Consider the following 54,993-nt stretch of genomic DNA (forward strand, 5'->3'; position numbering starts at 1 on the left):
TGGGCTTTTTCGACGATCTGCCAGGGGAGTTCTTCTTTCTGGTCGTACTCACTGGCGATGGGGATGATCTCGTTGCGGGTGAAGTCACGCGCGAGCTGCTGGAGTTGCTTCTGTTCGTCGGTGAGGGAAAAGTCGATCATGGTTCTCCTGTGGGCGCGTGGATGAACGCCCGTTGAGTTGGACTTGGTTCAAAAATACCACGTGCGTGGACTCCCCCACTCTAACCAAACGAGCGTTAGCCTGCTGAGGTCGCCGCCACCCCGTACGCTGTGCGCATGACGGCCCACGACCCCCTACTCCTACACGAAGGCGACCGCCTCGCCCGCCACCTCGCCCAGATCCTCCACGCGGGCGCGGACGAGCAGGCCCGCGTGGACCTCATCGGCCGCAGCCTCACCGTCAACCTCGTCGCCGCCCTGCTGCCCACTATCGAACAGATCAGCCGCCACGCCGGCCAGCCCCTCCACGCGCAGGTTATCCCGGACGAACGCGACCGCGCCCTCGTCCAGGTCATCAACGCCCACGGCGAGGAACACGCCCGCCTGCCCGTGGACGACGTCCTGCGCGACGCCCTCACCACCGCCGGGCACCTCCACCCCACCATCCGCGCGCACCTCGAAGACGCCCTGCGCGGCAGCGAACACCACCTGGAACGCGCGCTCGTCGCGGCGCTGCGCAGCGCGCCCGTCATGAACGCCCTGCGGCAGCAGTTGACGGCGCTGCTCCGCCAACGGCGCTAACGCCGAGCAGGGGCCCGCGCGTCGCGGGCCCCTGCTCCGGTGACCTTACTGCAGTTTGGTGATGCGGTTCTGGACCTGACCGCTCAGGTTCACCGCGTTCGCCTTGACGTACGCCGCGAACGCGTCCACGTCCACGTCGCCGCCCAGGCGGTTGGTGCCGCCCTTGAGCGCGGTGAAGTTGTCGCCGCCGTCCGCAAGGAAGTTGTTGACCGTCACGCGGTAGCTGGCGCTCAGGTCGAGCGGCGCGCCGTTCAGCGTGATGTTGCTGACGCGGCTGCCTTTCTCCTTGGTGGTGTCGTAGCTGTACGCGAAGCCCTTGCTGACCTGCAGCATGCGCGTCTGCCCGGCAGCAGGGTTGTCGAACTGCTGCTCCAGCGTGTCCTTGATCTGCTGGCCAGTCAGCGTGATGACCGTCAGGATGTTGCCGAACGGTTGCACGGTGAACGCGTCACCGAACGTGACGTTCTTGCTGGGGTTGGGGACGTTCACGGGGAAGTCCGCGCGGATGCCGCCGGGGTTCATGAACGCGATGACGGCGCCGCCCTTGGCGGGGTCCTGCGTGGCGGCCAGCTGGCTGTCCGCGATCACGTCGCCGAGCGCGCTCTCGCCCGCGGCGTTCGCGGCGCGGGTGATCTGCTCCACCCCGAGCGTCGCGATGGGCGTGTTCGCGATGGGGTCGGTGACGCTCTTCGCCTTCGTCAGGATGGCGGTCATGGCCGGGTCCTTGGCGGTCTTGGCGGCGTCCACGACAACGTTCGACGCCTTGATGTCCAAGACGGTGTTGCTGCGCGGGTCGACGCGCAGGTCGAGGCGCTGCAGCAGGTGACCGTAGCTGTCACCCTGGATGACCACGCGGTCCTTGCCGTTCGGGTCGGGCAGCACGCAGTTGTAGCCCTTGTGGGTGTGGCCGGTCATGATGGCCGCCACCGACGGGTCGATGCGCTTGGCGACGTCCACGATGTCGCCGCTGAGGGTCTTGCAGCTCACGACGTCGAACGCGTCCGTGCTGGCGCCGCCCTGGTGCACGAGCGCGATGATGGCGTCCGCGCCCATGTTTTTCACGATGGGGACGTACTTGTTGATGGCCTGCGCTTCGTCCGTGAATTTCAGGCCGGCCACGCCGCTGGGCGTCACGACGGTGGGGGTGTCCTTGAGAACGGCGCCGATGAACGCGATCTTCACGCCGCCGACGTTGAGGATCTTGTACGCGGGCAGGACGGCCTGGCCGGTCTTCTCGTCGACGACGTTCGCGGCGAGGTACTGGAATTTCGCGCCGCTGTACGTGTTGTTGTATTTGCACGCGCGGGTCACGTCGTTGCTGTTGCAGCCGCCCTTCTGGATGCGCAGCAGTTCCTGGACGCCGTTGTCGAACTCGTGGTTGCCGACGACGCTGAGCTGCATGCCGAGCTGATTCATGGCGTCGATGGTGGGCTCGTCGCGCAGGAGGTTGCTGGCGAGGGGGCTGGCGCCGATGACGTCACCCAGGCCGATGAACACGGTGTTGGGGTTCTGGGCGCGCGCGTTCTTGAGGATGGTGCCGATGCTTTCGATGCCGCCGGCCTGGACCGTCTGGGTCTTGGTGCGGTCGGCCGGGTCGGGCACGCGGAAGCTGGTGGGCGCGAGGTTGCCGTGGAAATCGTTGACGCCGATGATGGTCACATCGACGGGCTGCGAGGGGGTCATGGTGCAGGCGCTCAGCGCGAGGGCCGCGCCGATCAGAGTGAGTTTCTTCATTGCGTGCTCATTGTAAACAGAGTTCTGTCAGGTCGTCATGAATGCAGCAGCGGCAGGCGCGCTCACTGCCCGAACTCGTTGAACACCGAGCGGGAGATGACGAGGCGCTGAATTTCGCTGGTCCCTTCGTAGATCTCGGTGACTTTCGCGTCGCGGTAGAGGCGTTCCACGGGGTACTCGCGGCTGTAGCCGTTCCCGCCGAACACCTGGATGGCGTCGCGGGTGACGTTCACGGCGGCGTCGGAGGCGAGCAGCTTGGCGATGCTGGCTTCACGGCCGTACGGGCGGCCGGCGTCCTTGAGCCACGCGGCTTTCAGGGCGACGAGGCGCGCCGCTTCGATGTGCGCGGCCATGTCGGCGATTTTGAAGGAGACACCTTCGAATTCGCGGAGTTTGCGGCCGAACTGCTCGCGTTCCAGGGCGTAGCGGGCGGCGTGCTCGAAGGCGGCGCGGGCGATGCCGAGGGCCTGCATGGCGATGCCGATGCGGCCCGCGTCGAGGCTGGACAGCGCGATGATCAGCCCTTCGCCTTCGGCGCCGACGAGGTTCTCGGCGGGCACGCGGACGTCCTCGAACTGGACGGTGGTGGTGTGCGCGGCGTGCAGGCCCATTTTTTCCTCGGGGCGGCCGAAGCTGAGGCCGGGTGTGCCGTTCTCGACGATGAAGCAGCTGACGCCGCGTGCGCCCGCGCCGCCCGTGCGGGCCATGACGAGGTACGTGTCGGCCTGGCTGCCGCTGGTGATCCAGGCTTTGCTGCCGTTGAGGACGTAGTGGTCGCCGTCGCGTTCGGCGCGGAGCTGGAGGCTGGCGGCGTCGGACCCGGCGGTGCTTTCGGTGAGGCAGAACGCGCCGATGTGGCGTCCTTCGGCGAGGGGGCGCAGGTAGCGTTCGCGTTGGGCGTCGGTGCCGTAGCGGAGGATCATCTGCTCGGGGAGGCCGTTCTGGACGCTGACGATCACGGCGACCGAGGCGTCGGCGGCAGCGATTTCCTCGAGGCACAGGGCGTAGGTGACGCTGTCGAGGCCGGCACCGCCCCAGCGTTCGGGGACGGTGGCGCCGAGCAGGCCGAGTTGCGCGAGGCCGCGGAGCTGCTCGCGCGGGTACGCACCGCTGCGGTCGTGTTCGGCAGCTTTGGGGGCAATTTCGGCCTGGGCGAATTCGCGGACGTGCTGCAGGATGAGGCGTTGGTCGTCGCTGAGCGCGAAGCTCATGCCGAGGTCGGTGTCGAGGGTGGGGGTGCTCATGCTCTCAGTCTAGCGAACGCTTGTTAGGCGCGGATCGGGACGGGCGCCCCCGTACACCGCGCAGGGGCGCACTACACTGAGGGCATGATCGAGAAGGTGTACCTCGCCAAGCCGCGCGGCTTCTGCGCGGGCGTCGTCATGGCGATCCAGGCGGTCGAGAAGGCCGCGGCGCGCGAGGCGAACCCCGTGACGGTGTACCACAGCATCGTCCACAACCACACCGTCGTCGAGCGCCTGCAGGGCGAACACCACGTACACTTCGTCGAGGACCTCGACACCCTGGAGACGCTCCCTGACGGCGGCGACACGGTCGTATTCAGCGCGCACGGCGTCTCCCCCGTCGTCCGCGCCCGCGCCCGCGCGATGGGCCTAGGCGTCATCGACGCGACCTGCCCGCTCGTCACGAAGGTGCACACCGAAGCCAAGAAGTACGCGCGCGAGGGCTACACCATCCTGCTGATCGGCGACAGCGCCACGCATCAGGAAGTCATCGGCACGCGCGGCGAGGCGCCGGACCACACCATCCTGGTGGGCGTGCTCGGCAAGACCGGCGCGGGCCTGAACGACCCGCACACCGTGCAGGTCCCGAACCCCGACAAGCTCGTGGTGCTCACGCAGACGACGCTGAGCGTCGACGACACGCGCCGCACCGTGGACATCCTGCGTGCCCGCTTCCCGAACCTGCACGTGCCGCCCAGCGAGGACCTGTGCTACGCCACCAAGAACCGCCAGGACGCCGTGAAGAACATCGCGCCGAACGTGGACGCGTTCCTGGTGCTGACGAGCACGCACTCCAGCAACGGCATGCGCCTGCTGGAACTCGCGCGGGACCTGTGCGGCCGCGCCGAGCGCCTCGAAACCGACGCGGACGTGAAACGCCTCGACCTCACGGGCGTGCGCGCGGTGGGCATCACGTCGGCGGCGAGCACGCCAGATGACCTCGTGCAGGGCCTCGTGGCGCGCCTGCGCGCCCGCAACCCGAACCTCGCGGTGATCGAGGAGGGCGAGTGGGAGAACATCGAATTCCGCGAGCCGAAAAAGCAGTTGCCGAGCGACCCGCTGCTCCGCACGCAGCAGTAACGGCCGGGCGGGGGCACATGCCCCCGCCGGCGTTTCCGGTTCAGCGGGTCCGGCGTCCGACGACGCGTCCCACCGGGGCTTTACGCTTCGCGGACGTAGCCCCCCTTGGTGAGCGCCTGCACCTGTTCCTCCAGGTCGTGCAGGGTGGCGTCCGCGCGCACGGCGTACTCGGCGGGCGTGAGGTGCTCGCCGAGGGCGCGCAGCAGGGTAAGGCCGGGCGCGCCGTACTGCGCGCGGAACGCCTGGTTCACGGTGGTGATGGGGTTCAGGGCGTCGCGGCCGCGCAGCGTGAGGGCGTAGTGGTGGTGCGCCCACCCGGCGAGGCTGCGCGGGAGGATCAGCGTGATGGGCCGCTGCGGCGCGGGGAAGGCGCCCTCGTACTGCAGCGTGGTGGGCATGCTGGCGATGGCGAGGCCACCGGCGTAGAAGGTGGCGCCGTTCGGTCCGGCGTGCAGGCCGGTGAAGTCCGGGGTGAGCTTGAACTTGCCGGGTCGGCTGCCGACGCCGCTCAGGATGCGCGCGAAGGGTTCGCTGAGGGCGTAGGCGTTGAGGGTGGCGCCCTGCTCGTAGAAACTCAGGAGTTCCCCGAGGGCCGCCTCGCCGCTGCTGGTCTGCGTGGCGGCCGTGACGGTGCGGCCCTCGTACACGAGGACGAACGCGTCGGTGCCGTCCTGCGTGGCGTGCAGGTAGCCGTGCCAGCCGCGGTCATGAAGGTGGTGCAGGAAGGCGTGCAGGTCCGCGAAGGTGCCGTGCAGGCCGGCGTACGCGGTGGTGCCGCGCGGCAGGAACCGGGCGAGGATCGGTTCGGCGTTCGGGAACATGGGCTGGAGGCTGGGTGGGGCGTCGGTCATGCGTGCGGCTCGCCTTCGGTGGGCTGGTCGTGGAGGCCCTGCGCGCGGTAGTGCGCGCCGTTGCGGACGTAACGCTCGGCGTTGTCCGGGGTGGGGACGGGGCGGACGAGGCGGGCGGGCACGCCGACGGCGAGCATGCCGTCCGGGACGTGCTGCCCTTCCCGGAGGAGCGCGCCGGCGGCGAGGACGGCGCCGCGCCCGAGGCGGCTGCCGCTGAGCATGATGGCGCCCATGCCGACCAGGCTGTCCGCTTCGCAGGTGGCGCCGTGCACGACGGCGCGGTGGCCGACGGTGACGCGCTCGTGCAGGGTGCAGGGGTGGCCGGCGTCGGTGTGGAGGACCGCGCCGTCCTGCACGTTGCTGTCCTCGCCGACAGTGATGGGTTCAATGTCGCCGCGCAGGATCGCGCCGAACCAGACGCTGGCGCGGGCGTGCACGGTGACGCGGCCGATCAGGTCGGCGCTGGGGGCGATAAAGGCGGTGTCACTCACGGTGGGGTGGGTTCCCTCCAGCGCGTACCTGGGCATTCGTCCTCCTCGCGTGGACGCTCAGGCGTTCCGCGCGCGTTGCAGCAAGGCTCGGTCTTCACCGTAGCTTAACAGGCGCTCAGCGTCGTCCGGCGCGTGAAAGCCGCCACCCTGAAAGATGCCTTCGAGGGTGGTCGTTTCGGCGTCGGTGGTCATGCGGTACCACGTGATCTCGCGCGGGACGCCTTTGTTGTTGGTATAGCGCGTGAGGCCGAGGCGGGCGGTGATGGTGGCCCGCACGCCGGTTTCCTCCTCGACCTCGCGGACGGCGGCCTGTTCGGGCGTCTCGCCGCGTTCCAGGTGCCCTTTGGGGAAGGTCCAGCCGCCGTTGGCGTACTGGACGAGGAGGACGTCGCCGTGGGCGTTGAAGACGACGCCGCCCGCGCCGGGGTCGGGGGTGGGGTGGGCCTGGGTCATGGCGTGAGTGTAGCCGCTGCGGGTGGGCGGCGCATGCCCGGGCGGTTACGCGAGGGCGTTCTCGAGGTCGCCGAGCAGGTCGCCGATGTCCTCAATGCCGACCGAGAGGCGCAGCAGGTCCGGGGTGATGCCGAGGCGGCGTTTGTCGTCGTCGCCGAGCGCGCGGTGGCTGGTGCTCCACGGGTGGCTGAGGGTGCTGCACACGTCCGCGAGACTGGGCGCGAGCGGCACCCTGCCGTTCAGGGCGCGCACGAACGCGGGGGCGTCCTCGACATCGAGGGCGACCATGCCGGTGAACCCGTCCGGGTACAGGTCGTGCGCGCGTTTGAACTGCGGGTGGCTGGTCAGGCCGGGGAAGTGCACGCGGCGCACGCGCGGGTGGTTCTCCAGGACGTCCGCGACCGCCTGCGCGTTCTGCGCGTGGGCGCGCATGCGCAGCCCCAGCGTCTTGAGGCCCTGCAGGGTCATCCAGGCGTCGAAGGCGCTCATGGTGCCGCCGAGACGTTGCAGGCGCGTGCGGGCGAGCGCGATGAGGTCCGCGCGGCCCGCGACGCCGCCGCCGAACGCGTTGCTGTGCCCGCTGAGGTACTTGCTGACGGAGTGCGTCACGAGGTCCGCGCCGTGCTCGGCCGGGCGGAACAGGGCGGGGCTGCTGAAGGTGCTGTCGACGCTCAGCAGCCCGCCGCGGGCATGCGCGAGTTCCGCGAGGGCGGGCACGTCGGGCGCCGTGAGGGTGGGGTTGGTGAGGTTCTCGATGTGCAGGACGCGGGTGTTCTCCTGCCAGGCGGCCTCGACCTGCGCCGGGTCGGTGGCGTCCACGAACGTCACGAGGATGCCGAGGCGCGGCAGTTCGTCGCGCAGCAGGGCGACGGTCACGCCGTACACGCGCTCGTCGGCGATGAGGTGGTCACCGGTTTTCAGGACGCCGAGCAGCGCGGCGCTGATGGCGGCCATGCCGCTGCCCGCCACGAGGGCCGCTTCGGTGCGTTCCAGGGTGGCGAGGGCGCGCTCCAGGGTGGCGCCGTTGGGCGTGCCGTTGCGGTAGTAGAAGGCGCTGCCGTCGCCGGCCATGCTCGCTTCGAGCGTGTCGAGGTCCGGGAAGGCGTACACGGTCGACTGGTAGATGGGTTCCACGAGGGGGCGGCTGGGGTTGGTCGGCGCTTCTTCTCCGGCGCGGGCGGCGAGGGTGGTGGGCGTGTACGCGGCGTCACTCATGGGGAGAGCATACGCGCGGGCGGGTACGATGCAGGCATGACGAGCAGGCGAGTGGTGGTGCTGACGGGCGCGTCCAGCGGGATCGGGCGCGCGGCGGCGGAGGCGCTGGCGGCGCGCGGGGACGCGCTGGTGCTGGCGGCACGCCGCGAGGACGAGCTGCGCGTGCTCGCGCGGACGCTGGACGCGAGCGGATCGCGGGTCGTGGCGGGGCGTGCGGACGTGGCCGTGCAGGCGGACCGTGAGGCGCTTATCGAGGCGGCGCGCGCGCAGTTCGGGCGGGTGGACGCGCTCGTGAACAACGCGGGCATCAGCATCGCGCGTGGGATGTGGTGGGACGATCCGGACCCGTTGCGGGTGCTGGAGGTGAACCTGACCGCGCCGATCGAGCTGACGCGGCTGGTGCTGCCGGAAATGCGCGCGCGCGGCCGCGGGCACATCGTGAACGTCGGGTCGGTGGCGGGGCGCGCGGCGACGCACGGGATGTACAGCGCGAGCAAGTTCGGGTTGCGCGGGTTCTCGCTGGCACTGCGGCGGGAGCTGCTGGGCAGCGGCGTGCACGTGTCGCTGATCGCGCCGGGGTTCGTGCGCACGGAGCTGACGGCCGCCGCGAAGCTGCCGATGCCCGGGCCGGACGTCGTGGCGCGCGCCATCGCGGACGTGCTGGACCGGCCGCGCCGCGAGGTGATCGTGCCGCGCTTCTATGGGCCGCTCGCGGCGCTGGAGGCGGCCCTGCCGGGCCTGGGCGACGCGATCGTGGAGCGCATCCGGGCGCGGCGGTACGGCGCTTGAGTGTCCTGCGCCGCCTGGGCGCGCGCGTTCCGGTGATGGCGGCGCCCATGGCGGGCGGGCCGAGTACGCCGGCGCTGGTCGCGGCGGTGGGCGAGGCGGGCGGCGTGGGGGCGCTGGGCGGCGCGTACCTGACGCCCGCGGCGCTGGAGGCGGCGTGCGCGGACGTGCGGGCGCGGACGTCCGCGCCGTTCGCGGTGAACCTGTTCGTGCCGACGCCCACGCCGGAGGTGACGCCCGCGGCGCTGGCGCTCGCCACGGCGGAACTCGGGCCGTTCCACACGCGCCTGGGGCTGGCGGCGCCGGCACTGCCCGTGCGGTTCGAGGAGGAGTTCGGCGCGCAGTTCGAGGTGGTGCTGCGCGTGCGGCCGGCGCTGTTCACGTTCACGTTCGGGCGGCTGGAGGAACGGCGGGTGCGGGCGTTGCAGGCTGCGGGCGTACTGGTGGCGGGCACGGCCACGAACGCCGACGAGGCGCGGCAGCTGGCGGAGGACGGCGTGGACGCGATCGTCGCGCAGGGCGCGGAGGCGGGCGGGCACCGGGGCGGCTGGACGCACGGCGGCGAGGGCGCACTGGAGCGCACGCTGCAGCTGGTGCGGGCCATCAGCGCGGTGACGCGCGTGCCAGTGATCGCGTCGGGCGGCCTGATGAGCGCCGACGACGTGCGGGCCGCGCTCGCGGCGGGCGCGCTTGACGTGGCGTGCGGCACGGCGTTCCTGCTGGCGCGCGAGGCGGGTACGTCCGCGCCGTACCGCGCGGCGCTGCGCGCGGCGGCGCGCGCCGGTCACGCGCAGACGGCCCTCACGCGGGCGTTCAGTGGCCGGGCGGCGCGTGGGTTGCGCAACGCCTTCATGGACGCCGTGCGCTCGCCCCTGCCGTACCCAGCGCAGAACGCCCTGACGCGGCCTCTGCGCACGGCGGGCGCGCAGGCGGGCGACGCGGGCGTGCTGAGCCTGTGGGCGGGCGAGGGTGCCGCGCGCGTCCTGGAGGCGAGCGCGGCCGAGATTCTGGCCGCGCTCACGCCCGCTGAACGGCCGGGTTAGCGGTTGACGCTGCTCATGTCCGGGTAGCGTTCGCCGCTGGCCGCGCCGCGCGGGAACGCGGCGTCGATGCGCGCGAGGTCGTCGGCGCTGAGGTGCACGTCGAGCGCGCCGAGGTTCTCCTCGAGGTACTTCACGCGGCGCGTGCCGGGAATGGGCACGAGGTCCTGGCCCTGCGCGAGCACCCAGGCGAGCGCGAGCTGTGAGGCGCTGCAGCCCTTCTCGTGGGCGATGTCCTGCACCTCGCGGACGAGGTCGAGGTTCTTCTGGAAGTTCTCGCCCTGGAAGCGGGGGTTCATGCGGCGGAAATCATCGGGCGCGAAGTCGTCGGGGCTGTTGATCTGCCCGGTCAGGAAGCCGCGCCCGAGCGGGCTGTACGGCACGAAGCCCACGCCGAGGTCACGGCAGGTCTGCAGGATGCCGTCTTCCGGGTCGCGCGTCCACAAGCTGTATTCGGTCTGCAGGGCGGTGATGGGGTGCACGGCGTTCGCGCGGCGCAGCGTTTCGGCGGACGCCTCGGACAGGCCGAGGTACCGCACCTTGCCCTGCTGCACGAGTTCGCTCATGGCGCCGACGGTGTCCTCGATGGGGGTGTTCGGGTCGACGCGGTGCTGGTAGTACAGGTCGATGTGGTCCACGCCGAGGCGGCGGAGGCTGGCGTCGCACGCCTGGTGGACGTATTCGGGGCGGCCGCTGATGCCGAGGCGTTCGCCGTTCTGGCCGCGCACGTTCCCGAATTTGGTGGCGAGCACGACGTCGTCGCGGCGGCCACTTTCGCGGAAGAAGCGGCCGAGGAGTTCCTCGTTGCGGCCCACGCCGTACATGTCGGCGGTGTCGAGGAAGGTGACGCCGAGGTCGAGGGCGCGCGTGAGGGTGGCGAGGTTCTCGGTGTCGTCGGACTGACCATAGAACTCGCTCATGCCCATGCAGCCGAGGCCGAGGGCGGATACGGTGAGGTCGCGGAGTTGGCGGTGTTGCATGACGTTCATCCTTTCTGCGCGGCGAGGTCCGGGGCCGCGAGCGTGGCGTAGACGTTGAGTTTCTGGCGGACGGCCTGCAGGTCACCCTGGAGTTGCGCGATGCGTTCGACCACGGCGCGTTCGTGCGCGGCGAGCAGCGCCTGGCGTTCGGCGAGGGTGTGCTCACCGGCGCGCACGAGGTCCACGTAGGTGGACATCTGCCGGATGGGCATGCCGGTGGCGCGCAGGCGCAGCAGGAAGCGCAGCATCTCCAGTTCGCGGGGCGTGTACTGACGGTGGGTGCTGGCGTCGCGGGGGACGCCGGTGAGCAGCCCGACGCGTTCGTAGTAACGGAGGGTGTGGGCGGTGACGCCGAGGGTTTCGGCGGCCTCGCGGATGCTGAGGGTGGCGGGCGCGTGGGGCGCGGTGGCCTGCATGCGCCTACCGTAGATCTTCGAGTGCGCTCGAAGTCAAGAGGGAAAACCAGTCAAGAGGGAAAAACCAGTGCGGGCGACCTCAGTCGCCCGCACTGTTCTGCCAGGATTTTACTTGAGCAGTGTTTCGCTGAGCAGGTAGACGTTCAGGCCGATTATGAGGGCCGCGATGCCCCAGCCGATGACGGTGATGGGGCGGCTGTTCACGAGGACGCCCATGATGTCGCGGCGGGCGGTGAACAGCAGGAGCGGCACGAGCGCGAACGGAATCCCGAACGACAGGACCACCTGCGACAGCACGAGCGTGGCGGTCGGGTCGAGACCGGCGATGATGACTGCGAAGGCGGGCAGCATGGTGAGGATGCGGCGCAGCACGAGCGGAATGCGGAAGCCCACGAAGCCCTGCATGACGACCTGACCGGCCATGGTGCCGACGGCGCTGCTGGACAGGCCCGAGGCGAGCAGCGCGAGTGCGAAGGCGATGGCGGCGCCGCCGCCCAGTAGGGGCGTGAGCGTCTGGTAGGCGACACTGAGGTCCGCGACGTCGCCCTTGCCGCTGGTGTGGAACGCGGCGGCGGCGGACGCGAGCATGGCCATGTTCACGAGGCCGGCGATGCTCATGGCGATGATGACGTCCATGCGGTTGAAGCGCGCGAGGCGCACCTTCTCGGCGTCGCTGGGGGCCTGCACGCGGCCCTGCGTGAGGGCGCTGTGCAGGTAGATGACGTGCGGCATGACGGTCGCGCCGATGATGCCGACGGCGAGGTACAGGCTCTCGGTGCCCTGGAATTTCGGGATGAATCCGCCGAGGGCGTCCATGCCGGGGCGGCTGAGGATGATCTGCACGAGGTACGCGAGGACGATCACGCCGAGGAAGGCGCTGATGGCAATCTCGATGGGTCGGAAGCCGCGCCGTTGCAGGGCGAGCACACCGAAGGTCACGATGGCGGTGAGGACGGCGCCCCACAGCAGTGGGATGTTGAACAGCAGGTGGAACGCGAGGGCCGCGCCGAGGAATTCGGCGAGGTCGGTGGCCATGGCGACCAGTTCGGCCTGCACCCAGTAGAGCCACACGACGGGTTTGGGCCAGCGGTCGCGGATGGTTTCGGGGAGGTTCCGGCCGGTGGCGATGCCGAGTTTGGAGCTGAGGTTCTGGACGACCATCGCCATGAGGTTGGCGGCGAGGATCACCCAGAGCAGCAGGTACCCGAATTTCGCGCCGCCCTGGATATTCGTGGCGAAGTTGCCGGGGTCGAGGTACGCGACGGACGCGACGAAGGCGGGACCGAGGAACGGGAGGATGCGTGCGAAACCGCGGCGGGAGCTGTGGCCCTGCAGGACGGCGGACGCCTGGGTGTTCATGCGTTCGTCGAGGGTGGGCGGGGTGGAGGGGGTGGCCTGGACGCGGCTCATGCGCGGCTCCGGGGGGGGCGCGGGGGGTGCAGGCGGGTCAGGATCATGTCCATAAGTTTAGGGCATCCTAAACTTAAAATATAGATGCCTTAAGACATGCTAAGGGCGGGGTCCGCGTCCCATGAGCGCCGCAACAGATCCAGCTTCACGCTGTCGTACCGCCGCCCCTGCCACCACCGCGCCTCCCGCACCCGCCCACACTCCCGGAACCCCACTCGCTCTGCCGCGCGCACCATGCGCTCATTCCCACTCCACGTGCTGAGCGTCAGCACGTGCGCGTGCGTCTCCTGAAACGTCAGCGCCGTCCACGCCCGCAACGCCCGCGTGCCCAGCCCACCCCCCCAGCACACCGGGTCGTACAGGACAATGCCCAACTCCCACCACCCGCCACTCGCCGGCGGCTCGCTCCAGCGTGTTACCTGCCCGGCGCACACGCCGTCCACCGCAATGATGCGCGCATGCGGCGACGGCGCCCGCGTACGCAGCTGCTCCACGAACGTGCTCAGATCAAGCGGAGGCCGGGCGTCCTCCACGTGGAAGTACGGGCCGTCCCACGCCCGCCAGGCGGCGTTCCGCTCGGCATGCAGCCAGCGGTGCAAGATGGGCAGATCAGCAGCTTCACGTTCACGCAGGATCACTTGAGGCATCTACACCAGCATGCCGCGCACCACCTCGGCACGCACGCGCACCCGCCCATGAATCAGGCGGGCGGCCAGGTGGCCGCCCGCCTCCTCGCTGGCCGCTCAGTCGACCGGACGCGGCTCGCCCGCACGGGGCGTCTTGCGGCGAACCCGGAACGTGAACTCCCCGGCGTCGTTCACGTCGGCCACCACGCTCCCGCCCTGCTGCAGGCGGCCGAACAGCAGCTCGTCCGCCAACGGACGCGCCAGACGCGTCTCGATGACGCGCGCGAGCGGCCGCGCACCCAGAGCCGGGTCGAAGCCCAGCGTCGCGAGACGCTCGCGCGCAGTTGGCGTGACCGAGAGGCGCACGTCCCGCTCCGCAAGCTGCCCGGCGAGCTGCGCAACGAATTTGTCCACCACACGCGTCATCACGTCACGCGGGAGCGCGCGGAAGTGAATGACCGCGTCGAGACGATTGCGGAACTCCGGCGTGAACGTGCGGTTCACGGCCTCGCTCTCCTCACCCGCGCGGTCCGCGCGCCCGAACCCCAGCGCGGGGCGGGCCGCGTCGGCAGCACCCGCGTTGGTGGTGAAGATGAACACGGCGCCGCGCGCGTCCGCGACCTTCCCGGTGTGATCCGTGAGGGTGCCGTGGTCCAGGAGCTGCAGGAACACGTTGTAAATGTCCGGGTGGGCCTTCTCGATCTCGTCCAGCAGCACCACCGCGTGCGGCGTCCTGGCGAGCCCGTCCGTGAGCAGGCCGCCCTGGTCGAAGCCGACGTAGCCGGGAGGCGCGCCGATCAGGCGCGAGACGGTATGCGCCTCGCCGTACTCGCTCATGTCGAAGCGGATCAGGTTCACGCCGAGCACGTCCGCGAGGGCCCGCGCGAGTTCGGTCTTGCCCACCCCGGTCGGCCCGGCGAACAGGAACGCCCCCTGCGGCCTGCGCGGGTCGCGCAGGCCCGCGCGGGCGAGCTTCACGGCGCCCGCCACCTGCCGCACAGCCTCGTCCTGCCCGAACACCCGCGCCTGCAGGTCCGTTTCGAGGGTGGCGAGCGTGCGGGTCTGTTCGGCACTCACGCGCCCCACCGGGACGCGCGCCATGCGCGCGACCGTCGCTTCCACGTCCGGCACGTCAATGGTGCCGCCCGCGCCGCGGGCGCTGCGCGCCGCGCCCGCCTCGTCGATCACGTCAATGGCCTTGTCCGGCAGGTGCCGGTCGCGGAGGTGCCGCGCGCTGAGCTGCACGCTGACGTCCAGGGCGGCGTCCGTGTACGTGACGCCGTGGTGCGCTGCGTAGCGGGGCGCGAGGCCGCGCAGGATGCGCACGGCGGTTTCTTCGTCCGGCTCGGGCACGTCGATGGGCTGGAAGCGGCGCCACAGCGCTTTGTCCTGCTGCAGGTGCCGCAGTTCGGCGTTGGTGGTGGCCCCCATGATGCGCAGCTCCCCGCGTGCCAGCATCGGCTTCAGGAGGTTCGCGGCGTCCAGGCTGCCGCCCTGCACGGCGCCCGCCCCGACAATGGTGTGCAGCTCGTCGATGAACAGCACCGCCTGCTCGCCCTTCAGGGCGTCCAGTACGGCTTTCAGGCGCTCCTCGAAATCACCGCGGTAGCGGGTGCCGGCGAGCAGGGCGCCCATGTCCAGCGCCAGGACCCGCGCGCCCTGCAGGAACGCGGGCGCGTCCGGCTCGGTCAGGCGCGCCGCGAGGCCCTCCGCGATGGCGGTCTTGCCGACGCCTGGCTCCCCCACCAGCACGGGGTTGTTCTTCGTGCGGCGCGCGAGGACGTGCAGGGCCCGTTCGATCTCGGCGTCGCGGCCGATGACCGGGTCGAGCTGTCCCGCGCGGGCGCGCGCCGTGAAGTCCTCGGTGTACGCCTCCAGCGGCTCGGATGCCGCCCCGCCCTCCTCGGCAGGGTCATTCACGCCGGTGACGCTGCGCTTCTCGTTCGCGCCGGGCATGCGGGCACGGCCGTGGCTGATCCACGCGAGGACGTCCACGCGCGTCACGCCACGCGATTCGAGGGCGTACCGGGCGGGGCTGTCCTCCTCGTCGAGGAGTTCCGCGAGGACGCGCACGCCGTCCGCGGGGGTGTCCTCGCGGCCGGCCGCGCGGAGCTGCAGGACCGCGCGGTGCAGGACGCGCTGCACCGCGAGCGTCAGCTCGGGCGGCTCGCCGTTGCCTTCGAGCTGCTCGAATTCCGCTTCGAGGTCCGCGCGCACCTCCACCGGGTCCGCGCCGAGCGCGGCAAGGGCGCCGCGCACCGTGAGCTCCTCGGTGAGGGCGTGCAGGAGGTGCTCGAGCGTCACGAGGTCATGCCCGAAACTGTCGGCGAGGTGCAGGGCGCGCGTTAGGGCCGCCTGAAGGTCCGGGGTGAACATCATGCGTCTTCCCCGTTCCCGGCGCTCTCGGGCTCCGCGAGGAGTTCGAGCGGGTAGCCCTGTGCGCGTGCGAGGCGCGTGACCTGCGCGACTTTCGTTTCCGCGACTTCGCGGGTGTAGACGCCGGCGACGCCGCGGCCCTGGTGGTGCACGGCGAGCATGATGCGGGTGGCGTCGGGCTCGTCGCGGCCGAAATGGTGTTCGAGGACGTACACCACGAAGTCCATGGGGGTGTAATCGTCGTTGAGGAGCAGCACGGTGTAGCGCCGGGGCCGCGCGAGGCGCGGGCGCTGCGCGAGTTGCGTGCCGGCGCCGCTGTCGGGCGCCTGATCGCGGCGTGTCATGCGCGGAGTGTAGCGCGCGCCTCCGCCGGAAACCGGGCGAACTTTACAAGGGACGCCCGGCGCACCCTTGAAAACGGAGTCCCGTCACAGTAGGGTAGTGAGTTGCGTGTAGAATGTGATGTCGGTCCTGAGCTCAGGCCGGCGCACCCTCCGGGTGCACTGAGGGAGGCGTCCACCTCGCTGTAAAAGACGGACGCGCGAGCAGGGAAACCTGACCCCACGGGAAGCCACCACGGCTTCCCTTCTTTTCTTGATTGAGCCTGCAGGGGGCCTTGAGCGGCGGTTCATCCTGTGTGAGCGCGTGCGGTTCCGTCCTCGCGCGGCGCGGCACCCTGAGGGCATGCTCGCCTTTCACCCGCACCTGTTCGTCCGCGTGGAGCAACTCGACGGGCCCCGTGCGCCCGTCCCGAAACCGCTCGACAGCGGCTTCAGCACCGACCGCCTGTACCGCGTCGTGGCGGTCTACAACCCCAGCGAAACCAGCGACGCGTACTTCGTGCTCGCCAACGACCGCGACGAGCTGTGGTTCATCTGCCAGCGGCACCTGCGTTTCGGCGCGCTCGTGGACACCACCGCCCACCACCTCCCGTACGTCGACGCGCAGGCCGCGGACTGACCAGCCGAGGCCCGTCTGCGCTCTGGGTCTCGGCTGGTTCAGCTGTCATATTCGGTGCTCGCCGCCGCGCCTCATGCTCGGGCGGGTCAGGCGAGACTGCCGGCGCTGATGTGCGTCGGCGTCAGGAACACCTGACCCGGACCATGCAGCGTGTACACCAGCCCCTCGCCACTGCGGGCGGCGTTGCGCAGGCCCCGCACGAGCGGCCCGAGTTGCGGGTCCATGGTGCCGCTGTACATCAGCATCATGTCGCCGTCGACGGTGACGGTCTCACCGGCCCGCACGTCAAGGACTTCCACTTCGTGCACACTCACCGGACTTTCGATGACGAAGAGGCCTGCGCCGTCCAGGCGGGGTTGCATCAGGCCGTTGCCGCTGAGTGCCCCCTGGACCTTCTTGTGCGTGTGCGTGCTGAGCCGCAGGCTGCCCTGCGCCGCGTAGTACGCGCGGTCATCGATGAGCATGCTGTCCTGCCCTTCCATGACCGCGAAAATGAAGTGCTTGCGGGTTGGTTCCGTCCAGAGGACGCCGGTGCCGCTCACGAGCGTCCCGAACGCCGACTCGCCGCTGCCGGCGCTGCGGACGGCGCGGCTCAGGAAGTTCCCAGCTTGCTGCTGCACCACCTGGAAGTTCAGGCGGCCCTGCGCGTACGACAGAATGCCGGGTTCGAGCATGACGCTGTCGTTGTCGAGCGTGAATTTGATTTGCCGCTGTCCGGTGTCGGCGTAGACCTCGCGGAAGTGCGTTTCCGGCTGCTGCACGAGCTGGCTGGTGACTTTGCAGATCGCGTACAGTTCTGCTGTCAGGCCGCCGGCGCGCTCCTCGGACATCTTGATGCGGTAGCTCATGCGTTTAGCATAAGAGGCGCGTCCACGAGCGGGCGATGGGTGTGACGCCGGGAACGGCGTTCGTGTGGCGAGGGGCGGTCGCGCAGGTTATTCGTCGCAGCCGAGCGCGCGGAGCAGGTCGAGCGCGTCGATGGGGCGGGATGGCGGACGGACCGGGCGGACATGACGGGGGGAGCGAAACAGAGCGAGCCAGCCAGCGAGCATGCGGGCCATGGGGGGACCTCCTGATTGAAGTACTTCACTTTACCTTAAGGCTTCCTGAAAGACAAAAGGTGCATTTCTGTTATTCCTCAGAAGCTCAGGCTTGGTCCTCTATGTTGTGGCGCACGACGCAGGCTGACTCAGGCAGAGGCGAGCAACGCAGGGCCAGCCGCGCTGATGAGCGCGCGGTACTGAGCCTCGGTGATGCGCAGGGGCGGCTCGACTTCGTAAAAGCCATACGTGCCGTCCCAGTGGCTGGGGATCGGCCACTGAACGCTGAAGGGCTGAGCGGGGCCCTCGGCGTAGGAGGTGAATACCAGGGTGTCGCCGTGGCGGTCGACCTTGACCGCGGCGTCTCCACACAACCAGTGGTGAGGGAAGGGGTTGCGGACGAGCACGTCGTAATGGCGTTTGATGGTCATGCAGGACACCTCCTTGATGAGAAATATTGGTGTATCTGGTACTTATCTTTATTTTAGCTTGATGACTTCAGGAATGATGAAAAGAGTCCTCACTTAGGGTCAGTTGTGCAGACAAAGCCTCAGGGCACAACGCCCGCAGACGACCCCACGCAGCCTGACCTGTGCCCCTCCCGCTCGTGCCAGGACTCAGCAAACCCTTACCACGGACGGCCGAACGCCAAACGATCGCCACCCGCCAACCATCTGGACTGCGTCCACGGTGCTCCCCTGGACCAAGGCCTACTGACCCACCCACGATCCGAGGAACCGCGACGCACCCGATCGGCAGCGAGGTTGACCCCAAAATTGGCGACGATTTGATGGGCCTCCGCACACGCCCTCGGCACGCGCAGAAACGCCTGAACCAACGTGCAGCCCCAGGCCCGCGCGGAGCAGGAGGAACCATTGAAAGCGCAACGACGAAGCCAGGTCATGCAAAAGGAAGAACCCCGGCTGAGCCGGGGTTCTTGTGTGGTGGGCGGTATAGGATTTGAACCTACGACCCCTCGCGTGTGAAGCGAGTGCTCTACCGCTGAGCTAACCGCCCGTGTGATGGTGGGCCCTGCCGGATTTGAACCGGCAACCAATCGGTTATGAGCCGACTGCTCTGACCGTTGAGCTAAGAGCCCGTGGTGCGCAGCGACAGGAAATATACCAGTGGCGTGAGGGGTTGTCAAACGGCGGGTGAAGTTGGGGGGCGGGTAGACTGTGGGCATGAGCGCGTTCCCGATGGTCGTGCATGTCGCGTCTGAGGTGTTTCCGTTTTCTCGCAGTGGTGGTCTCGCGGACGTGATGGACGCGTTGCCGCGCGCCCTGGCGTCCCTGGGGGTGCCGGTGGCGGTGGTGTCACCGTGGTACGCGGATATCACGCAGGACGTGCGTGAGGTGTGGCGCGGCGCGGACGGCTGGCGGCTCGGGGAGGCGCGCGCGGAGGGGGGCGTGCGCTTCTTGTTCCTGGGCGGGCCGGATTTCGACCGCCCGGGGTTGTACGGGCCGGATGACGTCCCGCGGTTCGCGCGCTGGGGTGCGCAGCTGCTGCCGGCGTTGGCGGCGGCGGGGGTGCGTGCGGAGCTGCTGCATGGGCATGACTGGGCAGCGGGCATCGCGGTGGCGCGGGCGCGTCAGGTGGGGCTGCGGAGCGTGTTCACGGTGCATAACCTGCAGTACCAGGGGCGCTGGAGCATGGATCTGGCGAGCGTGACGGAGCTGCCGGGTTCGGCGTTCTCGCCGGAGGGGCTGGAGTATTACGGCGGCGTGAACCTGATGAAGGGCGGGCTGGTGTTCGCGGACGCGGTGACGACGGTGAGTCCGACGTACGCGCATGAGGTGACGACGCCGGAGTTCGGTGAGGGACTGCATGGAGTGCTGCGGGCACGCGCGCTGCATGGGGCGCTGCACGGCATCGTGAACGGGTTGGACCAGGTGCGCTGGGACCCGCGGGCGGATGCGGACGTCGTGCCGTTCGGGGATTTGCGTGGCAAGGCGCCGAACTCGGCGCGGCTGCGTGCGGAGTTCGGGCTGGATGACGCGCCGATCGCGGCGGTGGTGAGCCGCCTGGTGGAGCAGAAAGGCATTGATGTGCTGGTGCAGGCGTTGCCGCAGCTGACGCGCGACTGGAACGTGCTGGTGCTGGGGAGCGGCGATCCGTTGCTGGAGGCGGCGCTGACCGGGTGGGGACATCATCCGCGCGTGCGGTACATGTCGGGAATGCAGGAGGCGCTGGCGCACCGATTGTATGCGGGGGCGGACGTGTTCCTGATGCCGAGCCGATTCGAGCCGTGCGGGTTGTCGCAGATGATTTCCATGCGGTACGGGACGTTGCCGGTCGTGCGGGATACGGGGGGGTTGCGGGATACCGTTCCGGGCGATGTCGGGTTCCTGTTCGGGGCGGAGGCGCCGGAGGCGCTGGTGGGTTCGATGGCGGAGGCGCGCGCGGCGCTGGCGAAACCGAAGGTGTGGGGGGCGCGGGTGGCGCGCGCGATGGGGATGGATTTCTCGTGGGCGGGGCCCGCGCGGCAGTACGGGCTGTTGTATGAGCGCGTGATGGGTCGGTCGGCGGACGTGACGCCCGCGCGCTGACGGGCGCGGGGGTGGTGGCTCCGGTCGGCCGGGGCCACCACCTTGTGGTGGGTCACTCGCGCAGGAAGTCGAGCAGCGCGGCGGTGAAGGCGGCCGGCTGGTCGAGGTTCGCGAGGTGTCCGGCGTCGGGGATGACGTGGAGGCGGCCGTACGTGAGGTCGGCGAGTTCCTGCGCGAGGTCGGGCGGGGTAATGGGGTCGTTCGCGCCGACGAGGGCGAGGGTGGGTTTTTCGGTGGCGGACCGGGCGGTGAGGGTGGGGCGGTGGTCGGGGCGGGCGGCCATGGCGCGCAGGGCGCCGGCGACGCCTTCGGGAGTGGCGGTGGCGATAAGGGGGCGCGTGCGGGCGTACGTGCCGGGGCGCTGTTCGTCACGGGCGGTGTCCTGCAGGAAAGTGGTGCCTTCGTGCAGGGCGCGTTCGGCCTGGGCGTGGCGGGTGGCGCGGCGTTCGTCGGTGTCGGCGCGGGCGGTGGTGTCGGCGAGGACGAGGCGGTGGACGCGGCCCGGCGCTTGGTGGAGAACCTCAAGGGCGAGGTAGCCGCCCATGCTGAGGCCGACGAGGTCGAAGGGGCCGTCGGGCAGGTCGTTCAGGAGGGTGGCGGCGGTGACGGGGAGGCTCTGGATGGCGCCGGGCGCGCCGCCGAAGCCGGGGAGGTTCGGGGCGATGGGGGTGCGTCCGGCGGCGCGGAGGGCGCGGATCTGGTCATCCCACATGGGGGCGGCAAGGGGGTAGGCGTGGAGAAGCACGACGGGGTGGGTCATGCGGTCAGGGTAAGCGGCGCGCGCCCCCGGGTGGGAGGGGCGCGCAGTGGGGGTTTCGTTTACGGTTGCGGGTTAGCGGGGGGTGGGCTGGATGGCTCCGCCGTGCACGTCGTAGGCGTAGGCGGTAAGGTTGGGCAGGGTGGCGCGGACGGCGCTGGCGAGGTCGGCGTCGAGGATGGCGGTGTAGCGTCCGAGGTTTTTGATCGCGCCCTGCTGGGCGGCGGTGCGCCAGCGGTCCGCGAGGTCGGGGTACGCGAGCACCTGCGGGCCGATTTCCTTGCTTTCGAACGCGGGGTGAGTCATGAGGGTAGCGTAGGGTGGGAATCGATTCCAGCGTGCGTGGCCTGTTCTGATGACTTTGTTCACAAAGGGTGCCGGTTACGATTGCTGACCCTCACCTGACGCGGGGATGCGGTGGGAGCGTGTGCGCTACGCTGCGCTCGTGAAGGCCTTGAGATTCGAGAACGCTGGGGGGCGCGCGTGACGCTCGCGGTGGTGCTGGTGTCCCCGAAGCACCCGGGGAACGTGGGGTCGGCGGCGCGCGCCATGTTGAACATGGGCGCGTCGGAGTTGCGGCTGGTCGCACCGCGCTGCGATCACCTGTCGAGCGAGGCGCGCGCGCTGGCGGTGCACGCCGCGGGCCTGCTGGAGAACGCCCGGGTGTACGGGACGCTCGCGGAAGCGCTCGCGGACCGTGACGTGGCGGTGGGCACGAGCGCGCGGGAACGTTCGGACCTGCCGCCGCCGCGCACGCCGGCCACGTTGAGGCCAATGGTGCGCGCGGCGGCGCGTCCGGCGCTGGTGTTCGGCCCGGAGGAAACGGGGCTGTCCAGTGACGACCTGCAGCTGTGCCAGGCGACGGTGCGAATTCCCACCGGGGAGTACGCAAGCCTGAACCTCGCGCAGGCGGTGCTGCTGGTGTGTTACGAGTTTCTGCAGGGCGGGGACGACACGGTGGTGGCGCGCAAGGTCGCGGACCGCGCGGAGTACGAGGGCATGTACGCGCACCTGTACACGACGATGCTGGAGGTCGGGTACACCGACGACGTGCGTGGGCGGCACACGATGCGGTTGTGGCGGGCGGCGCTGGACCGCGCACAGCTGTCGACGCCGGAGGTGCGACTGGTGCGCGGGTTGCTGCAGCAGGCGCGCTGGGCAGCGCGGCAGCCGGACCGGGACCTGCCGCCCATGCGTTCGATGCTGGTGGACCCGAGCGCCGACGAGGCGGACAGGGACATGGCGGACGGGGAGGCCCCTCTAGACTGAGCGGGTGAGTGCTTCGGAGTCTCCCCTGTCGCGTACGCCGCTGTCGACGCGCGTGCGCTTCGCGCGGAATTTCCTGCCGGCGCTGATCGTGCTGGTGGTGGTGCTGTACGAGACGGTGGTGGTCCCGCGGTTCGGGCCGCAGGGCGAGCTGCCCGCGCACCTCGCGTTCTACGGCCTGCTGGGGCCGCTGGTCACGTTCTTCACCATCGAGTGGATCGCGGAGGGCATGCGCGCGCGCGAGGAGGCCGAGCGGGCCCTGCGGCACCTGTACGGCGAGCTGAGCGCGTCGCACGAGCAGCTGGAGGCAGTGCAGAACCTGCTCCGTGCCCTGGCGGACGCCGAGGACCTGGAGGCGGTCATGGACGTGGCCGTGAACGGCGCGCGTGGTGCGACCGGCGCGACCGCGGCGCGGCTGAGCGTGGTGGGCGGCCTGGAGCGCCGCGCACACGGGGCGCTGCTGCCGGCCGTCCCGGCGACACTGCACGCGCTGGAGCTGCCGCTGCTGGGCGGGGGCGCGCCCGTGGGCCACATGACGCTGCAGTTCGGCGCGGCGCCCGAGGCGGACACCGTGGCGCTCGCGCAGGCGCTCGCGGCGGAGATCGGCACGGCGTTGGAGTCCGCGCAGAACCGCACGCGCGACCTCGTGACGCTGTATCAAGTGGACCAGTCGATCCGCGCGGAACGCAACATGAGCCGCCTGCTGGAGCGTCTGACGGGCACCATGGCGGAGCGGGTGGGCGCGGCGGCGCGCGCCGCGTACCTGCGGGACGAGGACGGCGTGCTGCGCCTGGTGTGGGCGCGGGACCTGATGGGCCGCACGAGCCTGGGCGGGGCGGTGAGCGCGTTCGCGCGGCGCGTGGCGGAGGTCGGGCAGCCGCTCACGGCGTCGCCGGACGAGGCGGGCGCGACGTTCACGGGCGCGCAGAGCGCGCTGGGCCTCCCGATGCGCAGCGAGGAGGGGCTGGTGGGCGTGATCGTGCTCGGGGACGCCCGCGCCGACGCGTTTGAGGACGCCCGCATTCCGTTGCTGGCGCTGCTGGCGTCGCAGGCGACGCTGGCGGTGCGCAACGCGCGCGCGTACCTGTACAGCGAGGAGTTGGCCATTGGCGAGGAGCGCACGCGCATCGCCCGGGAAATTCACGACGGCGTGGCGCAGTCGCTGGCGTTCTGCGCCATCAAGCTGGACGTGGCAGAGCGGCAGATCGCGCAGAACCCGGAGCGGGCGCAAGAGGAGGTGCGCACGGCCCGCACGATCCTGCGCGAGCAGATCCGCGAGGTGCGGCGGTCGATCTTCGCGCTCCGGCCTATTGATCTGGAGCGGTTCGGGCTGCTAGAGACGGTGCGCCGGTACGTGCAGGATTTCGGGGAGCAGCATGGCGTGCGCACGCACTTGGAGGTGCGCGGTGAGGTGAACCTCGCGCCGGGGGATGAGGCGGTGATGTTCCGAATTCTGCAGGAGAGCCTGAACAACGTGGCGAAGCACGCGCGCGCGCGGGAGGTGCGGGTGGACCTGGCGGGCGGCGGCGTGGTGCGCCTGACGGTCGTGGATGACGGGGCGGGGTTCGACCCGGCGGCGCTGACGGGCCGGGTGTCGAGCGCGGGCGGCCTGGGGTTGACGCAGATGCGTGAGCGCGTGGAGTCGCGCGGCGGCGGGTACAGTGTGACGAGCGCGCCCGGCGCGGGAACGCGGGTGGTGGCGGAGTTGCCGCAGGCCTGACCGGCAGCCGACATGGCCGCCGCTGGTGGTGCCCGGCGCCTGGTTTGAAGTTGGACGGTTGAACGTCCAAACTTACCGCGCGGAGCGGCGAAGTGTGGCAGATTGAAGAGCAGTCCGCATGCTCATGACCCTGCTGCTCAACCTGACGCTGCTGGTGGCGCTGGCGTTTGTCAGCAGCCTGAGCATTCATGATTGGCCGGAGCCGCGCACCCGCCGGGTCCTCACGGCGCGCGCGCTCGTGGCCGGCGCGTGCGCCGTCCTGCTGCTCGCCCTGCCCACCGACGTGCCCGGCGGCGTGCAGATCGACACCAATCAGGTGCCCATTGCGCTGGTCGCCATGGCGTACGGCGCGCCCTGGGGCGCGCTCGCGGCGCTGCCGGTCCTGCTGGCACGGGCCGCCCTGCTGCCCGGTACACTGCCGGTTGCGGCGCTGAGCGCCGCGCTCGTGCTGCTCGTCGCGCACGCTGCGCGGCGCTGGCGCCTGCGGGAACGCCTGCCGTCGTCCGCGGCGCTGCTGCTGGTGCCACTGCTGCTGTTCAGCGTGGACGGCCTGTCCCTGCTGCTCCTGCCAGACGGACTGCACCTGCTGGCGCGCACGTACCTGCCGTTGCTGCTGCTGAACACCGTCGGGTATGCCGCGACGGTGGCGGTCATCGCGGAGCGCGTGAAGGTCCTGAAGGTGCGTTCGCGCTGGCAGGCGGAGGCGCACACCGACGCGCTCACGGGCCTGAACAACCGGCGCCTGTTCACGGCGCACCTGGAGGCGCTGCGGCCCGGCGACCACCTGATCCTGGTGGACGCAGACCACTTCAAGCGCGTGAACGACGTGTTCGGGCATGACGTCGGCGATGAGGTGCTGCAGGGCATCGCGCAGGCGCTGATCACCAGCGCGCCGCCGGGCACGCGCGCGTACCGGCTGGGCGGTGAGGAGTTCGCGCTGATCGTGCCGGGCCGCTCGGGCGCGCAGGCGCTGAAGGTCGCGCAGGCGTGCTGGGCGGCGGCGCGCACGCCCCGCGTGCAAGCCGGGCAGACGCTCCGCGTGACCTGCTCGGTGGGCGTCGCGGACGTCCTGCCCGGCGAGGCGCCCGCCGCGACGTACAAACGCGCGGACGCGGCGCTGTACGCCGCGAAGACCGCGGGCCGCGATCAGGTGGTGGTGGCGCGCGCGGGCCGTCACCATTCGGTGACGCCCGAGGCCTCCGCGCGGACCACCATGATCGTCGTGCCGTCCGCGCCGGCCTCCACGCAGCTGCTGTGGGGCGCGGTGCGCGCCACCCTGGATCTGATGACGCGCGACCGGGACCTCACGCCGGATGATTGGGGGCAACTGCTGTACGCCGCGGTGATGAGCGTGCCGGGGGCGGAGGCGGGCACGCTCGCGGTCCGCGAGGGGGACATGTTCCGGATCGTCGCGCAGTTCGGCACGCCGGGGGAGCAGGTGGGCCTCCGGTACACCGAACACGGCAAGATCGTGTGGCACGGGCACGAGGCGAACTACCGCTCGGGGCGGCCGCGCGTGCTGGACCGCGCCGGGGTGCTGGAGGCCGTGGGGCGGATTGACGCGTCCTCGCGGGAGCGGGGCGTGGCGTTCCCGGAGCCGCTGCGGACGCGACTGCTGGGCGTCCGGTCGTCGCTGATGCTGCCCGTCACGCTCGACGGGGAGGTGACGGCGCAGTTCAACCTGGAGAGCTACTCCAGTGACGACGCGTTCGAGGAGCAGGCCGTGCAGGTCGCGCTGGATTTCGGGCGGCAGGCGAGCGCGCTGCTGGGCGTGCACCGTGACCGCGCGCGTGACCGGGAGCGCCGTCAGGAGCTCGAGGCGATCGCGCGGGTCACGCAGGCGCTGCGGCGGGCCGTGAGCGAGCCGGAGATGCATCAGATTCTGGCGCGGGAGATGCTGCACGTGATGCACACGGAGCACGTGGCGTTCCTCGCGCCGGACGGGCCGGACCTCCTGCGGTCCACGGCGATTCTGGGCGGGTACGCGGCGCACGGTCCGGTGGTGGTGCCGCGCGGTCGGGGCCTGGCGTGGGCGGCGCTCGCGGCGGGGGACGTGCTGCTCAGCCCGGACGTGCAGCAGGACGCGCGGGTGGAGCGCGCGTCGTTCATGGGCGCGGACACGTTGATTGCTGCGCCGCTCACAGACGCGCTGGGCGAGCCGCTGGGGGTGCTGGTGGCGGCGCGGCACGTGGGCCGTCCGTTCCGGCCGCTGGACCTGACGCTCGCGCGGGCGGTCGCGTCGGCGGGTGAGACGGCCATCGAGCGGACGCGGCACCTCACGGCGCTGCGCGGCGCGCACTGGCGGACCATGGAGGTGCTGGGGGAACTGGCGGAGGCGCGCGGAGACGAACCTGCCGGGCATACGGCGCGGGTGTCGCGGCTCGCCGGAGCCTTCGCGGGCGCACTTCACGCCGATGACGGGCTGACGCAGGCGCTCCGGTACGGCGCGGCGCTGCACGATCTGGGGGTGCTGTGCTTGCCGGTCGAGGCGCGCGGGGAGACGCGCGTGCATCCGGTGCGGGGGGAGCAGGTGGCGCGGCAGCTGCCGGGCGTGCCGCCGCTGGCGCTGCAGGTGATCCGGCACCACCACGAGCGGTGGGATGGCCGGGGAACGCCGGAAGGGTTGCGCGGCGAGGCGATTCCGCTGGCGGCGCGGGCGTTCAGCATCGTGAATGCGTACGAGGCGCTGACCGGCGCGGGGCAGCACACGCCGTCGCAGGCGCTCGCGGCGCTGCGCGCGCAGGCGGGCGCGGCGTTCGACCCGCGCCTGGTGGAGCTGTTCGCGGGCGTGGTGGTGCCCGCCACATCGGCAGTCTGAAGCGCGGCGTCAGGTGTGTGAGAGCGGCACGGACGGCCCCGCGCGCGTGGCGCTACACTGCCGGGATGACTGCGCCCGCCCGCCCAGCGCCGCACACGCTGAGTGTCGCGCCCATGCTCGACTGGACCGACCGTCACTGCCGCGCCTTCCACCGCCTGATCACGCGCCATACGCTGCTGTACACCGAGATGATCACCACCGGCGCGATCCTGCATGGGGATGAGGCGCGGCACCTGAGCTTCAGCCCGCAGGAGCATCCGGTGGCGCTGCAGCTGGGCGGGAGCGACCCGGTCGCGCTCGCGGAGTGCGCGCGCCGCGCGGAAGGGTACGGGTACGCGGAGGTCAACCTGAATGTCGGCTGCCCGTCGGACCGCGTGCAGAACGGCCGGTTCGGGGCGTGCCTGATGGCGACGCCGGACGTGGTGGCGCGCGGCGTGGAGGCCATGCGGGGCGCCACGGGTCTGCCGGTCACGGTGAAGCACCGCATCGGCATTGACGACCTGGACAGTTACGAGCTGCTAACGGCGTTCGTGCGGACGGTGGCGGACGCGGGGTGCGAGACGTTCATCGTGCACGCGCGCAAGGCGTGGCTGAGCGGGTTGTCGCCGAAGGAGAACCGGGAGATTCCACCACTGCGGTACGAGGTGGTGCGGCAGTTGAAGATGGATTTCCCGCAGCTGACGTTCGTGTTGAACGGCGGCGTGAAGTCGCTGGATGAGGCGGAGACGCACCTGCGCAGCGTGGACGGAGTGATGATCGGGCGTGAGGCGTACGGGAACCCGTACTTGCTGGCGTTGGCGGACGCGCGCCTGTTCGGGGACGCGCATGTGGTGCCGACGCGCCGTGAGGTCGTGGAGGGCCTGATCGGGTACGCGGAGGAGATGCTGGCGCGGGACGTGTACCTGTCGCGCGTGACGAAGCATGCGCTGGGGTTGTTCGCGGGGCAAGCGGGCGCGCGCGGGTGGAAGCGGACGATCAGTGAGCGGGCGTACCTGCCGGGTGCGGGCGTAGAGGTTCTGCGGGACGCGATGGCGTGCGTGCCGGATGCGGTGCTGGATACGCGGCCCGACGTGCGCGTGCTGGCCTAAGGATAAGTGGAGCTGAGGCGTTCAGAATAGCCTCATAAAAATAAGTCCTGTTCTTGGGTGGCCTTGTGAAGCAAGCCGCCCAAGATGTTGTTTGGTCCGTCTAAGGCAAAAGCCTCATGGATTTTTCAGGTTTGCATAGCACGCGACGACTTGCATAACCCTGCAGAAATAGGTTTTAATCTTTCACCGAATTGTTGATCAAAAACGTCATTTGGAAGGTCAGAGCTGAAGCCAGGATTACAATGTATAAGCCTCATTATCTGTCTAGCTGTATAGTTTTGAGTTTCCAGGACGCCCACCGATACTCCCAGAAGTCAGACCACAGCCTCAACGCCGTCACACACGCCTGACGCACTGTCTTCCTGGGAGGGAACACGCATGCACAAGCAGCTCACCATGACCGGCATCCTCGGCCTCACGCTCCTCCTCGCCGGCTGCGGCAACATGACCGCCCAGACGCCCACCAGCCCGGCCACCACCGCAGTCGCTGGCACCGCCATCCCCGGCGAATACATCGTTGTCCTGAACAAAGGCGCCATCAGCACCGCCATGAGCGCCCAGAACGTCAACGGCCTCGTCACGCAGCTCGGCCTCGACCCTCAGGGCGTCAGCGTGCTGCACGTCTACACCGCCGCCCTGAACGGCTTCGCCGCGAAACTCAGCGACGCCAACCTCGCCAAACTCAAGAGCAACCCCGCCGTCGCCTACGTCGAGCAGAACAAGGTCGTCAAGGCCACCGCCACGCAGACCAACCCGCCCAGCTGGGGCCTGGACCGCATCGACCAGCGCAACCTACCCCTCAACAGCAGCTACACCTACTCCTCCACGGGCAGTGGCGTCACGGCGTACATCATCGACACCGGCATCAACACCACCCACAGTGACTTCGGCGGCCGCGCCTCGTGGGGCACGAACACCACCGGGGACGGCCAGAACACCGACTGCGAAGGGCACGGCACGCACGTCGCCGGCACGGTCGGCAGCACCACCTACGGCGTGGCGAAGGGCGTGAAGCTCGTGGCCGTGAAGGTCCTCGGCTGCGACGGCAGCGGCACCGACGCGGGCGTCATCGCCGGCATCGACTGGGTCGCCAAGAACCACAGCGGCCCCAGCGTCGCCAACATGAGCCTCGGCGGCGGCGCCAGCACCGCCGACGACAACGCCATCGCCAACCTGTACAACAGCGGCGTCCTGCCCGTCGTCGCCGCCGGCAACGAGGACCAGAACGCCTGCAACGTCAGCCCCGCGCGCGCACCCCAGGCCGTCACGGTCGGCGCCACCATGAAAACCGACCGCCGCCCCGATGTGACCAACTGGGGCCGCACGCCCGACGGCAGCGCCCAGGGCAGCAACTACGGCAGCTGCCTCGACCTGTTCGCGCCCGGCGACAACATCCTCAGTACCTACATCGGCAGCAACACCGCCACCGCCACCGAGGGCGGCACCAGCATGGCCAGCCCGCATGTCGCCGGCGCCGCCGCGCTGATCCTCGGCCAGAACCCCACCTACACGCCCGCGCAGATCACCAGCGCCCTGCTGAACAACGCCACCACCGGCGTCGTCACGAACGCCGGCACCGGCAGCCCCAACAAGCTGCTGTACGTGGGCGGCACCACGCCCCCCACGACCGGCGGGACCACATACACCGGCACGCTGAGCGGCACGGGCGCGTCCTCGTACCAGCCCAGCAGCACCGGCTTCACGTACGCGGGCGGCACGCTCACCGGCGCGCTGACCGGTCCGAGCGGCACGGACTTCGACCTGTTCCTCCAGAAGCGCAGCAGCACTGGCAGCTGGACGAAAGTGGCGTCCAGCGAGGGCAGCACCAGCAGCGAGAACGTCACGTACAACGCCGCGAACGGCACGTACCGCTGGCAGGTGTACAGCTACAGCGGCAGCGGCAGCTTCAAGCTCGTCGAGCAGAAGTAACGCAATAAGGGCAGGCGCAGCGTGGCTGCGCCTGCCCTTATTGCGCCGTTCAGCGCGTGTAGTCGGTGCGGTCGCCGCTGCGCTCCACCCACGCCACGATGATGTCGATGCACGCCTGCACGTCGCGGACGTCCACCATCTCACTCGGGGAATGCATGTAGCGCAGCGGGATGCTCACGACGCCCATCGGCACGCCCGCCCGCGTCAGGATCGCCGTGTCCGCGTCCGTCCACGACGCGCGCGGGCTGGCGCTCAGGCTGAACGGAATGTTCTCGTCGCGCGCGGCCGCCTGGAGGTCCCGCAGGATGCCGGGGTTCGTCATGGCGCTCACCGCGAGGTTCGCGCCGCTCCCGAACGGCACGCGGCCCAGTTCCTTCTCGTCCGCGCCGGGCTGGGTGGATTCGTGCGTTACGTCCACGGCAATGCCGGCGCGGGCGCGCAACGCGTACGTCGCGACGAGCGCGCCGTGCGCGCCGATCTCCTCCTGTGCCGTCCCGACCGCAACCACGTGATGCTTCGTGCCGCGCTCGTGCAAGACGCGCACGGCCTCCAGCACGATGAACGCGCCGAGACGATTGTCGAGCGCCTTGCTGGCCAGCTTGTCACCGAGCTGCAGGGGCGGCTGCTCGATGACGGCGACCGTCCCGACCGGGATGCGCGCGCGCACCTCGTCGACCGGCAGGCCCGTGTCCACCCAGAGGTCCTTGATGGTGCTGGCTTTCGTGCGCTCCTCGGCTTCCATCAGGTGAATGGCCTTTTTGCCGACCACGCCGAAGAGGTCGCCGCCGTCCGCGAGCAGACGCACGCGCTGCCCGACCAGCACCTGCGGGTCCCAGCCGCCCAGGGCGCGCACGGCGAGCAGACCCTCGTCGCCCACGTGGGAGACCATCAGGCCGATCTCGTCGAGGTGGCCGAGCAGCACGATGGGCGCCGCGTCTTCGGGGCCAGTGGCCGCGTACGCGTTCCCGAAGTGGTCACGGTGGGTGCGCGCGCCGAACTGCTCGGCGTGACGCGCCCAGACGTCGGCGGCGCGCGTTTCGAAGCCGCTGGGCGCGGCGGCCTGCAGGAGGTCCATCAGGAATGGGGTGTTCACCCGCCGAGTTTACGTCACGTCCCGGTCGGTCCTGCGGGGCGCGCCGGCTGGGGTATGCTGCGCGCGTGCAACCACAACCCGACATTCGCGTGACGGTGCGGACCCTGCATCTTCCGCAGCATTCCCGCCCGGACCGAACGGTGTTCGCGTATTTCGTGCGGATCGAGAACCACGCGGACCTCACGTACCGCCTGACGCGCCGGTTCTGGCGCGTGACCGACGGGCGCGGCGCCGTCACCGAGGTGGAAGGCGAGGGCGTCGTGGGCGAGATGCCGCTGCTCGCGCCGGGCGGCGTGTTCGAGTACGACAGTTTCGTGACCATCGAGGTGCCGCCCGGCATCATGAGCGGACACTACGAGTTTCAGGACGCTTGGGGGGAGCGCGTGCGCGCGCCCATTCCGGAGTTTCGCCTCGACCCGAACCCGGAGGGCGGCGAGCCGCGCCTCCTGAATTGAGGCCAGGGGCCGACCAGAGCAGGTCGGTCCCTGGCTGAGCCGCTGCCGGTCAGGGGCGGAGCGTGTCGGGGTTGGCGAGCGTGAGGGGCGCGTGGCCGGGCACGGCGAGGTCCGCGAACTCCTGCAGGCCCAGGCGGTCCGGCGCTTCGAGATGGTAGCGGAAGTTCCAGAGGTAATGCTGCACGACGCGTTCCGGCAGGCCGAGCTTCGCGGCGTGCCGCGCACTGATGTCCCCGAGGTGCCCGATGCCGCGCCGCCGGGCCATGCGCATGGCCCGCAGCAGTTCCGGGGGGGGCGGGTCGTCCTTGCGGTACGCCCACACGGCGAACACGAAGGGGTGGCCGGTCAGCTCGAACCACTTCTGGGCGAGGTCCGTGACGATCAGGCCGTCCTTCTGGTGCGGTAGGTCCAGGACGCTCACGTCGTCGTGGATGGGGCCGACCGCGTCGTACCACTCGCGCAGGGCGCTGTCGCCGATGCGCAGGACGCCGTCGTACCCAGCGTCCAGCAGGTCGCGGGCGTGCCCTTCGGCGCGCTCCAGGGTGACGTTCAGGCGGCTGTGGCGCAGCAGCACCTCCAGCAGCGCGACGCTGCCGGCGCTCTGCGCGGTCAGGGCGATGCGCGCGCCGTGCAGGTCCGCCCAGGGGCGGCGGTGGAACAGGTTCACGCTGTACACCGCGCCGAGCACGGCGACGCTGAAGTCCGGCAGGGCCGCGAGGGTGTCGGCGTGGCGGATGAATTCAATGATGCTGATGTTCGCGAAGCTGACGCGCCCGTCGAGCAGCGCGGCGTTCATTTCGGTGGGGACGCCGCGCACAGCCGTGACGGTGTCCGGCAGTTCGATGTCGTCAAGGATCGGGGCGACGTTGGTGTAGTGGATCAGGCCGACGGGGTACAGTCGGGTCATGCGTGGACCTCCTTACCGGGCTGCGGGTAGGCCGGTCAGGTGGGCGGCGCGGGGGCGCCGCCCGGGCGGGGCAGATCAGTGGAGCGCGGTCAGTCGGCGGCCTGCGCGGCGCCGAACACCTGCAGCTCGTTGTAGAACGCGTCGCGCAGCACCGGCGTGCGCCCGGCCTGCTGGATCATGCGGATCATCTTCTGCTGGCTGAGGCTCATGGGGCTCTGCGCGCCGGCGGCGTGCGCGATGTGTTCCTCGAGGATGGTGCCGTCGATATCGCTGACGCCCCAGTCGAGGCTGATCTGCGTGAGTTCGCTGCCGATCATCACCCAGTAGCCTTTGATGTGCGGGACGTTGTCGAGGTAGAGGCGCGCGACGGCGAGGTTGCGCAGGTCGTCGAGGCCGGTGGTGTATTCGGTCTTGCCGAGGTTCTGCGCGAGGCTGTTGCCCATCGGCTGGAACGCGAGCGGGATGAACGCGTGCAGGCCACCGCCGAAGTCCGCGAGGGACGCGTCCTGCAGTTCACGCAGGCGATGCATGTGGTCGAGGCGCTCCTCGAGCGTTTCGATGTGGCCGTACAGCATGGTGGCGTTGGTGCGCAGGCCGAGGCTGTGCGCTTCGCGGTGGATCTGCAGCCACTTCTCGGCTTTGACCTTGTTTTTCGCGACCTGACGGCGCACGCGGTCCGCGAAGATTTCCGCGCCGCCGCCCGGCATGGCCGCGAGGCCTGCCGCCTGCAGTTCCCGCAGGACGTCCAGGGTGGGTTTCTTGCTGATCTTGCTGAGGTGCTCGATTTCCGCAGCGGTGAACGCCTTGACCTGCAGGTCCGGGAAGTTCGCGCGGAGCTTGCTGACCATTTCCGGGTAGAAGCTCCAGGGGCGGTTGGGGTGGTGGCCGCTGCTCATGTGCAGTTCGGTGAGGCCCGGGACGTACTTCTCGCGGACCTTCTCGACGACGGTGTCGGCGTCGTAGTCCCAGGCGCGTTCCTCGCCTTTGCGGGCGGCGAAGGCGCAGAAGGTGCAGCCGACGTAGCAGAGGTTCGTGAATTCGAGGCGCATGCTGTGCACGAAGTACGTCTTGTCGCCGTGCAGTCGCTCGCGGGTGAGGTTGGCGAGGCGCATCAGGGTGTTGAGGTCCGGCGTGGCGTAGAGCGTCAGGCCGTCCTGGAAGTTCAGGCGCTCGCCGCGCAGCACTTTGTCCGCGATGGGCGCGAGTCGGGGGTCGCGGGGCGCGATCATGCCCGCATGATACGCCCGGCCCGGGGGACCAACTGTCCCGCTCGTGACGCGCCGCACGAAGTGCAGGGGCGCCCCGGACCCTCCTAGAATGGAAGGTGTTGCGCCGCCCCGCACAGCCCGCCCTGGCCCGCCGCCTGGAACGCTACGAAACCCTCGTGGACCTCCTCGGCGCCCTCGCGGCGGCGCGCCGCACGGAGGACGTGATCGGCGCGGTGCATGAGCAGGCGAACCGCCTGTTCGGCGCGACCATCACGCTGTACGCCGCGCAGCAACCTGACGGGCACTGGCGCGTGCGCCTGCACGAGGGCCGCAGCGTGCAGGACACCACCGCGATTTCCAACCCGGAGGGCCTGCTGGAGCGGGTGTTGCAGGGGCGAGTGGAGTTGATCGGGGACGTCGCCGCGTACATCCGCGAGCAGGGCGCCACTGCCCGGCGCTTGAACCGCAACGCGCCGCCCACGCGCGCGTGGATGGGCGTGCCGGTGCGCGTGCGCGGCGAGACGGTGGGGGTGTTGTCCCTGCAGTCGTATGAGGTGAACCGCTTCACGCCCGAGGACCTGGAGTTCCTGCGGCTGCTGGGGACGCATGTGGCGCTGGCGGTCGAGAACACGCGCTTGCGGGAGCGCCTGGAGCGCGAAGCGAGCACCGACGACCTCACGGGGCTGCTGAACCGGCGCGCGTTTCGCGCGCACCGGGAGGAGGCGCTGCGCCGCGCGGATGTGGGGGGCGCGCCGCTCACGCTGCTGCTGTTGCGGGTGGACGGCATGCGGGACCTGAGCCAGTATGGGCTAAGTATCGGGGATGACGCGCTGGCGCGCGTGGCGGAGCGCCTGCGCGCGCACCTCACGCCGCACGCGCAGGCGTACCGCCTGACGCGCAGTGAGTTCGCGGTGATCGCGGACCTGCCGGAGCCGCAGGCGCGGGTGGTGGCGCACGCCCTCACGGCAGACCTGAACGCGCAGCGCTGGTCGAGCGCGCCGCTGCGCGCGCACGTGGGGGTGGCGGTGTGGAGTTCCGGTCAGGACGCGGACGACTGGTACGTGGCGGCCGATCAGGACGCGCGCCGTCAGGAGTAGCGGCGTCGTTCTCCTGGAACCCATGCTTACGCTTGTCTTTATATTCCTTGACAGGAATATTCCTCTTTTTGCATAATACGGTCAGTCAACCCGACCCCTCATCCCACAGGAGGCCCCTCTGAACGCCGCGACCTTCAGCGCGCTGGCCGAACCGCACCGCCTGCACATCGTCGAGCTGCTGACCGAACAACCCCTCACCGTCGGCGAGATCGCCACCCGCCTGCAGATCCGCCAGCCCCAGGCCTCCAAGCACCTGCGCGTCCTCACCGACGCGGGCCTGGTCGAAGTCACCGCCGTCGGCAACCGCCGCATCTGCACCCTCCGCGCGGCCCCCTTCCGCGAACTCGACGAGTGGCTCAGCGTGTACCGGCACCTCTGGGAAGGCCGCCTCGACCGCCTCGACGACTACCTGCAGCAGCTGCAGCGCCCGCCCGCTCCACCCCCACCCACCGACCGCCACGACCCGTCGTAATGCTCAGGAGGCACCCCATGACCCACAGCGCCCCAACCCCCATGACCTCGACCATCGAAGCCGGCAAGACCCTCATCCTGGAACGCGTTTTCAACGCCCCGCGCGCGCTGGTGTTCGAGGCCTTCACGAACGCAGACCACCTGCGCCACTGGTGGGCGCCGCGCGGCTGGGAGATGCCGTTCTGCAGCGTCGACCTGCGCCCCGGCGGCCAGTGGCACTACTGCATGAAGTGCGTGGACCCTCAGCAGGGCGACTTCTACGGCATGGAATCGTGGGGCCTGGGCGTGTACGGCACCATCGAGGCGCCCACCCAGCTCGTGTACACCGACCACTTCTCGGACGCCGACGCGAACATCAACCCGGACCTCCCGGCAACGCGCGTGACCCTCACCTTCGACGACGTGGACGGCCGCACGCGCGTCACGAACCGCGCCGAATACGACACTGAAGCGGCCCTGCAGACCGTTCTGGACATGGGCATGCTGCAGGGCATCACTGAAACCTGGGACCGCCTCGCCGAGCACCTGAGCGCGCGCGCCTGAAGGCCTGAAGCACCGGCACCGGACAGCCAGCCCCTCTCCCCTGTTCCGCTCCGCCATGCGGCGGATGCGGAACCCCACGGCCACCCTCAGAATGCGTGTATGCGCCTCAAGTAATTGCACACGGTTCGTCCACTGTTCTCGCGCTACGCTGTAGAGCAGTCAACGGACCGTGTTTTTCGCCCGAGCCACCCGGACCGTGTCCGCGTGGCCTGAAGTCAGCACCCTCATTCCATACCAGTAAGGAAGTGAATCAACATCGAGAAAGTCCATGGGAACCTCAGCGGCCTGAAAACCGGGCAAGTGAAACAACTCAGCAACCTGTACCGCCGCCGCATCGAGCCGGGGCGCGTCGGAAGCCCGGAACTCGCGCGGAACCTGTCGGAACTGTCGCACGACATTCGCCGTGAAATCAGCGTCCTGATCGACCGGCGCGGACGCGTCGTGAGTGTCAGCGTCGCCGACGCCAAAGGCGCCGAGCTCCCCAGCGTCCGCATGGGCGAAACGCGCCTCGCCGGCTTCCACCTGCTGCACACGCACCCCAAGGGCGGGCCGCTCAGCAAAGGCGACCTGACCACGCTGTTCATGAAACGCCTCGACGCGGTCGCCGCCGTGGAAGTCAAAGGTGACGGCCTGCCCGGGAACGTGCACGTCGCGCACCTCACCCCGCCCGGCAGCACCGGCGAGGAAGAGGACTGGCGCGTGTACCCGCCCGTCAGCCCGTACGACATCGACGAACTCGACCTCGGCGCGCAGGTCAGCGCCCTTGAAGAGGAAATCGCGCGCGCCTCGACCCTGCGCGAAGCGAAGAAGGACCGCGAGCGCGCCATCCTGGTGCAGATCGACAGCGGCCAGTTCGACGCGGAAGAGCGCCTCGCGGAACTCGCGGAACTCGCCCGCACCGCCGGCGCGGACGTGGCGTACAAGGAACTGGTGTACCGCCGTCACCTGAAGCCCGGCACGCTCGTCGGTGCCGGCAAGCTCGAGGAACTGACCAGCAAGGCGTACCACCTCGACGCGGACGTCCTGGTGTTCGGTCAGGAGCTCAACCCGGCGCAGGCGCGCGAGATTGAGGCCGCCACCGGCCTGAAGGTCATCGACCGCACGCAATTGATCCTCGACATCTTCGCACTGCACGCGCAGGGCGTGGAGTCCCGCCTGCAGGTGGAACTCGCGCAGCTGCGGTACATGAAGCCGCGCCTGCTCGGGCAGGGCACGCAGCTGTCGCGCATCGGGGGCAGCGCAGGCAGCGCCGCCGGCGGCGCCATCGGCACGCGCGGGCCCGGCGAGACGAAACTGGAGCTGGACCGCCGACGCATCAACGACCGCATCGCGTTCCTCGAAGCGCAGCTGCGCGAGGTCGCCACCCGCCGCGGCGAGCGCCGCAAGCGCCGCGAACGCAACGCCATTCCGGTCATCAGCATCGTCGGGTACACGAACGCCGGGAAGAGCACCCTGCTCAACGCGTTCACGCACGCCGCCGAGGAGCCGCGCCGCGTGCTCGCGGAGAACAAGCTGTTCGCGACGCTGCGCCCCACCAGCCGTCAGGGCTTCCTGCCGGGCGTCGGCCCGGTGGTGTTCACGGACACGGTGGGGTTCATCCGGGACCTCCCGACGGACCTCACGCGCGCGTTCCGCAGCACCCTGGAGGAAATCGGCGACGCGGACGTGCTGCTGCACGTCGTGGACGCCGCCACGCCCGGCGCGGACACCCGCCACGACGCGGTCACGCGCATCCTGCAGGAACTGGAGGTCGCGGACCTGCCGACAGTGGTGGCGCTGAATAAAGCGGACGCCGCCGACCCGGACCTGCTGGCGCGCGAAATGGAGCGCCTGCACGGCCTGCCGGTCAGCGCTGCGCGCGAGACGGGCCTGGACGCCCTGAAGGCGCGCCTCGCCGAGGTCGTCGCCGACGTGGACGCGCAGCGCGTGAACGACGAGCACACGCGGGAGGCGAACCTCACCGCCGAGCGTCAGGCGTACGGCTTGTAACCGCGCGTCAGCGAGGGAGGGGCCCACCGTGGTGGGCCCCTCCCTCGTTTGTGGGTGCGGCGCTCTAAAGGGATCATGGGGGTTCGTTCACGTCCCCGGGCGGTGCGGGGGCGCAGAATACGAGCGGTCAAGGGAGGCAAGCTGTGCTGGACAACATCCTGAACACCCTGAAACGTGGCGTGGACCGCGCCCGCGTGCGCGGCGAGGAAGTCACGCAGGCGGCGCGGCTGCGCGTGGAGATTTACCAGCTGAACCGTGACCTGGACGGGCTGTACGCTCGCCTGGGCCGCGCGTATCACGGCGGGGCGGACGTGGCGACGCTCACGCCCATCCGCGAGGAGATCGCGCGGGTGGACGGCGAGGTGGCGGCGCGCGAGCGGCTGCTCGCGGAGCTGAATGCCCGCATGCCGGCGGACGACGTCACGGCAAGCGGCGATGCCGACGTGACCGTCATCACCACGGCGCCGGTAGCGGCGCGCGTGTGGGCCGAGAAGCAGGGCGCGGACGTGGCCGTGGGGAACGCCCCGGCGTTCGTGCCGACAACCTCAGGAGGGGTGAACATGACGAAAGACAACGAGCACGTCGTGCGCGACATTGATACGCCCGCGACCGGCGACCCGGTGGTGGACAACAGCGACCACAAGATGCCGCCCGGCCCGGACCGTGCGGGCGTGGCCTTGGAAGAGGAGCGCGAGCGGGCGTTCCGGCAACCGAACCGCCTGCATGAGGCGGACGTCGTGAGCAAGAACCCGGACCCCAGCTCGCACGAGTGACTGCCCAGAGTAATGGCCCCCAGGCGTTCCTGGGGGCCATTACTCTGGTGAGGTTACAGGTCGCGCCGGCGGAAGGCGAGACAGGCGAGCACGAGGGCCAACAGCATGTACGCGGCCGTCCACAGCAGCGTGCCGACGCTGGGCGGCTGCGTGCCGAAGAACGGAATGAACCCGCCGGACAGGTTGAGGACCTGACGGATCTCTTCGGTGAGCAGGTAGTTGCTGGCGCCCTTCCACAGGTCGTCGGCGGGCATCAGGACGGACGCGACGTGCCCGAGCCGGGTGAGGGTGGGGGCGTCGGTGGCGACGCCGAGCGTCTTGAGGAACCCGCCGGTCCAGCCGATGCCGTACAGCAGGAAGACGCCGATGCCGCTGGCGAGCGTCGTGAAGACGCTGCTGCCGAGGACCGTGAGGGTCAGGAGCAGCAGGGTGCTGAGGACCATCAGGGCGACGGCGGGCACCGGGTCAGGCGGCAGGAAACCGGTGATGAGGTGCGTGCCGAACAGCAGGCCGACACTGAGCAGCACCACGTACCCGGCGTTGATGAGCGCGAAGCCCAGCCAGCGCCCGAGGACGTACTGCTCGCGCGGCACGGGGCGGTACGCGATGGACTGCATGACGCCGCTCTCGATGTCGCCGCTGACGCTGCCGACGGCGCTCAGGACGGCCATCAGGGATGCCAGGAAGTTGACGAGGTACATGCCGAGCAGCGTCATGAAGGCGTACGAGCGTTGTGCCGCGCGGGGCGCGCGGTCCAGGCCCAGTTCGGCGGCGCGTGCCAGCAGGGTGCTTTCGAGCCTGAACACGCCGTACAGGTAGAAGCCGATGAAGATGGCCGTGAGGATCAGCAGGGCCACCACGAGGCGTTTCCGCAGGGCTTCGCGGAGCGTGAGGCCTGCCACCAGCAGGGCGCCCCTCACGCGGCGCTCCCGGAGCGGCCGATGAGGTTCAGGAAGATGCTTTCCAGGTCCGGTTGCTGTGGGACCAGGGCGAGCAGTTCCGCGTGGGCGCTCAGCACGGCGGGCGCGACGCGCGCCGCGAACGCCGGGTCGTGCAGGGTGACGTGCAGGGTGTCCGGGTCGTTCACGGCGGGCGTGACGGTGCCGAGCGCTTCCAGGGCGCGGTGCAGCGCGGGCGTGAGGGGGCGCGCGCGCACGACGAAGGCGGTGCCTTCACCGAGGAGTTCGCGGAGCGTGCCGGCCCGCAGGACGCGGCCGCGGTTCACGAACGCGACGCGGTCGCAGACGGCTTCGACCTCGCTGAGCAGGTGGGAGTTCAGGAACACGCTGGTGCCGTCCTGCTTGAGGGCGGTGATGATCTCGCGGACCTCGACGCGGCCGATGGGGTCGAGGGCGCTGGTGGGTTCGTCGAGGAACACCAGCGCGGGCTGGTGAATGAGCGCCTGCGCGAGCCCCGCGCGTTGCAGCATGCCTTTGCTGAAGCTGCCGAGCGTCTGGCGGGCGCGGCCCGCGAGGCCGACGCGTTCGAGCGCGCCGGGAATGCGGGCGCGCGCGTCGTGGGCACTCAGACCCGCGAGGCGCGCGTGGAAGGTCAGGAACTCCTCGGCGGTCATCCACGTCTGGAAGCGGAACTGCTCGGGCAGGAAGCCCAGTTGCGCGCGCACGGCGCGGGCGCCAGGGTGCCCGCCGAGGACGCGCACGTCGCCGCCCGAGGGGCGCACGAGGCCGAGCAGCATTTTCACGGTGGTGCTTTTGCCGGCGCCGTTCGGGCCGAGGAACCCGAAGGCCTCGCCGCGCCGGACCGTGAGGTTCAGGCCGTCCACGACGTTCACGCCCCGGTACGTTTTGCGCAGCTCGTGCGTCTCTATGGCGTTGTCCACGCCCCTCAGCGTAGAGCCTGCGCGTGAGGACGAACGCCACCCAAAAGGAGGAGGGGCGCCGCGCGGCGCCCCTCCTGCCTTTGGTGGTGAGCGGGCCTTACTCGCCTTTGAGGATTTCGTCGATGCGCGCGGTGATTTCCGGGGTGAGTTTCGCGCCGGCGGCCTTGGCGGTGTCCTCGATCTGCTGGACTTTGGTGGCGCCGGTGATGACGCTGCTGACGCCCGGCTGGCGCAGCGCCCACGCGAGCGCGAGCTGCGCGCGGGTGAGGCCCAGGTCGTCCGCGATGGGCTTGAGCGCGCGGACCTTCTGGCGGTTCGTTTCGTTCACGAACTGCTTCGCCCAGTTCTCGTTGTCGCTGAGGCGGGCGCCTTCGGGCATGCCGTCGTCGTACTTGCCGGTGAGCATGCCCATGGCGAGCGGGCTCCACACGACGAGGCCCACGCCGGCCTTCTCGGTGTACGGCAGGATTTCCTTCTCGACGCGGTCGCGGTACAGCATGCTGTACTGCGGCTGTTCGGTGACGGGGCCGTACAGGCCGTTCGCCTTGGCGAACTCGACGGCCTGCGCGATGCGCGCGGCGGGCCACTCGCTGGTGCCCCAGTACATGGCCTTGCCGCTGCGGACGACGTGGTCGAACGCCATGACGATTTCTTCCATGGGGACGTTGTCGTCGTAGCGGTGCGCGAAGTAGATGTCGAGGTAGTCGGTGCCGAGGCGCTGCAGGCTCTTGTCGATGCTTTCGAGGATGTGCTTGCGGCTGAGGCCGCGGTCGTTCACGTCGTCGCTCATCGGCCAGTACACCTTGCTGCTGATGACCAGGGTGTGGCGGGGGAGTTCGCGGAGGACGGCGCCCATGAGCTCTTCGCTCTTGCCGCGGGCGTACACGTCGGCCTGGTCGAAGAAGTTCACGCCATGCTCGTAGGCCTTGAGGACGATGTCGCGGACCATCTGGTCGTCGTTGACGCTGTGGCCGAAGGTGACCCAGCCGCCGAGAGCGATTTCGCTGACTTTCAAGCCGCTTTTGCCGAGGTTGCGGTATTCCATGGCGGGCACTTTAACAATTCAAGCGCGTGGTCGCGCCAACCGGCCCTCACAATTGCGTCCAGCGGACCTTAAGTCGACCTTCATGATGTTTGTCACTCACGGGGTACTGCCCCGCAAACACGCCCCGCGCCGCCGCGACGCGCGGCACTGCGGCGTATGCTGCGCCCATGACCGCCGGCCCCCTCCGCCGCGCGCGCGACTGGCAGCAACAGACGTTCCGCGCCCTCAGGCACCCCCACTATCGGCGCTACTGGATCTCGCAGCTCGTGAGCCTCATCGGCTCGTGGATGCAGTCCACCGCCCAGTCCTACCTCGTTCTGGAACTCACGAACCAGTCCAGCAGCGCCCTCGGCTGGGTCACGGTCGCGCAGTTCACGCCCAGCCTGCTGCTCAGCCTGTTCGCGGGCGCCATCATCGACCGCGTTCCACGCCGCCGCGTGCTGCTCGCCACGCAGATCACGCTGCTCGGCACCGCCCTCGCGCTCGCCATCACCACGCACCTGGGCGTCATCACGTACCCGCTGGTGCTGGTCATCGCGTTCATCAGCGGCATGGCGAACGCCTTCGACATGCCCGCGCGGCAGAGCATGGTCGTGGACTTCGTGCCGCGCGCGGACGTCCCTAACGCCGTCGCGCTCAACAGCCTGTCGTTCAACGTGAGCCGCACGCTCGGGCAGGCCGTGTTCGGCGCGGTCGCGGCGCTCGGCGTGGGCCTGCTCGCGGGTGGCAACGAGAACAGCGTCACGCGCCTCGCGTTCCCGTTCTACCTGAACGTCGTGTCGTTCCTGTACGTCCTGTACGTGCTCGCCACCCTCCCCTTCCCCGCACGGGAACGCGGGCCGCGCCCGAGCGTGATCCTCGACATCGCCGAGGGGCTGCGGTACGTGCGCGCCACGCCCGCCATCGTGACGACGCTGCTGCTGGTCGGGACGCTCAGCCTGACCATCATCAACTTCAACGTGCTGATCCCGTACTTCGCGCGGGTGGTGTACGGCGTGCGCGAGGCCGGGTTCGGCGCGCTGAACGCGGCGTTCGGCGTGGGCGCCATGATCGGCGCGTTGTGGCAGGCCAGCAAACCCAACCCCGCCCGGAACCTGCGCGTCGGCGCGGTGCTGCTGATCGTGAGCAGCACCGCGCTCGCCCTGACGCCCACCGCCCTCATCGCCGCGCCGGTCCTCGCGGCGTGCGGGTTCAGCATGCTGACGCTCCTGATCAGCGCGAACAGCACCGTGCAGCTCACGATTCCTGACCACCTGCGCGGCCGCGTGATGAGCGTGTACTCGTTCGTGCTGGTCGGCATGGGCCCTCCGGGCGCGCTGCTGGTGAGCCGCTTGATCGACAAGACCGGGCCGTTCGGGCCGCGCGTGGGCCTGGGCGTCATCATCGCGCTGGGGGCGCTGTGCGTGCTGGCGCTGTGGCGGCGCCTGCCCACGCACGTCACGAAGCCCGCCGCGAACCCGGCTGACTGAACTGATCCATGCGTTTCGAGCGGGCGCTCCCGGTGGGGGCGCCCGCTCGTGGTGACGCGTTCAGATGAACAGGGGTTGCTCGGGATCGTCGGGGTTCATGCGCAGCATGGGGCGACGCGTGCGGTTCAGGACGTAGGCGGCGACGCCCACGCCAATCACGATTCCGAGCGTCACCGCGACGAGCGTGGCTGTCTGGTGCTCACGGAACGCCGCTTCCAGGCGCGCCTCCAGGTCGCGTTCTTTGGAGGTGGTCATGCGGCGAGTGTATCAAGTGAACCCGGGCGCGCCAGCCCTGATGGGACCAAGTTCAAGAAAAGCCAAGCCTGCGCGCGCCCCTTCAAAAGGGCCAGCGCCACGGGATGATGATCAGGCTGACGATCATGCCGAGCAGCGTGAGGCCCGAACCGACCCGCACGAAATCAATGAACTTGTACCGCCCGGGGCCGTACACGAGCATGCACGACGGCTCGAGCGGCGTGATGAACGAGTTGCTCGCCGCGACGGTGATGCCGATGACGAACGGCATGGGGTTCAGGTCGAGCGCGCGGGCCACGCCAATGCCGAGGGGGAGCATCACGAGCGCCGCCGCCTGGTTCGACATCGGCTGCGTGAGGATCACGGTGATCAGGTAGAACACGCCGAGCAGCACGTGCGGGCCGAGCGGCCGCACGACGTCCGCGAGGCCGCTCGTGAGCAGCTTCGCGGCGCCGCTGCTCTCGAACGCCGCGCCGAACGCGAGCATGCACGCCACCAGCACCAGCACCGGCCACTCGATGCTCGCGTAGCCCTCCTCGGGCGGCACGACGCGCAGCGCGAACGCGAGGGCCGCGCCGACCACCACCGCCACGCCCAGCGGGAGCACCCCGGTCGCGCCGAGCAGGACCGCGCCGAGGAACAACGTGACCGCCAGCGGCGCACGACGCGTGTCACGCTGCTGGGACGTGAGGTCCCCGAGGACCGTCAAGTGATCGCCGAGCGCTTCCACACGCCGCGTGGGCCCCTGCACGAGCAGCACGTCGCCGACCTGCAGGCGCGTGCGCGCCGTGCCTTCCGGGCTGAGGCGCGTGCGGCGGTGCACGCCCAGCACGCTCAGGCCGTAACGCGCGCGGAACTGCGCCTCGCGCAGCGTCCGCCCGATCAGCGGCGAGCGGGGCATCACGACGACCTCCACCAGCCGTACGGCGTCACGGTCCGTGGGGTCCTCCAGGCTGGCGAGCAGTTTCTGCTCCGGGCGGCTCACGACGCCGAGTTGCGTCTTGCCGCTCAGCAGCCGCTCCGTCTGCCCCTCGACAACCAGGGTGTCGCCCGCGCGCAGAACGTCGTCCGGGGCAGGCGAGTGCAGGGTGGCGCCGGCGCGCTGCACCGCGAGGACCGTGAGGCCGTGGTCGCGGCCCAGGCCGCTTTCGCGCAGCGTCTGCCCGTCCAGCGGGGAGCCGTCCTGAATGGTGAGGTCCGCGAGGTACGCGCGCACACCGTACGTGGCGTCGAGGGCGGCGTCCCGTTCGGGGATCAGGCGCGGCGCGACGAAGAACAGGTACAGCAGGCCCAGCGCGGCCACGGGCACGCCCACCCACGCCAGCTCGAAGAATCCCAGGGGCCGCAGGCCGTAATGGGTGACGGCGCCGCTCACGACGAGGTTCGTGCTGGTACCGATGATGGTGATGGTGCCGCCCAGGATGCTGGCGTACGCGAGCGGCATCAGCACGCGGCTCGGCGCGAGGCCCGCGCGGCGCGCGAGGCCCAGCACCACCGGGAGGAACACGGCGGTGGTGGCGGTGTTGCTGGTGAAGGCGCTGACGCCCGCGACCGTCATGAGGACGCCGCGGGTCATGCCGGTGGCGTTCTGGGTGCGCGCGGCGAGCGTCGCGCCGAGCCGCTCGATGACGCCCGTGCGCAGCAGTGCGCGCGTCAGGATGAACAGCCCGGCGAGCGTGAGGACCGTGTCGCTTCCGAACGGCGCGAACGCCTCCTTGGGGGTCAGCAGGCCGGTGAGGAGCAGCGCGCCGAGCAGCAGCAGGGCCGTCACGTCAATGGCGATGATTTCAGTGGCGAACAGGATCAGCGCCGCCACGAACAGGGCCAGCACCACGGCGATGGACAGGGTCATGGGCTCCTCCGCCGCGCATGATAGGCAGGGGCGCCCCTCAGGCCACTTCAGGTGACCTTGAGCCTTGCCGCGTTACGCCGCGCGCGGGCGCCCCTGCCAGACGCCGGCGCGCAGCTCAGTCGGCAACGAGGCGCGTGAGGGCGTCGCGCAGCACCAGGACCGCACGGTCGTACTCCGCGAGGTCCAGGCGCTCTTCGGGCGTGTGGTCGAGCTTGCTGTCGCCCGGACCGTACGCGACCGTCGGAGCGGCCCAGTGCGGCGCGACGACGTTCATGTCGCTGGTGCCGGTCTTCACCTTGAACACCGGCGTGCCCCCGTGCGCGCGAATGGCGACGCGCAGGGCGCGCGCCACGCGGCTGTCCCGGTCGTGCCGCACGGCCACCTCGTGCCCCACGAACACCAGCGTCACCGGCAGGTCCCCGGCGAGGTCGCGCAGGTGGGCCTCGGCGTCCTGCGGCGTGAGGCCCACAGGCAGGCGCAGGCCGATGGTGGCGTGCGCGCGCTGCGTGAGGCCGTCCGCGTCCGACGACAGGGCCTGCACGGTCGCCTGCACCGCCTCGAACGGGCTGCTGCCTCCGGCGGTGGCCGCCCACGCGCGGGCGCGGAACCAGTACTCCGCGAGGTCGTCGGCGGCACTCGTGCCGTCCCCGGCGGAGTGGAAGTTGTCCTTCTCCACGCTGGCCTTCACGACGAGGCGACCCTTGTACCCGAGCGTGATGCCGGCCCAGCCGCTCGGCTCGCCGATGAACACGGCGTCCGGCGCGTACTGCGTGACGGCGTGCCGCGCGCCCCGGCTGCTGGGCGCTTCCTCCTCGGTTGCGCCCACGCACACGAAGCGCGCGCGGTGAAGGGCGTCCTCACCGAGCGCCGCGACGGCCGCAACGAACGTGCAGAAGCTGCCTTTCGCGTCGACGCTGCCGCGCCCGTGCAGGACGCCCGCCTCATCCACCCGGACGGGAATGTCGCCGGGCACCGTGTCGATGTGGCCGAGCAGCACGACCGTCAACGGGCCGCGCCCGCGCTCCCCGACGGCGTTCCCGGCTTCATCGACGTGCGCGGTGAAGTCGTGCGCGCGCATCCAGTCCGCGAGGTACGCCGCGACGGCGGCCTCCTCGCCGGACACGCTGGGAACGCCGACCGCCCCTGCGATGAGCGCGCGCGCGTCCCGGAGCGCCGCGGCGGTGCCCTCGTGTTCGGTCATGCGTCCCGGTCCGGCAGCTGGCGCGCCACGGCCACCAGCAGGCGCGTGACGCTCGCGAGCATCAGCAGCGCGATGGCGGCCACGCCGCCCGACGCGAGCACCCACAGGGCTGCGAGGGCCTGGTCGTTGCGCCACTGCATGAACGCCACCCCGAGCGCCGCCAGGCCGAGCACGACCGCGAGCGCCCGGATCGCACCCACGTACCCTTCGGCGCTGCTGGCGGCCTGCGCGAGCTCCCCGCTGGCGAGCGCGGCGGCAATGCCGGGGGTGGCCACGGTGCCGCCCGCGCGGGGCGCGTTCACGTCGTCCGCGCTGCTGGTGACGGGCGTGCTGCTGATGACGATGGGGCGCGGCGCGCTCGGCGCGGGGTCCGGCGCCGGGCTGACCGGTTCCGGGGTGCGGTCCGGGGTGGCGGTGGCCGGTTCGGGCGCGGCGCGGACTTCCCGGACGGACGGTGACACCGTGACGGTCGTGGCAGCAGGCGCCGGGGCGGGCGCAACGGGGGCAGGCGTGGGGGCCGTTCGTGGCGCCGGGGCCGCGGCCGGCGCCACGAACGGTTTCGGGGCGGTGTTCGGCGGGGCCGGCTGGTTCTTGGCGCGGGCCGTGACGTCCCGGACCTCCTGGAAGAAGCTCTGCACCTGCGCGGGCACGAAGCCCAGCAGCGACGCCGTCAGCGCCGTGCCGTTCGCGGTTTCCACGCGCAGGACGCCGTCGCGGTCGCTGTGAATGCGGGTCACGTCCGGGAGGTTCACGCGGCGTAGCCCGCCCGCGTCGTGGTACGCCAGTTCCCGGTCCGTGAGGGCAAAGAACGCGTCCGGGTGATCAAGGGTCGCGCGCACCCCACCACCGTCGAAGCCCGCTTCACGCAGGACCGCCGTCATCCGCTCGTTCATGCGCGCAGGATACCAAGCAGCGCGGGAAAAGCACCGGGGCGGCCCGGCCATGTGCCTCCGTGTCCGGCGTTCACGCGCCATACTGAGGCGCCATGACGTCCACTTCCTCCTGGTTCGCGCCGCTCGCGGAGGCGCAGACGGCCGCGGCCTTCGCGGAGGCGCTCTGCGAGGGCGTCTGCCGCGCGGTCGGCGCGCACGGCGTGCAGTTCAGCGTGCGCCGCGACGGCGCGCTCGCGCCGCTCGCGTGCGTCGGGTTCGGGCTGGCGCTGTGCGACGAGAGCGTCGCCTGGGCGGCCCTCACGGCGGGCGCCGTGCAGGCGCGCGGCGGGCTGGTGGCGGTGCCACTCGGGGACGCCGTGCTGGAAGTAATCGGCGCGCGGGAGGAGAGCGTCCACGAGGTGGCGGCGCTCGCGCCGATGCTCGCGCTGGCGTTCGAGGGCGCGCAAGCGCGCGAGGCGCGGCGCGGGCGCGGACGCACCGCCGAGGTCGTCGCGGGGCTGGTGCGGCGCCTGGGCGGCACCCTCGACCTCGCGGAGGTCCTGACGGCCACGGCAGAATCCGCGGCGCGCGCGGTCGGGTTCGAGCGGGCGTTCGTGGGGCTGTTCCGGGAGCTCGGGCCGAACGGCGCGCGCACCGGCGAGGTGTTCACGTTCGGGTTCCACGAGGGCTTCGAGGGGGGCGTGGGCGTCGGCCCGGAATCCTTCGAGCGCTTGATGGAGCGCGGCGAACCGATCCTGTTCGACCGCACGCGCGACGCCGGGTCGGCCCTCGCGCGCGGCCTCGCGGAACTCTCGCCGGAATTCTGCGTGATCGCGCCGCTCGCCGCGCGTGGCCGCCCGCTCGGCGTGCTGTACGTGGACACGCGTACGCGCGGGCAGCGCGTCACGGACGACGAGGTGTGGCTGATCCTGGCGCTCGCGGAGCAGGCGTCGCTCGCCATGGACAATGCCCGCCTGTACGCGGAGGAGTCCCGCAAGCGGCACACCGCCGAGGCGCTGCGCGAGGCGGGCGTGGCCCTCGCCGGCAGCCTGAAGCTCGGCGACACGCTGGAACGCACGCTGGAGCGCGCCCGGGATCTGCTCGGCGCGGACGCCGCCGCCGTGTACGAGCTGCTGCCAGACGGGCGGACCATGCCCATCAAGACGGCGCTCGGGCTGGACGCGGAATTCGTGATGCACGCCCGCGCGAAGGTCGGTACGGGCGTGGTGGGCCGCGCGGTGGAGCGGGGCGCGCTGGTGGCCGTCACGGACATGCAGTCCGAGCGGGTGGAGGTCGGGTCGCGCTTTACGCGGCGCTTGCTGGCGAGCGGGCAGTACCCGTTTCGCGGTGTGGTGGGCCTGCCGCTGACCGCGCATGGGCGCGTGTTCGGGGGGCTGGCGTTGTTCTTCCGCGAGAAGCTCACGCTCGGCGCGGACGAGTTGGCGCTCGCGGGCGTGTTGGGCGCGCAGGCGGCGCTCGCCATCGAGAACGCCCGGCTGTACGAGGAGGAGGTCCGCCGCGAGCAGGAGGCGGCGGTGCTGCTGAACCTCGCGCGGACGCTCGGCACGGACCGCGACGACGGCAGCGTCGCCCGCGCTGCCGAGATGGCGACGCTCGCGCTGCGCGCCGAACGTGGCCTGATCGTCCTCACGGACGACGGGCAGTTCACGGAACTGGGCGCGTTCGGCCTGGACGTGCACGCCGACGACGCCCTGCGCCTGACGGCGCACCTCGGGCGCGGGCCGCGCCGCCTCACGCGCCGCCACTGCCTGCCGGGCGCGTCGAGCGCGCTGGTCGTGCCGCTGCGCGCGGGCGGCGAGGACATCGGCCTGATGTACTTCGACCACAGCGGCGAGGACGCGCCCAGCGACCGCGTGCTGCAGCTGGCGCGCGCCATCGGTGACCAGATCAGCCTCGCGCTCGGGCAGGAGCGGCTGCTCACGGCCCTCGCGCGCGAGGAGGCGCGGTACCGGCTGCTCGCGCACAGCGCGCACGACTTGATTATCGCGTGCGACGCGAGCGGCGTCATGACGTACGGCAATCCCGCGAGTGAACGCCTGCTCGGCCCGCTGGCCGGGCGGAGCGTCTGGGCGCTGCTGGGCGCCCCGTGGCGGGACGCGCTGGACCGCGCGTGGGGCGCGTGCCTCAGCAACCCCGACCAGCCCGGCTCGTGCGACATCGAGGTGGTCGGCGTGGACCGCACCCTCCGTTTGGAGGTGCGCCTGTCCGCGGTCGTGAGTGACCGCGAGGTGCTCGGCATGCTGGTCGTGGCGCGCGACATCAGCGAGATGCAGACGCTCGCGGCGGAAATCACGCGGCGCGGGCAGGAGATCGCGCGCGTGCAGGCGCGCCAGGGCGAGCTGCGGTCCTTCCTGGCGCTGTTCACGCAGGCGCAGGAGGAGGAGCGGCGGCGCATCAGCCGCGAGCTGCACGACGACACCGCGCAGGTGCTCGTCGCCATCGGGCGTCGCCTCGACCGCCTCGCCAAGATGACGGACGGCGACGCGCACGACCGCGCCCTGGACATCCGCGCGGACCTGAACGCTGCCATCGAGTCGGTGCGGCGCTTCGCGCGGAATCTCCGCCCGAGCGTCCTCGACGATCTCGGCCTGCTGCCGGCGCTGGAGTGGCTGACCGATCAGGCGGCCACGCCCGCGCGCCTGGAGGTCATGGGGCAGGAGCGGCGCCTCAGCGCGGACACGGAACTCACGGTGTTCCGCCTCGTGCAGGAGGCCCTGTCGAACGTGGACAAGCACGCGGGCGCGCAGTCCGCGGCGGTGCGCGTGCAGTTCGGCGGGGGGGGCGTGCAGGTGACCGTGCGCGATGATGGGCGCGGCTTTACGCGCGACGAGGCGTCCGCCCGTGCGGGCGAGGGGCACCTGGGCCTGATCGGTCTGCGCGAGCGCGTGAACATGGCGGGCGGGAACGTGGCAATCACGAGCGCGCCCGGCGAGGGCACGGCGCTGACCTTCAACCTGCCCGGGTAGGCTGCTGCAGGATGACGCCGCCGGGCCCGGAGCGTGCAGCTCCGGGCCCGGCGGCGTTGGGGAGGGTCAGTAGGTGAGGCGCTGCGGCGTGAGCTGGTAGGTGCGCGTGCCGCGCGTGTCCCGGACCGTGCCGCTGAAGGTGGGTTCGGGGCCGTCCGTGAGGGTGGTGCTGATGACCATGCTGGGAAGGCGGCAGACGCTGTATACGTCCTGCTGGTACGTGTCCGGGGCGGGCTGGCCGTGGCTGTCGGGGCCGATGGTGATGGTCGTGGCGCCCTCGGGTTTGTCGATGTGCAGGTACGTCTGCAGGTCGATGCTGGCGGTCTCTTCCAGGACCCAGATGGAGTAGGCGCAACTGGCGGCCTGCTGGTTGTACGTGCTGACTTCGTCGTACACGGGCGTGTTTTCGTTGCCGCCGCGGTCCTCGGCGATGACCTTGATTTCCGGGGTGGGCACGGTCGCGGTCCAGTTCATGGTCCAGTTGTCGAAGGTGAACGTGACGGGCTGCACGTCTCCGCGGGCCGTGTCTGACGGGTCGGTGCTGCCGATCAGCACGGGGCCCTGATAGACGCGCAGGGCCGCGATGCCGGTTTCTCGGTCGCTGGCGGTGCCCTGAATGGTGAGCGGCTGCCCGACCGTGACCGGGGCGAGTTTGCGGACGGTGACGCTGGGCGCGCGGAAGTCCGCACCGGAGGTGCTGTGCTGGAAGTTGTGCGTGCGGGTGGTGGTGAAGGTCCGGAGCGTGGCGGTCTGGCTGCCGTCGCTCGCGGCCGCCCAGGCCTTGAAGGTCGCGGTGACGCGGAAGAGGTTGTCGGCGTCGCCGTCGGTCACGCGCACGCGCGCGCCGACCTTGCTGCTCGAGAGGATGGTGCCCTGGCCGGCGCTGACGGTGTACGTCACTTCGGAGAGGTCGCTGGTGGGCACGCGGTACGTGAGGTAGGCCGCAGGGTCGGACACATCCGGGTACTCGACGAAGTCGTATGCGCCCACGCCCAGCGTCAGTTCGAGTTCGTCGTTCATGAATACGCTGGACGAGGGCAAGCGTGACGAGAGGGCCGGGGAGCGCGGGTCCACGAGGGTGTGCACCACGAGGCGCACGTGCTGCTGCGGGCTTTGCACTGCCTGGGGCGTCGTCTGGCCGTACGCGAGGAAGTTGTTCTTGTTGGTGGTGCCGACACTTTCAAAGGTGTAGGTGCCGCGCGGCACTGTGAAGGTCAGGTTTGGGCTGTCCGGCGTGAGGGTCAGGAAGGCCCGGGGGCCGTCCGCCTGGTACACGTTCTGGTCGTTGAAGGTGACCGGCTGACCGCGTTCGTCCTTGATCGTGACCTTGAGTTTCGTGACGGCGCTCTGGCCGTTGCGGTCCGTGGGGAGGCCCTGGGGCGCGAGGGTCCGCAGTGGGTTGTCGAGGGTCAGCGTGACGAGGTCAGCACTGGGCGAGGTGGGCGCCTGGGTGCAGGCAGCGAGGGTCAGGGCGGCGGCGAGGGCAAGGAGAGGACGTGTACGCATGTGCACCTCCGGGTGCAGGATGAGTCTTTCATGAATCACCCGGGGTCAACTCTATGGCCTGCGTGAACGCATGCCAAGCACATTCGCCGCGCGGCTGCGCGCTCAAGCGGCCTGAGCGCAGCGGGGTCAGGCGCCGTCGATGACGAGGCCGCGACGCTGCCAGGCGCTGAGGTTCAGGGCGCGCAGCGCCTGCCACGCGCGCTGCCAGTCCGCTTCGGTGCTGAGTTTCACGGCGCGGCCATGGCGGGCGCTGCGGGCGCGGTGCGCGGCCAGAAACTCGGCTGCGCCGAGCGTGGGCAGCTGCGCGCCGTCGACCTCTTCGCTGAGGGTCGGCGCGAACGGCATCGGGGAGGTGCTGGTGAGGACAGCGGCGATACCGCTCGCACGGTCGCGCAGCAGACTCACGGCCTGCAGGAACGGCGCGCCCTCCTGCCCTTCGGGCGTCTCACTCCAGCGAACCGCCACAGCGGTGTCCTGGTGGTCAAGGTGGGCGCTCTGGTGGCGCGCCTCGGGCAGGGCGGGGACGTAGTACACGCCGAGGGGAACCGCGCCGGCCGCGTCGAGGTCGGCGCGCAGGGCGCGCAGACGGCGGGTGACGTCCTGCGTGCCGCCCCAGTCGCGCTCCTGCAGGGCCTCGAACGTGAGGGCTTCCGGCAGGGTCGGTCCGGGGTAGGGGCGGGTGGCGAGGCGCGCGGCGCTGATGTCCGGCAACAGCCGCTGCGTCTGGCCGGGGCCGAGGAGCGCTTCGAGTTCCTCGCCCGTGAGGGCGGCGAGGTTGAGGCGGGGGGGCACGTTCCTGAGTGTAGAGCCTGCGGGCGGGCGCGCGCAGCGGATCGGCGGGGGTGGGGCGTCCGCCCCGGTCGGCGTGGGTATAGTGGGGCCGTGCTGCGCCGCGTGGGTTCGCGCCGCCTGCCGCTGTGGTGGGCGGCCTTGCTGTGCGTGCTGGCGTCGTTCGCGTATACGGTGCGGACGGCTGCGCCCACCGTAACGTCCGCGGGTGTGGGCAGCGTGGCCGTCATGGCCGCGCACGCGGATGAGGCGCAGGCCGTAGCACACGTGGGTGATGAGCGGCCGGGTATGGTCATGGCGGAGGGCGAGTGCCCCGGTGAGCATGCCGGAGGGCACGGCGCGGACCCGCTGCGGTCCGGCTCGCCGAATGCGCCACCGTCCGGGCATGACCATGGGGCGCACTGCCCGTTCTGTTTTACGCATGCGTTCGGCGTGGAGGGCCTGGCATTCGCCTGGGTGCCCGCGCCGGGCGTGCGGGCGGCGCATGGCCGTCCGTCGCGCGTGCGGGTGTTCGTGGGGGCGTGGGCCCACGCGGACGCGCGCGCTCCACCGGCCTTGCGGGGTTGAGTCGTTGCGGTCCTGCCGAGTGGCGGTGACCGTTCACCCTGCCCGCTCGGGGGTCATGCGTGGCCCTCGGCTCTGGAGGCCTTGACCTGTGTCCATCCCGGTGGTTCCGGGCGCCATGTTCGGCGCGCCGCCCCCGGCGGACGGGTCCGCGTACGGGGTGGTGCCTGTGACGCGTCGGGCTTCCGGGGCGGCGTGGGGGCGGTTCCGCCCGCCTGAAGGGCTGAGTGGCGCGCCGTGCGCCCACCTCCTCCCTTTCTCGTCTTCTTTTCTCTTTTTCAAGGAGTTGTTCATGCGTCAGATCCTGACCCTGTCCGCCGCGCTGCTCGCGTCCATTGCGTTCGCGCACGCCACCGTCAAAACCGAACTGGGGGCCGGCGAGAGTCTCGCCGGGAAGTCCGAAACGTACCGCCTGCAGGTGCCCGTGGAGCGGGAGGTGGCGACCACGCAGGTGCAGCTGTTCGTGCCGGCCGGCGTGAAGGTCTCCCGGTTCCTGCCTGTGCCGGGGTTCACGCGCAGCGTCACGCGGGACGCGAACGGCAGCATCACCAGTGTCACGTGGCGGGGCCGCATTCAGCCGCTGGAGTTCCAGCGCTTCCTGTTCCAGGCGACGAACCCGGCGGATGCGGGCACCCTGAAGTGGAACGTGTTCCAGACGTACGCGGACGGCACGGTCGTGAAGTGGGACAGCAGTGACCCTGCCACGCCGGCCAGCACGACGACGCTGAAATGACGGACCGGCGTGCTCCTCGCGTTCACCCGAACGTCCTGTTCGGGTGGGGCGCGCTGCTGGCGCTCGCGCTGGAGGCTGGCGTGCGGCTGGCGCTGCCGGCCGGCTCGCACGTGCAGGGCCAGCGGCTCGGCGAGGCGCACGGGTTCGTGGCCCTGGGGCTGCTGGCGCTGGTGCTGCTCGCGCAGCCCGCGTGGACGCGCCCGTACCGGCGTCCGCTGGGGCTGCTGGCGTTCGCGTTCGCGCTGCTGCACACCGCGTACAGTTTCCAGTTCGATCTGGACGGCCGCCTGGACAGCCTGGCCTTCCTGGCGGTCGGGACTCGCAATGGCGTACTGGTCGGCGCGCTCAGTCTGGCGCTGCTGGTGCCGCTGGCGCTCACGAGCAGCCGCCCGGCGCAGCGCGCGCTGGGGCGGCACTGGCGGACGCTGCACCGGCTCACGCCGCCGGCGTTCGTGCTGGCGGGCGTGCATACCGCGTGGGTCGGCGTTCATGCTGGCCTGACACCCCTGACGGTGGGGGGCGTGCTGGTCACGCTCGCCACCCTCGTCACGCTGGTCGGGCGCGCTGTGGGCGCGCGCCGCGCCCGCGTGCATTCCCCGAGGAGAACCTCATGAAAAACTGGATGCCTGCCGTGCTGGCCCTGACCTTAGGAAGCGCGGCGTTCGCGCATGAGCTGGTGCGTGACGGTCAGGTGGGCGGCCTGATTCATATCGAACCGGACGACGCGCCGGTCGTCGGCAAGAACAAGGTATGGTTCGAGCTGACGCAGCGGGGTGGCCGCGCCATCACGGCGGCGAACTGCACGTGCACGCTGAGTGTGTACGCGGGGAGCGTGAAGGCGGGCGTGAAGCCGCTCAGCACCGTGAAGCTCAGCGCGAGCGGCGCGCGCTTGGGCGCGACGGTCACGCTCCCGCGGGACGGGGCGTACACGCTGCTGGTGACCGGTACAGCGCGGGCGGGCGCGACGTTTGGGACCTTCAAGCTGCCGTTCGTGACGCGCACTGGCACTCAGGATCACGATCACGGCTGACCCTCGACCCCGACCAGGGCGGACCGGCGCGGGTCCGCCCGTCCTGCGTGGCCCGTGGGGCACAGCGGCCGCTCAGGGCCGGCACGTATACTCGCGCCATGACGCAGAATGCCGCTGAGCCCCGCTACGGGGCGTTGATTTCAGAAGCCGCCCGGCTGATGTTCGGGCACGCGGGGCCGGTGGTGGTGCTCACGCACGTGGACCCGGACGGGGACGCGGTCGGGAGTGTGCTGGGGCTGGCGCGGGCGTTGCGCGCGGCCGGCCGGGACGTGGTGGCGGTCGCGGACGCGCCGCGCTACCTGCGCTTCCTGGTGGGCGAGGGCGAGCTTGTGCCGCGCCTGGACACCTGGCCGGACGGGGCGCTCGCGGTGGTGCTGGACGTGGACAACACGGACGCGGCGCGGGTGGCCGGCGCGGACGTGACGGCGTTCGCGGGGCCGGTCGTGAACGTGGACCACCACGGAACGAACGCGCGGCGCGCGACGGTGAGTGTCGTCGACCCCAGCCAGTCCGCGACGGCCCTGATGGTCAAGGACCTGCTGGACGCGGTGGGCGCCCCCCTGAGCGCTGACGTGGCCGAGCCGCTGCTGCTGGGCCTGAACACCGACACGGGCTCGTTCCGGTTCGGCAGCACCACGCCCGGGGCGTTCCGCGCGGCGGCGGACCTGCTGGCGGCGGGCGCGCGCCTGGGCTGGATGAACGAGATGCTGGGGCAGCAGCCGCGCGTGATGCTGGCGTTGCAGCG

52 protein-coding genes, 2 tRNA genes and 1 pseudogene (2 of these 55 running past the window's edge) are annotated in these 54,993 nt (G+C 70.6%); 24 read left to right on the forward strand and 31 right to left on the reverse strand.

The window, feature by feature from the left end; genetic code table 11:
- On the reverse strand, positions 1 to 140 hold the 5' portion of the coding sequence (locus DEIMA_RS12795) for an acyl-CoA dehydrogenase family protein (protein WP_013557687.1). 1,000 nt of this gene lie to the left of the window's left edge; only the first 140 of its 1,140 coding nucleotides appear in the window; it begins with the start codon at positions 138 to 140; its stop codon lies beyond the left edge, outside the window.
- A gap of 135 nt (positions 141 to 275) precedes the next feature.
- On the opposite strand from DEIMA_RS12795, the gene DEIMA_RS12800 reads away from it, so the two are divergent.
- Positions 276 to 740, forward strand: a complete 465-nt coding sequence (locus tag DEIMA_RS12800) for a hypothetical protein (RefSeq protein ID WP_013557688.1) — start codon at positions 276 to 278, stop codon at positions 738 to 740.
- Positions 741 to 785: 45 nt separating this feature from the next.
- Here DEIMA_RS12800 and DEIMA_RS12805 read toward each other — a convergent pair whose 3' ends face one another.
- Positions 786 to 2,474: a bifunctional metallophosphatase/5'-nucleotidase gene (locus DEIMA_RS12805; protein ID WP_013557689.1), complete on the reverse strand. Its 1,689-nt coding sequence runs from the start codon at positions 2,472 to 2,474 to the stop codon at positions 786 to 788.
- Between the two features lie 62 nt (positions 2,475 to 2,536).
- Complete coding sequence (locus DEIMA_RS12810) at positions 2,537 to 3,718, reverse strand: acyl-CoA dehydrogenase (RefSeq protein WP_013557690.1); 1,182 nt, start codon at positions 3,716 to 3,718, stop codon at positions 2,537 to 2,539.
- 84 nt (positions 3,719 to 3,802) lie between these two features.
- On the opposite strand from DEIMA_RS12810, the gene ispH reads away from it, so the two are divergent.
- Positions 3,803 to 4,798 (forward strand): 4-hydroxy-3-methylbut-2-enyl diphosphate reductase, encoded by a 996-nt coding sequence (ispH, locus tag DEIMA_RS12815; protein ID WP_013557691.1) that lies wholly within the window; start codon positions 3,803 to 3,805, stop codon positions 4,796 to 4,798.
- Between the two features lie 80 nt (positions 4,799 to 4,878).
- Here ispH and DEIMA_RS12820 read toward each other — a convergent pair whose 3' ends face one another.
- From DEIMA_RS12820 to DEIMA_RS12835, 4 genes are read right to left on the reverse strand one after another with little or no spacing between them, the layout of a single operon-like run.
- Complete coding sequence (locus tag DEIMA_RS12820; protein WP_013557692.1) at positions 4,879 to 5,649, reverse strand: hypothetical protein; 771 nt, start codon at positions 5,647 to 5,649, stop codon at positions 4,879 to 4,881.
- Positions 5,646 to 6,176 carry a gamma carbonic anhydrase family protein gene (locus tag DEIMA_RS12825; RefSeq protein WP_013557693.1) on the reverse strand — a complete coding sequence of 177 codons (531 nt, stop codon included), beginning with the start codon at positions 6,174 to 6,176 and terminating at the stop codon, positions 5,646 to 5,648. Before DEIMA_RS12825 ends, DEIMA_RS12820 begins: the two co-directional genes overlap by 4 nt.
- Before the next feature lie 21 nt (positions 6,177 to 6,197).
- On the reverse strand, positions 6,198 to 6,593 hold the full coding sequence (locus tag DEIMA_RS12830; RefSeq protein ID WP_013557694.1) for an NUDIX hydrolase: 396 nt from the start codon (positions 6,591 to 6,593) through the stop codon (positions 6,198 to 6,200).
- A gap of 45 nt (positions 6,594 to 6,638) precedes the next feature.
- A complete protein-coding gene (locus DEIMA_RS12835) occupies positions 6,639 to 7,808 on the reverse strand; it encodes a trans-sulfuration enzyme family protein (RefSeq protein ID WP_013557695.1) in 1,170 nt (389 codons plus the stop codon).
- Positions 7,809 to 7,844: 36 nt separating this feature from the next.
- On the opposite strand from DEIMA_RS12835, the gene DEIMA_RS12840 reads away from it, so the two are divergent.
- A complete protein-coding gene (locus DEIMA_RS12840; RefSeq protein WP_013557696.1) occupies positions 7,845 to 8,597 on the forward strand; it encodes an SDR family NAD(P)-dependent oxidoreductase in 753 nt (250 codons plus the stop codon).
- Positions 8,594 to 9,637: an NAD(P)H-dependent flavin oxidoreductase gene (locus tag DEIMA_RS12845; protein WP_013557697.1), complete on the forward strand. Its 1,044-nt coding sequence runs from the start codon at positions 8,594 to 8,596 to the stop codon at positions 9,635 to 9,637. Before DEIMA_RS12840 ends, DEIMA_RS12845 begins: the two co-directional genes overlap by 4 nt.
- On the opposite strand, the gene DEIMA_RS12850 is transcribed toward DEIMA_RS12845, so the two are convergent.
- The 6 genes from DEIMA_RS12850 to clpS form a co-directional block, all read right to left on the reverse strand.
- Positions 9,634 to 10,614 (reverse strand): aldo/keto reductase, encoded by a 981-nt coding sequence (locus tag DEIMA_RS12850; protein WP_013557698.1) that lies wholly within the window; start codon positions 10,612 to 10,614, stop codon positions 9,634 to 9,636. The two genes, DEIMA_RS12845 and DEIMA_RS12850, sit on opposite strands and share 4 nt — an antisense overlap.
- 5 nt (positions 10,615 to 10,619) lie before the next feature.
- The gene (locus DEIMA_RS12855) at positions 10,620 to 11,030 is read right to left on the reverse strand and encodes a MerR family transcriptional regulator (protein WP_013557699.1); all 411 of its coding nucleotides are present in this window, start codon (positions 11,028 to 11,030) and stop codon (positions 10,620 to 10,622) included.
- A gap of 108 nt (positions 11,031 to 11,138) precedes the next feature.
- Entirely contained in the window at positions 11,139 to 12,440 is a 1,302-nt protein-coding gene (locus DEIMA_RS12860; protein WP_013557700.1) for an Nramp family divalent metal transporter, read from the reverse strand.
- Between the two features lie 89 nt (positions 12,441 to 12,529).
- The gene (locus DEIMA_RS12865) at positions 12,530 to 13,087 is read right to left on the reverse strand and encodes a GNAT family N-acetyltransferase (RefSeq protein ID WP_013557701.1); all 558 of its coding nucleotides are present in this window, start codon (positions 13,085 to 13,087) and stop codon (positions 12,530 to 12,532) included.
- Positions 13,088 to 13,183: 96 nt separating this feature from the next.
- On the reverse strand, positions 13,184 to 15,442 hold the full coding sequence (locus DEIMA_RS12870) for an AAA family ATPase (RefSeq protein ID WP_043816742.1): 2,259 nt from the start codon (positions 15,440 to 15,442) through the stop codon (positions 13,184 to 13,186).
- Positions 15,442 to 15,786 (reverse strand): ATP-dependent Clp protease adapter ClpS, encoded by a 345-nt coding sequence (clpS, locus tag DEIMA_RS12875; protein ID WP_013557703.1) that lies wholly within the window; start codon positions 15,784 to 15,786, stop codon positions 15,442 to 15,444. The genes DEIMA_RS12870 and clpS overlap by 1 nt, the downstream gene beginning before the upstream one ends.
- A 340-nt stretch (positions 15,787 to 16,126) precedes the next feature.
- Between clpS and DEIMA_RS12880 the strand changes: the two genes are divergently transcribed.
- Positions 16,127 to 16,402, forward strand: coding sequence for a hypothetical protein (locus tag DEIMA_RS12880; protein ID WP_013557704.1), 276 nt, complete (start codon positions 16,127 to 16,129; stop codon positions 16,400 to 16,402).
- An 86-nt stretch (positions 16,403 to 16,488) separates the two neighbouring features.
- Here the strand turns inward: DEIMA_RS12880 and DEIMA_RS12885 are convergent, their stop codons facing one another.
- The 4 genes from DEIMA_RS12885 to DEIMA_RS12900 form a co-directional block, all read right to left on the reverse strand.
- Positions 16,489 to 17,250: an AIM24 family protein gene (locus tag DEIMA_RS12885; protein WP_013557705.1), complete on the reverse strand. Its 762-nt coding sequence runs from the start codon at positions 17,248 to 17,250 to the stop codon at positions 16,489 to 16,491.
- A 341-nt stretch (positions 17,251 to 17,591) separates the two neighbouring features.
- A complete protein-coding gene (locus DEIMA_RS12890) occupies positions 17,592 to 17,873 on the reverse strand; it encodes a hypothetical protein (protein WP_013557707.1) in 282 nt (93 codons plus the stop codon).
- 511 nt (positions 17,874 to 18,384) lie between these two features.
- Positions 18,385 to 18,459, reverse strand: a tRNA-Val gene (locus tag DEIMA_RS12895).
- 6 nt (positions 18,460 to 18,465) lie between these two features.
- A tRNA-Ile gene (locus DEIMA_RS12900) sits at positions 18,466 to 18,541 on the reverse strand.
- Positions 18,542 to 18,626: 85 nt separating this feature from the next.
- On the opposite strand from DEIMA_RS12900, the gene DEIMA_RS12905 reads away from it, so the two are divergent.
- The gene (locus DEIMA_RS12905; protein WP_013557708.1) at positions 18,627 to 19,991 is read left to right on the forward strand and encodes a glycogen synthase; all 1,365 of its coding nucleotides are present in this window, start codon (positions 18,627 to 18,629) and stop codon (positions 19,989 to 19,991) included.
- Positions 19,992 to 20,043: 52 nt separating this feature from the next.
- Here DEIMA_RS12905 and DEIMA_RS12910 read toward each other — a convergent pair whose 3' ends face one another.
- Complete coding sequence (locus DEIMA_RS12910) at positions 20,044 to 20,751, reverse strand: alpha/beta fold hydrolase (RefSeq protein ID WP_013557709.1); 708 nt, start codon at positions 20,749 to 20,751, stop codon at positions 20,044 to 20,046.
- Between the two features lie 72 nt (positions 20,752 to 20,823).
- Positions 20,824 to 21,054 (reverse strand): hypothetical protein, encoded by a 231-nt coding sequence (locus tag DEIMA_RS12915; protein WP_013557710.1) that lies wholly within the window; start codon positions 21,052 to 21,054, stop codon positions 20,824 to 20,826.
- Positions 21,055 to 21,231: 177 nt separating this feature from the next.
- Here DEIMA_RS12915 and DEIMA_RS12920 point away from each other — a divergent pair, with 177 nt between their 5' ends.
- The 5 genes from DEIMA_RS12920 (at position 21,232) to DEIMA_RS12940 (ending at position 29,569) form a co-directional block, all read left to right on the forward strand.
- A complete protein-coding gene (locus tag DEIMA_RS12920) occupies positions 21,232 to 22,017 on the forward strand; it encodes an RNA methyltransferase (RefSeq protein WP_013557711.1) in 786 nt (261 codons plus the stop codon).
- A 4-nt stretch (positions 22,018 to 22,021) separates the two neighbouring features.
- Positions 22,022 to 23,734: a GAF domain-containing sensor histidine kinase gene (locus DEIMA_RS12925; protein WP_043816744.1), complete on the forward strand. Its 1,713-nt coding sequence runs from the start codon at positions 22,022 to 22,024 to the stop codon at positions 23,732 to 23,734.
- 118 nt (positions 23,735 to 23,852) lie between these two features.
- Positions 23,853 to 26,552 carry a diguanylate cyclase domain-containing protein gene (locus DEIMA_RS12930; protein WP_013557713.1) on the forward strand — a complete coding sequence of 900 codons (2,700 nt, stop codon included), beginning with the start codon at positions 23,853 to 23,855 and terminating at the stop codon, positions 26,550 to 26,552.
- Positions 26,553 to 26,617: 65 nt separating this feature from the next.
- Positions 26,618 to 27,640 (forward strand): tRNA dihydrouridine(20/20a) synthase DusA, encoded by a 1,023-nt coding sequence (gene dusA / locus DEIMA_RS12935; RefSeq protein WP_013557714.1) that lies wholly within the window; start codon positions 26,618 to 26,620, stop codon positions 27,638 to 27,640.
- 378 nt (positions 27,641 to 28,018) lie between these two features.
- A complete protein-coding gene (locus DEIMA_RS12940) occupies positions 28,019 to 29,569 on the forward strand; it encodes a S8 family peptidase (RefSeq protein WP_013557715.1) in 1,551 nt (516 codons plus the stop codon).
- A 49-nt stretch (positions 29,570 to 29,618) separates the two neighbouring features.
- On the opposite strand, the gene DEIMA_RS12945 is transcribed toward DEIMA_RS12940, so the two are convergent.
- Positions 29,619 to 30,662 (reverse strand): M20/M25/M40 family metallo-hydrolase, encoded by a 1,044-nt coding sequence (locus DEIMA_RS12945; RefSeq protein ID WP_483459007.1) that lies wholly within the window; start codon positions 30,660 to 30,662, stop codon positions 29,619 to 29,621.
- A 65-nt stretch (positions 30,663 to 30,727) separates the two neighbouring features.
- Between DEIMA_RS12945 and apaG the strand changes: the two genes are divergently transcribed.
- Positions 30,728 to 31,117: a Co2+/Mg2+ efflux protein ApaG gene (gene apaG, locus DEIMA_RS12950; RefSeq protein WP_245528323.1), complete on the forward strand. Its 390-nt coding sequence runs from the start codon at positions 30,728 to 30,730 to the stop codon at positions 31,115 to 31,117.
- A 49-nt stretch (positions 31,118 to 31,166) separates the two neighbouring features.
- On the opposite strand, the gene DEIMA_RS12955 is transcribed toward apaG, so the two are convergent.
- The gene (locus tag DEIMA_RS12955) at positions 31,167 to 32,024 is read right to left on the reverse strand and encodes a menaquinone biosynthetic enzyme MqnA/MqnD family protein (RefSeq protein WP_013557718.1); all 858 of its coding nucleotides are present in this window, start codon (positions 32,022 to 32,024) and stop codon (positions 31,167 to 31,169) included.
- An 89-nt stretch (positions 32,025 to 32,113) separates the two neighbouring features.
- Positions 32,114 to 33,253 carry an aminofutalosine synthase MqnE gene (mqnE, locus tag DEIMA_RS12960; protein ID WP_013557719.1) on the reverse strand — a complete coding sequence of 380 codons (1,140 nt, stop codon included), beginning with the start codon at positions 33,251 to 33,253 and terminating at the stop codon, positions 32,114 to 32,116.
- A 98-nt stretch (positions 33,254 to 33,351) separates the two neighbouring features.
- On the opposite strand from mqnE, the gene DEIMA_RS12965 reads away from it, so the two are divergent.
- The 5 genes and pseudogenes from DEIMA_RS12965 (at position 33,352) to DEIMA_RS17020 (ending at position 38,105) form a co-directional block, all read left to right on the forward strand.
- The gene (locus DEIMA_RS12965; RefSeq protein ID WP_169311941.1) at positions 33,352 to 34,329 is read left to right on the forward strand and encodes a GGDEF domain-containing protein; all 978 of its coding nucleotides are present in this window, start codon (positions 33,352 to 33,354) and stop codon (positions 34,327 to 34,329) included.
- A 178-nt stretch (positions 34,330 to 34,507) separates the two neighbouring features.
- Positions 34,508 to 34,615, forward strand: a pseudogene (locus DEIMA_RS18710) (helix-turn-helix domain-containing protein); the annotation flags it as partial.
- A gap of 203 nt (positions 34,616 to 34,818) precedes the next feature.
- On the forward strand, positions 34,819 to 35,343 hold the full coding sequence (locus DEIMA_RS12975; protein WP_013557721.1) for an SRPBCC domain-containing protein: 525 nt from the start codon (positions 34,819 to 34,821) through the stop codon (positions 35,341 to 35,343).
- 300 nt (positions 35,344 to 35,643) lie between these two features.
- Entirely contained in the window at positions 35,644 to 37,332 is a 1,689-nt protein-coding gene (gene hflX, locus DEIMA_RS12980) for a GTPase HflX (protein ID WP_013557722.1), read from the forward strand.
- A 143-nt stretch (positions 37,333 to 37,475) separates the two neighbouring features.
- A complete protein-coding gene (locus DEIMA_RS17020) occupies positions 37,476 to 38,105 on the forward strand; it encodes a hypothetical protein (RefSeq protein ID WP_013557723.1) in 630 nt (209 codons plus the stop codon).
- A 53-nt stretch (positions 38,106 to 38,158) separates the two neighbouring features.
- Here the strand turns inward: DEIMA_RS17020 and DEIMA_RS12990 are convergent, their stop codons facing one another.
- The 3 genes from DEIMA_RS12990 to DEIMA_RS13000 all read right to left on the reverse strand — a co-directional run bounded on the left by DEIMA_RS12990 (position 38,159) and on the right by DEIMA_RS13000 (position 40,990).
- Positions 38,159 to 39,025, reverse strand: a complete 867-nt coding sequence (locus DEIMA_RS12990; RefSeq protein WP_013557724.1) for an ABC transporter permease — start codon at positions 39,023 to 39,025, stop codon at positions 38,159 to 38,161.
- Positions 39,022 to 39,945, reverse strand: a complete 924-nt coding sequence (locus DEIMA_RS12995) for an ABC transporter ATP-binding protein (RefSeq protein WP_013557725.1) — start codon at positions 39,943 to 39,945, stop codon at positions 39,022 to 39,024. Before DEIMA_RS12995 ends, DEIMA_RS12990 begins: the two co-directional genes overlap by 4 nt.
- 97 nt (positions 39,946 to 40,042) lie before the next feature.
- Positions 40,043 to 40,990 carry an aldo/keto reductase family protein gene (locus DEIMA_RS13000; RefSeq protein WP_013557726.1) on the reverse strand — a complete coding sequence of 316 codons (948 nt, stop codon included), beginning with the start codon at positions 40,988 to 40,990 and terminating at the stop codon, positions 40,043 to 40,045.
- Positions 40,991 to 41,157: 167 nt separating this feature from the next.
- Between DEIMA_RS13000 and DEIMA_RS13005 the strand changes: the two genes are divergently transcribed.
- Positions 41,158 to 42,459 (forward strand): MFS transporter, encoded by a 1,302-nt coding sequence (locus DEIMA_RS13005; RefSeq protein ID WP_013557727.1) that lies wholly within the window; start codon positions 41,158 to 41,160, stop codon positions 42,457 to 42,459.
- A 60-nt stretch (positions 42,460 to 42,519) separates the two neighbouring features.
- Here the strand turns inward: DEIMA_RS13005 and DEIMA_RS13010 are convergent, their stop codons facing one another.
- From DEIMA_RS13010 to DEIMA_RS18300, 4 genes are all read right to left on the reverse strand, one after another.
- On the reverse strand, positions 42,520 to 42,714 hold the full coding sequence (locus tag DEIMA_RS13010) for a hypothetical protein (protein ID WP_013557728.1): 195 nt from the start codon (positions 42,712 to 42,714) through the stop codon (positions 42,520 to 42,522).
- Between the two features lie 82 nt (positions 42,715 to 42,796).
- Positions 42,797 to 44,566: an SLC13 family permease gene (locus DEIMA_RS13015; RefSeq protein ID WP_013557729.1), complete on the reverse strand. Its 1,770-nt coding sequence runs from the start codon at positions 44,564 to 44,566 to the stop codon at positions 42,797 to 42,799.
- Positions 44,567 to 44,681: 115 nt separating this feature from the next.
- Positions 44,682 to 45,767 carry a [LysW]-lysine hydrolase gene (locus DEIMA_RS13020; RefSeq protein ID WP_013557730.1) on the reverse strand — a complete coding sequence of 362 codons (1,086 nt, stop codon included), beginning with the start codon at positions 45,765 to 45,767 and terminating at the stop codon, positions 44,682 to 44,684.
- Positions 45,764 to 46,660, reverse strand: coding sequence for a hypothetical protein (locus DEIMA_RS18300; RefSeq protein ID WP_013557731.1), 897 nt, complete (start codon positions 46,658 to 46,660; stop codon positions 45,764 to 45,766). The genes DEIMA_RS13020 and DEIMA_RS18300 overlap by 4 nt, the downstream gene beginning before the upstream one ends.
- A gap of 92 nt (positions 46,661 to 46,752) precedes the next feature.
- Between DEIMA_RS18300 and DEIMA_RS13030 the strand changes: the two genes are divergently transcribed.
- Entirely contained in the window at positions 46,753 to 49,626 is a 2,874-nt protein-coding gene (locus DEIMA_RS13030) for a GAF domain-containing sensor histidine kinase (RefSeq protein ID WP_013557732.1), read from the forward strand.
- Between the two features lie 66 nt (positions 49,627 to 49,692).
- On the opposite strand, the gene DEIMA_RS13035 is transcribed toward DEIMA_RS13030, so the two are convergent.
- Positions 49,693 to 51,132, reverse strand: coding sequence for a hypothetical protein (locus tag DEIMA_RS13035; RefSeq protein ID WP_013557733.1), 1,440 nt, complete (start codon positions 51,130 to 51,132; stop codon positions 49,693 to 49,695).
- A 126-nt stretch (positions 51,133 to 51,258) separates the two neighbouring features.
- A complete protein-coding gene (locus DEIMA_RS13040) occupies positions 51,259 to 51,924 on the reverse strand; it encodes a hypothetical protein (protein WP_013557734.1) in 666 nt (221 codons plus the stop codon).
- A gap of 90 nt (positions 51,925 to 52,014) precedes the next feature.
- On the opposite strand from DEIMA_RS13040, the gene DEIMA_RS13045 reads away from it, so the two are divergent.
- The 5 genes from DEIMA_RS13045 to DEIMA_RS13065 all read left to right on the forward strand — a co-directional run.
- Positions 52,015 to 52,488, forward strand: coding sequence for a DUF2946 family protein (locus DEIMA_RS13045; protein ID WP_043816752.1), 474 nt, complete (start codon positions 52,015 to 52,017; stop codon positions 52,486 to 52,488).
- 289 nt (positions 52,489 to 52,777) lie between these two features.
- Positions 52,778 to 53,218 carry a DUF1775 domain-containing protein gene (locus DEIMA_RS13050; protein ID WP_013557735.1) on the forward strand — a complete coding sequence of 147 codons (441 nt, stop codon included), beginning with the start codon at positions 52,778 to 52,780 and terminating at the stop codon, positions 53,216 to 53,218.
- On the forward strand, positions 53,215 to 53,832 hold the full coding sequence (locus DEIMA_RS13055; protein ID WP_013557736.1) for a ferric reductase-like transmembrane domain-containing protein: 618 nt from the start codon (positions 53,215 to 53,217) through the stop codon (positions 53,830 to 53,832). The genes DEIMA_RS13050 and DEIMA_RS13055 overlap by 4 nt, the downstream gene beginning before the upstream one ends.
- Positions 53,829 to 54,248, forward strand: a complete 420-nt coding sequence (locus DEIMA_RS13060) for a hypothetical protein (protein ID WP_013557737.1) — start codon at positions 53,829 to 53,831, stop codon at positions 54,246 to 54,248. Before DEIMA_RS13055 ends, DEIMA_RS13060 begins: the two co-directional genes overlap by 4 nt.
- Before the next feature lie 98 nt (positions 54,249 to 54,346).
- Positions 54,347 to 54,993, forward strand: the 5' portion of a protein-coding gene (locus DEIMA_RS13065; protein WP_013557738.1) for a DHH family phosphoesterase. 379 nt of this gene lie beyond the right edge of the window; 647 of the gene's 1,026 nt are visible here — the first part of the coding sequence; the start codon lies at positions 54,347 to 54,349; its stop codon lies beyond the right edge, outside the window.

It is taken from the genome of Deinococcus maricopensis DSM 21211 (assembly GCF_000186385.1).
Taxonomy (GTDB): Bacteria; Deinococcota; Deinococci; order Deinococcales; family Deinococcaceae; genus Deinococcus_B; species Deinococcus_B maricopensis.

Excerpts from the sequence above, each read along its gene's own strand:
- DEIMA_RS12800 (WP_013557688.1), top strand. The coding sequence starts at position 276 with ATGACGGCCCACGACCCCCTACTCCTACACGAAGGCGACCGCCTCGCC.
- DEIMA_RS12805 (WP_013557689.1), bottom strand. The coding sequence starts at position 2,474 with ATGAAGAAACTCACTCTGATCGGCGCGGCCCTCGCGCTGAGCGCCTGC.
- DEIMA_RS12810 (WP_013557690.1), bottom strand. The coding sequence starts at position 3,718 with ATGAGCACCCCCACCCTCGACACCGACCTCGGCATGAGCTTCGCGCTC.
- ispH (WP_013557691.1), top strand. The coding sequence starts at position 3,803 with ATGATCGAGAAGGTGTACCTCGCCAAGCCGCGCGGCTTCTGCGCGGGC.
- DEIMA_RS12820 (WP_013557692.1), bottom strand. The coding sequence starts at position 5,649 with ATGACCGACGCCCCACCCAGCCTCCAGCCCATGTTCCCGAACGCCGAA.
- DEIMA_RS12825 (WP_013557693.1), bottom strand. The coding sequence starts at position 6,176 with ATGCCCAGGTACGCGCTGGAGGGAACCCACCCCACCGTGAGTGACACC.
- DEIMA_RS12830 (WP_013557694.1), bottom strand. The coding sequence starts at position 6,593 with ATGACCCAGGCCCACCCCACCCCCGACCCCGGCGCGGGCGGCGTCGTC.
- DEIMA_RS12835 (WP_013557695.1), bottom strand. The coding sequence starts at position 7,808 with ATGAGTGACGCCGCGTACACGCCCACCACCCTCGCCGCCCGCGCCGGA.
- DEIMA_RS12840 (WP_013557696.1), top strand. The coding sequence starts at position 7,845 with ATGACGAGCAGGCGAGTGGTGGTGCTGACGGGCGCGTCCAGCGGGATC.
- DEIMA_RS12850 (WP_013557698.1), bottom strand. The coding sequence starts at position 10,614 with ATGCAACACCGCCAACTCCGCGACCTCACCGTATCCGCCCTCGGCCTC.
- DEIMA_RS12855 (WP_013557699.1), bottom strand. The coding sequence starts at position 11,030 with ATGCAGGCCACCGCGCCCCACGCGCCCGCCACCCTCAGCATCCGCGAG.
- DEIMA_RS12860 (WP_013557700.1), bottom strand. The coding sequence starts at position 12,440 with ATGAGCCGCGTCCAGGCCACCCCCTCCACCCCGCCCACCCTCGACGAA.
- DEIMA_RS12865 (WP_013557701.1), bottom strand. The coding sequence starts at position 13,087 with ATGCCTCAAGTGATCCTGCGTGAACGTGAAGCTGCTGATCTGCCCATC.
- DEIMA_RS12870 (WP_043816742.1), bottom strand. The coding sequence starts at position 15,442 with ATGTTCACCCCGGACCTTCAGGCGGCCCTAACGCGCGCCCTGCACCTC.
- clpS (WP_013557703.1), bottom strand. The coding sequence starts at position 15,786 with ATGACACGCCGCGATCAGGCGCCCGACAGCGGCGCCGGCACGCAACTC.
- DEIMA_RS12880 (WP_013557704.1), top strand. The coding sequence starts at position 16,127 with ATGCTCGCCTTTCACCCGCACCTGTTCGTCCGCGTGGAGCAACTCGAC.
- DEIMA_RS12885 (WP_013557705.1), bottom strand. The coding sequence starts at position 17,250 with ATGAGCTACCGCATCAAGATGTCCGAGGAGCGCGCCGGCGGCCTGACA.
- DEIMA_RS12890 (WP_013557707.1), bottom strand. The coding sequence starts at position 17,873 with ATGACCATCAAACGCCATTACGACGTGCTCGTCCGCAACCCCTTCCCT.
- DEIMA_RS12905 (WP_013557708.1), top strand. The coding sequence starts at position 18,627 with ATGAGCGCGTTCCCGATGGTCGTGCATGTCGCGTCTGAGGTGTTTCCG.
- DEIMA_RS12910 (WP_013557709.1), bottom strand. The coding sequence starts at position 20,751 with ATGACCCACCCCGTCGTGCTTCTCCACGCCTACCCCCTTGCCGCCCCC.
- DEIMA_RS12915 (WP_013557710.1), bottom strand. The coding sequence starts at position 21,054 with ATGACTCACCCCGCGTTCGAAAGCAAGGAAATCGGCCCGCAGGTGCTC.
- DEIMA_RS12930 (WP_013557713.1), top strand. The coding sequence starts at position 23,853 with ATGCTCATGACCCTGCTGCTCAACCTGACGCTGCTGGTGGCGCTGGCG.
- dusA (WP_013557714.1), top strand. The coding sequence starts at position 26,618 with ATGACTGCGCCCGCCCGCCCAGCGCCGCACACGCTGAGTGTCGCGCCC.
- DEIMA_RS12940 (WP_013557715.1), top strand. The coding sequence starts at position 28,019 with ATGCACAAGCAGCTCACCATGACCGGCATCCTCGGCCTCACGCTCCTC.
- DEIMA_RS12955 (WP_013557718.1), bottom strand. The coding sequence starts at position 32,024 with ATGACCCGACTGTACCCCGTCGGCCTGATCCACTACACCAACGTCGCC.
- mqnE (WP_013557719.1), bottom strand. The coding sequence starts at position 33,253 with ATGATCGCGCCCCGCGACCCCCGACTCGCGCCCATCGCGGACAAAGTG.
- DEIMA_RS12975 (WP_013557721.1), top strand. The coding sequence starts at position 34,819 with ATGACCCACAGCGCCCCAACCCCCATGACCTCGACCATCGAAGCCGGC.
- DEIMA_RS13000 (WP_013557726.1), bottom strand. The coding sequence starts at position 40,990 with ATGGAATACCGCAACCTCGGCAAAAGCGGCTTGAAAGTCAGCGAAATC.
- DEIMA_RS13005 (WP_013557727.1), top strand. The coding sequence starts at position 41,158 with ATGACCGCCGGCCCCCTCCGCCGCGCGCGCGACTGGCAGCAACAGACG.
- DEIMA_RS13010 (WP_013557728.1), bottom strand. The coding sequence starts at position 42,714 with ATGACCACCTCCAAAGAACGCGACCTGGAGGCGCGCCTGGAAGCGGCG.
- DEIMA_RS13015 (WP_013557729.1), bottom strand. The coding sequence starts at position 44,566 with ATGACCCTGTCCATCGCCGTGGTGCTGGCCCTGTTCGTGGCGGCGCTG.
- DEIMA_RS13020 (WP_013557730.1), bottom strand. The coding sequence starts at position 45,767 with ATGACCGAACACGAGGGCACCGCCGCGGCGCTCCGGGACGCGCGCGCG.
- DEIMA_RS18300 (WP_013557731.1), bottom strand. The coding sequence starts at position 46,660 with ATGAACGAGCGGATGACGGCGGTCCTGCGTGAAGCGGGCTTCGACGGT.
- DEIMA_RS13030 (WP_013557732.1), top strand. The coding sequence starts at position 46,753 with ATGACGTCCACTTCCTCCTGGTTCGCGCCGCTCGCGGAGGCGCAGACG.
- DEIMA_RS13035 (WP_013557733.1), bottom strand. The coding sequence starts at position 51,132 with ATGCGTACACGTCCTCTCCTTGCCCTCGCCGCCGCCCTGACCCTCGCT.
- DEIMA_RS13050 (WP_013557735.1), top strand. The coding sequence starts at position 52,778 with ATGCGTCAGATCCTGACCCTGTCCGCCGCGCTGCTCGCGTCCATTGCG.
- DEIMA_RS13055 (WP_013557736.1), top strand. The coding sequence starts at position 53,215 with ATGACGGACCGGCGTGCTCCTCGCGTTCACCCGAACGTCCTGTTCGGG.
- DEIMA_RS13060 (WP_013557737.1), top strand. The coding sequence starts at position 53,829 with ATGAAAAACTGGATGCCTGCCGTGCTGGCCCTGACCTTAGGAAGCGCG.